The organism is Arthrobacter sp. 05N425, assembly GCF_056397125.1.
Genome location: NZ_JBFTMU010000002.1, coordinates 448,161 through 498,915 on the forward strand (window position 1 = coordinate 448,161; position 50,755 = coordinate 498,915).

Consider the following 50,755-nt stretch of genomic DNA (forward strand, 5'->3'; position numbering starts at 1 on the left):
CAATCCCACCAACGGGGAGGTGGTGGCCAAGTCGCCGGTCTCGGTGCAGGCCGACGTCGACGCCGCCATGACCGCCGCGAAGGACGCCTTCGCCAGCTGGAAGCACGTCACCCCCGGCCAGCGCCAGCTCATGCTCCTCAAGCTCGCCGACGCCGTCGAAGCCAACAGTGACGAACTCGTCGAGGCCCAGCACCGCAACACCGGCCAGGTCCGCTCCCTGATCGCAGCCGAGGAGGTTGCCGCGGGGGCAGACCAGCTGCGCTTCTTCGCCGGTGCCGCCCGGATCCTGGAGGGCAAGTCCGCCGGTGAATACCTCGAGGGCCACACCTCCTACGTGCGCCGCGAACCGATCGGCGTCGTAGCGCAGGTTGCCCCCTGGAACTACCCGTTCCTGATGGCGATCTGGAAGATCGGCCCCGCACTGGCCGCCGGCAACACCGTGGTGCTCAAGCCTTCCGACACCACGCCGGAATCCACCCTGGTCCTGGCCCGCCTCGCCGGCGAGATCCTCCCCGCCGGCGTGCTCAACGTCGTCCTCGGCACCGGCGAGACCGGCGCCATGATGGTGGAGCACAAGGTCCCGGGCCTGGTCTCCATCACCGGTTCCGTCCGGGCCGGCATTGCTGTCGCCACCGGCGCCGCCAAAGGGCTCAAGCGCGCGCACCTGGAGCTCGGCGGCAAGGCACCGGCGATCGTGTTCAAGGACGCAGACATCAAGAAGAGCGCCGCGGCCATCGCCGAGTTCGCCTTCTTCAACGCCGGCCAGGACTGCACGGCAATCACCCGGGTCCTGGTCGAGGATTCCGTGCACGACGACGTCGTCGCCGCCATGGTGGAACACACCAAGACCCTGCACACCGGCTCGCAGAACGACGAAGACAACTACTTCGGCCCGCTGAACAACGTCAACCATTTCAACGCGGTCACCAACGTTGTTGAGCACCTGCCGGCGAACTGCAAGATTGAGACCGGCGGCCACCGGGCGGGGGAGAAGGGCTTCTTCTTCGAGCCCACCATTGTCACCGGCGCCAAGCAGACCGACGACATTGTCCAGAAGGAGACGTTCGGCCCGGTCATCACGGTGCAGAAGTTCAGCACCGAGGCCGAGGCGATCGAACTGGCCAACGACGTCGAATACGCCCTCGCCTCCAGCGTCTGGACCACGGACCACGGCACCGCCATGCGGGTCAGCCGCGACCTGGACTTCGGTGCCGTCTGGATCAACACCCACATCCTGCTCACCGCCGAGATGCCGCACGGCGGCTTCAAGCAGTCCGGCTACGGCAAGGACCTCTCGATGTACGGCGTCGAGGACTACACCCGCATCAAGCACGTCATGAGTGCGCTCGATGCCTGACGCGGCTGCCTAACGCTCCCGCCAGACCCGGCCCCGCCGACCCATACACGTTTAGAAAGGCCTTCCCCATGACCACCACAGCAAACGACCTCACCTACCGTCTGGAGCAGAAGCGCCGCGTCCAGGCCGACTTCCCCGGCCCCAAGTCCGTGGCCCTGACCGAGCGCCGCAAGGCGGTCGTCGCGTCCGGCGTCGCCTCCAGCGTCCCGGTCTACGTCGCCGACGCCGACGGCGGCATCATCCAGGACGTCGACGGCAACTCTTTCATCGACCTCGGCTCCGGCATCGCCGTGACCAGCGTCGGCGCCTCGGATCCCGCCGTCGTCGGCGCGGTGAAGGAAGCCGTGGAGCACTTCACCCACACCTGCTTCATGGTGACGCCCTACGAGGGCTACGTCGCCGTCGCCGAGCAGCTGAACCGGCTCACCCCGGGCGACCACGAGAAGCGGACCGTGCTGTTCAACTCAGGCGCCGAAGCCGTGGAGAACGCCGTCAAGGTGGCCCGCCTCGCCACCGGCCGGGACGCCGTCGTCGCCTTCGACCACGCCTACCACGGCCGGACCAACCTCACCATGGCGCTGACCGCCAAGGCGATGCCGTACAAGACCAACTTCGGCCCGTTCGCGCCCGAGGTGTACCGGATGCCGATGAGCTACCCGTACCGCGAGGAAAACCCGGAGATCACCGGCGCCGAGGCCGCCAAGCGTGCCATCACCATGATCGAGAAGCAGATCGGTGGCGAGTCGGTGGCCGCGATCATCATCGAACCCATCCAGGGCGAGGGCGGCTTCATCGTCCCGGCCGAGGGCTTCCTGCCGGCCCTTGCCGCCTGGGCCAAGGAGAAGGGCATCGTCTTCATTGCCGACGAGGTCCAGTCCGGGTTCTGCCGCACCGGCGAATGGTTCGCCGTGAACCACGAGGGTGTCATCCCGGACATCGTCACCATGGCCAAGGGAATCGCCGGCGGCATGCCGCTCTCCGCCATCACCGGCCGCGCCGACTTGCTCGACGCCGTCCACCCGGGCGGCCTCGGCGGCACCTACGGAGGCAACCCGGTGGCCTGTGCCGCGGCGCTGGCGGCCATCGGCTCGATGGAGCAGTACGACCTGAACGCCCGGGCCCGCCACATCGAGGAACTTGCCCTGGGCAAGCTGCGGGAGCTCGCGTCCGAGCTCACCGTGGTCGGTGACATCCGTGGCCGCGGCGCCATGCTCGCGATCGAACTGGTCCAGGCCGGCTCCAAGGAACCGAACCCGGAACTGACCAAGGCCGTTGCCGCCGCCTGCCTCAAAGAGGGTGTCATCATCCTCACCTGCGGCACCTACGGCAACGTCATCCGGCTGCTGCCGCCGCTGGTGATCAGCGACGAGCTGCTGCTGGACGGACTCGAGGTGCTGGCCGCGGCGGTCCGCGCCAACGCCTAAGCGCCGGCGGGACAACCCCAGCGGGACAACCCCGGCGGGACACCCCCAGCGGGACACCACAGAGCAACATGAACGAGCCGCGGACCGAGAAGTCCGCGGCTCGTTCGCGTCCGGGCCTACTTCCAGGAGCTGGCGTCGAGCTGGATCGCGACGACGTACAGGTGCCGGCCCTGCTCGATCTTCTCCACCTCGTAGACCCGCACCTTGGTCTGCTGCACGGCGGTACCCGGGCGGCCGACGCCGATCCCATAACTAAGGACCCCTTCGAAGTCCCCGGCCGGGGCGTAGCGGGTGAGTGCCCGGTAGCCGATCGACGGGGCAGGGCTGCTCTTGACGGTGCTGCCCTTCCCGTCTGCGGTGTGCGCCTGGGCGCCGTGGGAGACAACTTTCAGGATGGCGCCCGTCCCGGGCATCGGCACGGGCAGGCCGCTGCCGTCGGCGATCAGTTCGGGGACGAACGAGATGTCGTAACTGGGAAAGGCACCGTTGAACCGGAAGCTCAGCTGGTCATAGGGCGGGGTGTCCGAGGGGTGCTGGCCGGCGCCAATGGCGTACAGCGTGGGCAGGGGCTCCGCCGGCGGCGGGGCCAACGGTACGGGATTGCTGTGCGTGGTCTTGAACGGCGACTTCGCTCCAGGCCAGGCCCAGTCATGGGTAATAGTCGAGGAGATCACGCGGTCGCCGTCCTGCGGGGCTTTGGTCTCGTCGGAATCCGGAGACGGCGTCGCGGAGGCCGACGGCGTCGCCGAGGCGGTGGATGAGGGCGTCGCAGTGCCGGAAGGTGTGGAGGTCGACGTCGCCGATGCCGTCGCTGATTCCGTCGCCGACGCGGGGCTGCTCCCGGAGGGTTGGGGCGAAGAAGGGGTGCAGCCGGTCAGCGCGAACAGGAAGATCAGCACTCCCAGCCCGCTCGTTTTTGCCGCGAACCCGGTGTTCCTGGTCAGACTCATGGTGAGCTCCCCTCCACGGCTTCAGCGTAGTCGCGGAAATTTGCGTGCCGCAGGGCCAAAAGTCACCCACTATTCCCCGCAACGCTGGGCTAGAGTCGTTCCTACCACTGCAGGAACGCAGACCGGCCGACGTCGCCCGGAACCCCGGAGCCAAGCTGGATTCTGCCCCAGACCCATAAGGGGTTCTTACATGCGATACGTAGTTGGCTACACACCCAACGACCGCGGCGCCGACGCCGTCGCCCTGGCTTCCGCCATGGCCCGCGCCCAGGGCGCGCACCTGGACCTGGTTCATGTGGTGGACCGGAACACACCCTATGTCGCGCTGAACCCGCAGGGAAACCGCGTCAGTGCCGCGGAGCAGTCCGTGCTGACGGCGGAGCGGCAGGGCCTGTCCCTGGTACCGGAGGGCCTGGAGGCCAGGTTCCACGTGCGCCAGGCTGATTCCTTCGCCGCGGGACTGATCGACGCCGCCAAGGAATACCGCGCCGGCCTGATCGTCGTGGGTGCCGCGAACAGCGGCCTGTTCAAGCGGTACAGCGTCGGCAGCGTGGCCAACGCCCTGCTGCATGCCTCACCGGTGCCGGTTGCGCTGGCGCCCCGCGGCTACCGCAACACCGACCCCATCACCCGGCTGACCCTCGCCGTCGGCCAGCGTACCGGCGCGGAGGCGGCGATCGACGTCGCGATTGAGTCGGCCGAGCGCCGCGGCGTGCCGCTGCGGCTGGTCTCGCTCGTCGAACTTGACGCCGAGGGCGACGGCGGCGAAAACGTCAACGCCGCGCATGTCCACGCGAACACCGTCCTGAAGGCCGCGGCCGAGCGCCTGCCGGCGGGACACCACGTCACCGTGGAGGTCGCGCACGGCCGGACCATTGAGGAAGCCATCGATGACCTCGACTGGGACGACGCGGAGATTATGATAGTCGGTTCGTCCCGCCTGGCGGAGAAGAACAAGCTCTTCATCGGCAGCACGGCCAACAAGGTGCTCCGCGCCCTGCCGGTCCCCATGGTTGTAGTGCCGCGCGACTACGTGCGCATCGACACCAGCCCGGACGACTAAGCCGGCGCCGCCGCCTGGGCTGGCCTGCCCTAGGCGGCGGCGCGGGCCAGCCTGCGGGTGACGGAGTTCTTCCGGGCCGTCCGCAGCATGTCCGCCGTGAGCAGCAACAGCGCGAGCCAGACGACGCTGAAGCCGATCCAGCGCTCCGGGGTCATGGCCTCCTTGAACACCACCAGCGCCACGATGAACTGCAGTACCGGGGCGAAGTACTGCAGCAGCCCGATCGTGGTCATCGGCAGCCGCCGCGCGGAGGCGCCGAAGAACAGCAGCGGGACAGCGGTGATGACGCCGGACGCGGCAAGCAGCCAGAAGTGTCCGGCGCCGTTGGTGGTGAGCGAGGCGGCGCCGGTCAGGGCCAGGACGATCATGGTCACGCCGGCGATCGGCGCCAGCACGATGGTTTCCACCGACAGGCTGGTGATCGCGTCCGCCCGCGGACCCACACGTTTCTTGACGAAGCCGTAGAGGCCGAAACTGAACGCCAGGGTCAGGGCGATCCACGGGAGCTTGCCGTAGGAATATGTCAGTACGCCCACCGCGATGAAACCGACGACGACGGCGGCCCACTGCAGCGGCCGCAGTTTTTCCTTCAGGACAAAGACGCCCAGCAGCACGGACACGAGCGGGTTGATGAAGTAGCCCAGCGATGTTTCGACGGCCTGGCCGGTGGTCACGCCGTAGGTGTAGGTCAGCCAGTTGATCGCGATCAGGACGGCCGCGAGGGCCAGCGGACCGATCACGGTACGGTTCCGGAACGCGGCGCCGATCACCCGCCAGGCGCGGGTGACGGTGATAAGCAGGACGCAGAAGAGCAGGGACCAGACCACGCGGTTGGCCACGATCTCGACGGCGCTGGCCGGGTGCAGCACGAAGAAGTACAGCGGGAGCAGGCCCCACAAGCCGTAGGCGCCGATGCCGAACAGGATCCCCGCCGTCGTGTCCTTGTCCACTGCCTTGAGTCCAGGTGCCGCGGCGGGGCCAGCGGCGTCACCGGCGGCTCCGGCAGCGGGGGCAACGCCGCCCGGGGAAGTCAGGGATGCGGGAGCGGGGGATCCGTCGGAGATAGGCACAAGACCCATAACACCACCCCCGGCGCGGCTATTCCTGCCGCGGAGCCCGGCAGGGCGGCCGCGGCGTCTGCGATGTCCGTCACCTGCGTTCTCCCTTACCGGGGACCACCCCACCGCGGGGGCATTTAGAATAGGGGACTGTGCGCTGTATCTGCCGGCGCACCCGCCAAGACTCAGAAGGGCTCCCGGTGTCCAACTCGGCCGAAACCTCGCCTGAAAGAACGACCAAACGTCCCCTCCGCGTTGCGATTGTCGGCGCCGGACCGGCCGGTGTCTACGCCGCGGACATCCTGACCAAGTCCAACGAGGTCAAGGACGGCGACTTCGAGGTCAGCATCGACCTGTTCGAGGCCTACCCGGCGCCCTACGGGCTCATCCGCTACGGCGTGGCGCCGGACCACCCGCGGATCAAGGGGATCGTGAACGCCCTGCACAAGGTGCTGGACCGCGGCGATATCCGCTTCCTCGGCAACGTCAGCTACGGCCGGGACCTGACCCTGCACGACTTCCGCGCTTTCTACGACGCCGTGATCTTCGCTACCGGCGCCATCAAGGACGCGGACCTGGACATTCCGGGAGTCGGGCTCGAAGGCTCGTTCGGCGGGGCCGACTTCGTCTCCTGGTACGACGGGCACCCGGACGTTCCCCGCGACTGGCCGCTGGAGGCCAAAGAAATCGCGGTGATCGGCAACGGCAACGTGGCCCTGGACGTCGCCCGGATGCTGGTCAAGCACGCAGATGACCTGCTGGTTACCGAGATTCCGGACAACGTCTACCAGGGGCTCAAGAATTCGCCGGTGACGGACGTGCACGTCTTTGGCCGCCGTGGACCGGCGCAGGTGAAGTTCACGCCGCTGGAGCTGCGCGAGCTCAGCCACGCGAAGGATGTGGACATCGTGCTCTACCCGGAGGACTTCGAATTCGACGAAGCCTCCGACGAGGCCATCCGCACGAACAACCAGATCAAGACCATGGTGAGCACCCTTGGCAACTGGCTCGTCGAGGAGCACGCCGAGGCCGAGGAACCGTCCTCCCGCCGGCTGCACCTGCACTTCCTGCACAATCCGGTCGAGATCCTCGGCGAAAAAACAGGCGACGCTGCGCATCCCGGCAAGGTGACGGGCATCAAGTTCGAGCGCATGCGGCTGGACGGCACGGGCAACGTCAAGGGCACCGGCGAGTTCGTCGATTACCCGGTCCAGGCCGTCTACCGCGCCATCGGGTACCACGGCTCCCAGCTCGACGAGCTGGAGTACGACGCGCGGCGCGGCGTCATCCCCAACGAAGGCGGCCGCGTGCTCGGCGCCGACGGCAAGCCCGTGCCCGGCATTTACGCCACGGGTTGGATCAAGCGCGGCCCGGTCGGCCTGATCGGCCACACCAAGGGAGATGCGCTGGAGACCATCGGCTTCCTGCTCGAGGACCGGCTGACCCTTCCGCCGGCCCAGAACCCGGATCCGCAGGCCATCATCGACCTGCTCGAAGAGCGCGGCATCCAGTACACCACCTGGGAAGGCTGGAACAAGCTGGACGCCCACGAGCTGGCCCTCGGCGCGGCGTGGACCGCTTCCCATCCGGACGACGGCGTGGTGCGCGAACGCATCAAGGTCGTGCCGCGGGAAGAGATGATCCGGATTTCCCGGGACTGAACCGCCGAACCGCAGTAGGCGTTGACCTGTTCCTGCGCTGCGCCCGGACGTAGAATTCACCCGCGGGGACTGCAACGGCTCGCTCATAGCCCCGGGTCCCCCTCCGGGAGGCAGCCGTGGATGACGAACTTCGGTGGATGGACGGGACAGGGCAGTCCGATCTGGTCCGCTCCGGCCAGGTTAGTGCGGCAGAACTCCTCGCCGAGGCGAGGGAACGGATCAGGGTACTGAACCCAGCCCTGAATGCCGTGATTGTCGAGCTGGACGGGGACGCTCCCAACACCGGCAGCGCCCAGCCCGGTGACGTCTTCTCCGATGCTCTTCCTTTCCCCGGCGTGCCGTTCCTCGTCAAGGATCTGGCGCTGGAAATTGCCGGAACGCCCTTCTCCGAAGGCTCCCGCTGGCTTGCGGGGAACGTCTCCCGCCACGACCAGGAGCTCGCACGCCGCTTCCGCCGCGCCGGACTGGCCGTCATCGGCAAGACCAACACCTGTGAGTTCGGCCTGAGCCCGCACTGCGAACCGCTCCTGCACGGGGCTACACGCAACCCGTGGGACTTGTCCTTGTCCACGAGCGGATCGAGCGGCGGGTCGGCAGCGGCAGTCGCGGCGGGGATCGTTCCGATGGCCCACGGCAACGACCTCGGCGGGTCGCTGCGCTATCCGGCGGCATGGTGCGGAGTGTTCGGTCTCAAACCGACCCGCAGCCGTGTGCCGCTGGGGCCGGAATACGGCGACGTTGTTGGCGGCCTCGCTGCCGAATTCGCCTTGACCCGCACGGTCCGCGACGCGGCGGCGCTGCTCGACGCCGTCGCGGGTGCGGCTCCGGGGGACCCCTACCGGGCCCCGCCGCAGCTCCGTCCCTATGTGGCCGAAACCGCGACACCACCGGGACGGCTGAGGATCGCGGCCACTGCTACCCCCAACCGCGGCCAGCCGGTTCATCCTGACTATCTACGGGTCTTCGACGCGACCGTGGACTTGCTGAGCGACCTCGGTCACGAGCTCGAGGAAGGGCGCCCGGCGCCGCTGGACCGGGCCGGACGCCGGGCCCTCCGCGACGTGTACGCTGCTGCAGCGGCCTGGATCGAGGGGTACTGGACCCGGCGACTGGGGCGGGGGCCCGAACCGGGCGAGCTGGAGCTCTACACCGAAGTCCTGTTCGGGCGCGGCCGGAACGTCGGCGCGGGGGACTACCTGCAGGGCGTGGAGGAACTGCAGCGTTTCAGCCGCCGCGTTGCCGGCTTCTTCGAGCTGTACGATCTCTGGCTGACGCCGACGGTCGGCTGGCCGCCGCTTCCGCTGGGCACGCTCACGGCGACTCCGGAGAACCCCCTCCGCGGGGAGCAGGAGGCCGGCCGTTTCCTGATGTTCGACGGCGAGTACGCAAACGTCACAGGCAACCCGGCCATGTCCATTCCGCTGGGCACGGATTCCGCCGGGCTGCCCGTCGGGATGTCTTTCCTCGCGGGTTTCGGCGCCGAAGCAAGTCTCTTCAGGCTTGCTGCCCAGCTTGAACAGGCCAGACCCTGGGCCGGGCGACGGCCCGCAACCACTGCGCGGTGAGCCTCCGCGAGGACCGCGCCGGAGAAACCAAACACCGCAATCAATGCAAAGGAGACAGGCAATGTATCTGGGAATGTACAGCTTCCGCGGGAACCCGGCGGAGCTCCTTGCAGCACACGACCGGATGCTGGCGCTCTTGCCCGCCGGCCAACTGGAATTACATCTTTGCGTGCAGACCGATGAAGGCATCGCTGTCCTGGATACCTGCCCTAGCAGGGAGGTTTTTGACGGCTTCAGCAGCAGCGCGGAATTTCGGAAAATGACTGCCGACGCCGGCCTGCCCAGCCCCGAGATCCGGGCTCTTGGCGAGATTCAAAGCTACGTTCTGCCGTCGGACGCCACCGGCTGAGGCCCGGGCGGGTGCATTCCCAATCTCCCGGCACGGAACTAGACTGGGCCGGACGACGCTGCCTCCGGCACGCCGTCGCGCGCTCAAGAGCGCGCCAGCCAGGTGGGAGTTCAATGAGGAATCCAGTCGAGCAGACGGCCCCGCGCGGCTCCGGCCACGGCCTGAGCCCGGAGCTGCGCCAGCAGTATGCCTACGCGGGGCACGAGCAACTGGACTCCATAGGCCTGGCCGGTGAGCAGCCGCCCGGGCTCCGCAGCCTGATCCGGGAATCCTGGCAGCGCTCCGCGCAACTGCACGCCAACCCGGACAACCCCGAAGCCCCGCTGGCCATGGACCGCGAGGAACTCGAGGAATACCGCCGGCAGCACCCGCTGGCCGCGATCATGCCCGTGATCCACAAACTGCTGGTCCTGCCCAGCCACGACAGCGGCATGCTGGTGGCCGTCGGGGACGAGGTGGGCCGGCTGCTCTGGGTCGAAGGGGACCCCGCCATGCAGCGCCGCGCCGAGGGGATGATGTTCGTCCCCGGCGCAGACTGGTCCGAGGCCACCGTGGGCACCAGCGCCCCCGGCACCGCGCTCGCCCTTGGCCGCGGCATCCAGATCGCCGGCGCCGAACACTACAAACGCTCCGTCCACCCCTGGAGCTGCACGGCCGTGCCGTTCCACGACCCGGATTCCGGGGCCCTGCTGGGCGTCGTCGACATCACCGGCACCGAATCCGCCGTCGCGCCGCACACCCTGACCCTCGTCGAGGCGACCGTCGCCGCCGCGCAGGCGCACCTGCGGGTGGAGCGCCTCCAGCTTGCCGCCGCCCGGCAGGCCGCCCCGGTTCGACGCCGGCAGACCGCCGCCGCGTCTCGCGCCGGGTCCGACGCCGGGTCCGACGCCGCGTCCGGCGGAGCGCGGCCCGCCCGGGCGGGCTCCAGGGCGCCCGGCAGCCTGTACCGCAACAGCCTGCAGCTGCTCGGCCGCGATCAGGCCGTATTGAGCATCGACGGCCGCACCGTCACGCTTTCGGCCCGGCACAGCGAAATCCTCACCCTGCTGAGCACGCATCCGGAAGGCCTCAACGCCGAGGAGCTGAGCTCGCTGCTCTACCCGCGCGACGGCTCCACCATGACGTTGCGCGCCGAGATGGTGCGGCTGCGCAAGGTCCTGCAGCAGCTCAATCCGGACGCCGTCCCGGAGTCCAGGCCGTACCGCCTCCCGGTGGACCTCGTGCCGGACTCCGGCCAGGTCCTCAGCTGCCTGCAGCGCGGCGCGCACCGGATCGCGCTGGAAATCTACCGCGGCGCAGTCCTGCCGCGCTCCGAGGCGCCGGGGATCACCGAGCTCCGCAGCCGCGTCTCGTCCCTGCTGCGCGAGGCCGTACTGACCGACGGCAGCGCCGAATCGCTGCTGAAATATGCCGAACTGCCGGAAGCGCGGGACGACGTCGAGGTCCGCACCGCCGCGCTGAAGCTGCTGCCGCCGCGCTCGCCCAGGCGCGCCGCCGTCGTCGCGGACCTGGAGCGGCTCGAAGCCGAATTCGGCGCCTGAGCAGGACGCGCTCTCGGCGCTGCATGGCGCACAAAGAAGTCCCCGCCGGCGTCGTCTGCGCCGGCGGGGACTTCTTTGCCGAGTATCGCTAGTTGGTGCGCCCGGCCCAGAGGTCGTCGAAGCTGACGGTCAACGGGGTCGGCGTTCCGGTGGTGCTGAGGTAGCTGTAGATGCCGATTCCACCGGCGCTCTGCAGCGTGGCCGTGCTGTCGGTTGTGCTCAGTTGCCAGTTCGCCGGTTCCGCGGTGCCCACCTTCCAGACCTTCGCCCGGATGGTGGTCGGTGCGGTTCCGGTAACCTGCAGCCGGAACTGAAGCCGGTCCCCGGTATTGAAGGTCAGCCCGGACACTGTYGCGGCACTCATGTTCGTATTCGTGCTGCGGGTCAGGTGCAGGCTCACCGCGCCGGCGGAATTAACCACCACCCGTGCACCGTAGGTATCCGCACCCACCCGGCGGCCGATCAGGCCGGTGTAGATGCTGCTGGCGGTCGGCCGGTTGAAGCCGATCGTTGCCCGCACCTCCGTGTCRGTGGAGGAGACACCGTCAAGGTAGGCGTAGCGGTTGGCGGCAGCGGGGCTGGCAATCGTGGCCGCACTGCCGTTGACGGCGAAGTTCGAGGCTGTCCCGGACAATGTCCAGGGCCCGCCCGTTTCCGCCGTCCCCAGACCGCCGGTGACCGTGCGGGTAAACGTGTCCTGAGCCAGGACACTGCCCGCCGGCGGCGCGGCAACGCTTACCGAATGGCTGACCGTACCCTTGGCGCCGCCGTTATCCGTCACGGTCAGGGTGACCGTATACGTCCCCTCGGCAGCGTAGGTGTGGCTCGCCGTCACCCCGGTCCCGGTCCCGCCGTCACCGAAGTCCCAGGCGTACGAGGCGATCGTGCCGTCCGAGTCCGTTGAACCGGCCCCGTTCACGTTCGCCGTCAACCCGCTCACCCCACTCGTGAACGCCGCAACAGGCGCCACATTYGACGGCGGAGTCCCCTTCGTGTTTGCCAGTCCCGGTGTGCCGCCGGTGGTGGACACCGCGGTCCAGTTCGACGCAACGGAGTTGTCCGCCGTCGGCGAGGTCAGCTCCAGCGAAGGGCCGGCGCCGTCTGCTGCAGTCGGCCACGGCGCCGCGTTCGAGTAGGTCACGGAGTCCACCACCCGGCTGCCGTCGCGCAGCACTATGGCTTCGCCGGCGTCGTCGAGAGTGCCCGTGAACGTGCCGCCCACAAAGCGGTTCGCCCCGGTGTAAGCGAGGCGGAACGCCTTGTCATTCGCCACGAACACCACGCGTCCGCCGGCGGGGATCACCGTGCCGGGCTGGATCTTCAGGCCGACCGCATCGATCGTCCAGCCCGAGATATCCACGGCCGTGCTGCCGGGGTTCGCCAGCTCGATGTACTCCCCACCGCTTCCGGCCGGGTGGTACTGGATCTCATTGACCACCACGTTCGCGTCGGCCGCCTGTGTGGTGGGCACCGGCAGGCCCGGGCCCGTGTTGCCGTTGATCGTGTTGCGGCGATCCGCCAGGCCGGCCAGGAACGCGGTCCGCGCCGACGCCGGCGTGTACCCGCCCCACTTAGCGCGGTCCAGGTTCCAGTCCGGCGTGGTCTGGGCCGATATCGCGTCCCACTGCGCCTCGTACTGCCCGGCCGGAAGGAACTGGTCGGCCAGGGTACGCAGCCGCCGGTAGAACATTTCCTTGATCTCCGGGTAGCTCAGCATGGCCTGAGTGAAATTGTTGGAGGTGTCCGGGGTCAGGAAGACGCCCTTGCCGTCCGAGGAGGGAGTGGTGAAGATCCAGTTCAGGTCCCACTGCCACATCTCCCACCGGCCGGTCCCGTCGGTGTCGCGGGCCAGCCACCAGTTGTACCAGCCGCTGTCCTGGTGCCGGACGATCGAGTTGATCGCCATATAGTTGACCAGCTCCGGCATGTTCACATTCTGGTAGATCCAGGCCTGCTGCGCCGCTGAGGGCGAGGCGTCGACCGAGTTGGACAGGGTCCAGACGTCGGAGAAGTCCTCGTCCTTGCGGGTCTTCTTGTCCAGCCAGCCCGAGGCCTGGAGCGCGGCCGGAGACGACGTGGCGCCCACGCTGCCGCCGTCGCCCTTGTAGATCGCCCAGTTGGACACGCCCTGGTCATCCCGCCAGCGGCCGTCCTCGGTCTCCATGATCCGGCCCAGGCTCCAGAAGGTGCCATTGCGCTGCGTACGGACCGGGACGATGTTCAGGGCCCGGTCGCCGCCGGCCTTCACGGTCGCCCAGCCGACGTCTGCGAAGTTGTCCGCGTAGTTCTGGAGCGCAAATTCGTCCAGCGGATAGGGCAGCTTGCCGCCAAGATCGAAGATGTAACCCTTGGGCAGCTCGACCTTCCAGCTCACCTTCGCATTGCTCCGGGAGGTGTTGCCGCGCACGTTCATCAGGGCGCCGTCGATGACCTGGCCGTTGTAGGCCCAGACCGCCGCGCCCTGGTAGTCGTCGTAGCGGTGGTTGGCCAGAATGTCGTTGTACACGGCGTCATCCATGAACCACTCGATGACAGGAAGCGAGCTGCTGACCGCGGAGTTCAGGACGACCACGCCGCGGTAGCGCACCGAGTCACCTGCCGCAGGTTCCGAGTAGCCGGTACCGCCCGCGGAGGCATCGACCCGGTAGCGGATCAGGTTGCCCGCGCTCTGACCCGGGATGGTTCCGGAATACACGCCGTCGCCTGCCCCTCCGGGGCTGGCCGCATCATCGACGAACGGAACCACGACGTCGGCGCCGAACATCACCTTGTAGGTGAGCTGAGCTGTGGAGCCGGTCCGGAGCCGGGCCGTAACGGCCACCGGCTGACCGGCGGCCGGCCGCGCCGGGGTCGCCTTCAGCTCAGCGACGACCGGCGCCGGCCCGGTCCCGTCGAGCGAGTTCTTGGCCCCGGGGGTGCCGCCCGCTGCCAGGCTCGCGCCCCAGCTGTCGGGCTGTGTGTTGTCCAAGGTCAGGTCGCGCAGTTCGAGGGTGGGGCCCGTCCCGTCAGGCGTCGATGGCCAGGGCGCGACGTCCGCGTAAGTGACGGTGTCCACGACGTTCAGCGCCGCATCGACCAGCGTGACCGCTTCGCCGCCGTTGCTCAGGTTTCCGCCGTAGACGGCGTTCGGGGCGAACCCGTATGTGGTCTGGAACTGGGCGGCATCCTTCGCCACCACAAAGTAGCCGTTGGCGGGAACCACGGTGCCCGCAGCGAAGACGGCCGTGACGCCGGCGGTGAAGGACCATCCCGAGATGTCCAGCGGAGCGCCTGATGTGTTGGTCAGTTCCAGGAAGTCGTCGGTATCCAGATCCGATCCGGAATGGTAGTTGAGTTCTGAGATCACCATCCCGCCCGACGTCGCCGCACTCGCCGGGACAGCCTGCGAGACCACGAAGGTGCTGGCCATCGCCGAAGCCAATGCAATGGCCGACGCCATCCGCCAGCCTCTTCCTCCTGCTTTTGTTGCCGTTTTTACCACCATGCCAAGAGCCCCCTCAATGAAGGTGTGAGCGCCGTTGGTGAGCAGCTGGACGCCCACGCCGCAACAGCCTGCGGCGTCACGCTGAGTATCGGAGGGGGCTCCAGCGGTGTCCATAGGTATTGCGGGGTGGAGGTAAGTACCAGAACACGGGCCCATTGCCTGGATAGTGGCCGCATTCCTGAACGAGCCCAGCGCAATGAGAGTCCGCGTGATCCGGCTCACATGGTTGCAACCTGCTCGCAACCTCCCGGCTCCTAGGCTGGTGCCAGCGGCGGCCGCAGAGATCCTGGCCGCTTCCGCCACCAATCTTGCACAGCAAAGGAGCTAGCAATGACTGTCTACGCACAGCCCGGTACCGAGGGCTCGAAGGTCACCTTCAAGGACCGCTACGAGAACTGGATCGGCGGCGAATGGGTTGCCCCGGTCAAGGGCCAGTACTTCGAGAACATCACCCCGGTGACCGGCAAGGCCTTCTGCGAGGTCGCCCGCGGCACCGCCGAGGACATCGAGCTGGCCCTGGACGCCGCGCACAAGGTCGCCCCGTCGTGGGGGAAGACCTCCGTCGCCGAGCGCGCGGCCATCCTGAACAAGATTGCCGACCGGATCGACGAGAACACCGAGATGCTCGCCGTCGCCGAGTCCTGGGACAACGGCAAGCCGATCCGCGAAACCCTCAACGCCGACATCCCGCTCGCCGCGGACCACTTCCGCTACTTCGCCTCCGCCGTCCGCGCCCAGGAGGGCCGGCTGTCCCAGCTCGACGACGACACCACCGCCTACCACTACCACGAGCCGCTCGGCGTCGTCGGCCAGATCATCCCGTGGAACTTCCCGATCCTGATGGCCGTCTGGAAGCTGGCCCCCGCGCTCGCCGCCGGCAACGCCGTCGTCCTCAAGCCGGCCGAGCAGACCCCGTCCTCGATCCTGGTGCTGATGGAGCTGATCAGCGACCTGCTGCCGGCGGGCGTCATCAACGTCGTCAACGGCTTCGGCGTCGAAGCCGGCAAGCCGCTCGCCTCCAGCCCGCGAATCCGCAAGATCGCCTTCACCGGCGAGACCACCACCGGCCGCCTGATCAGCCAGTACGCGTCCCAGAACCTGATCCCGGTCACCCTGGAGCTCGGCGGCAAGAGCCCCAACATCTTCTTCAACGACGTCGCGGATAACAACGACGCCTTCTACGACAAGGCTCTTGAGGGCTTCACGCTCTTCGCCTTCAACCAGGGCGAGGTCTGCACCTGCCCCTCCCGCGCCCTGGTCCAGGAAGGCATCTACGACTCCTTCATGGCCGACGCGCTGGCCCGCACCCAGAAGATAATCCAGGGCAACCCGCTGGACACCGACACGCAGCTCGGCGCGCAGGCCTCCAACGACCAGCTCGAGAAGATCCTCTCCTACATCGACATCGGAAAGCAGGAGGGCGCCAAAGCGCTTACCGGCGGCGCCCGCGCCGAACTGTCCGGCGACCTCGCCGGCGGCTACTACGTCCAGCCCACCATCTTCGAGGGACACAACAAGATGCGGATCTTCCAGGAGGAGATCTTCGGGCCGGTGGTTTCGGTGACCCGCTTCAGCGACTACAACGACGCCATGGGCATCGCCAACGACACCCTTTACGGCCTGGGCGCCGGCGTCTGGTCCCGCAACGGCAACGTCGCTTACCGCGCCGGCCGCGAAATCCAGGCGGGCCGGGTGTGGGTCAACAACTACCACGCCTACCCGGCCGGCGCCGCGTTCGGCGGGTACAAGTCCTCCGGCATCGGCCGCGAGAACCACGCCATGATGCTGGACCACTACCAGCAGACCAAGAACCTGCTGGTCAGCTACAGCGAGAACAAGCTCGGCTTCTTCTAAGCCGTTGCGGCGGGGCGGACCGGACCGGTCCGCCCCGCCTTCCCGTCCCGCCCGTGACAGCCGTCCCTACTTGCAGGAGAAGCTCCGATGACCCAGACCAGGCTCGACGCCGCCGTGACACAGGCCGGCGAGGACTTTTCCCGCGTGGCGCTCACCCCCGAAGCCGTTGAGCTGCTGCGCAAGCTCTGGCTCCAGCACGGCCCGCTCATGTTCCACCAGTCCGGCGGCTGCTGCGACGGCTCCTCGCCCATGTGCTACCCGGCGGGGGAGTTCCTCACCGGAGACTCCGATGTGCTGCTGGGCCTGTTCGACATCTCGGACGGCCTGCAGCCGCAGCCGCTGGAATTCTGGATGTCCAAGGAGCAGTTCAACTACTGGAGCCACACCCACTTGACGGTCGACGTCGTCCCCGGCCGCGGCAGCGGCTTCTCCGTCGAGGCTCCCGAGGGCAAGCGCTTCCTGATCCGCTCGACGCTGATGGACTGGCCCGCCTGAGCCACTGAAGCCCTGGGCGCGAACGTTCACTTGGGGGCCCCGCGGCCGGGGCCCCCAAGGGTATGTTCGCGCTCTTTTGCGTCTCACGATGTGGGATAAAAGCGGCCGTCCAGTGGATGGACACTACTATTAATAGGTCTGTTTCCAACCAGCTACCGAGATTTTGGACTTTCCTATGAACCTTTTCCGGACCAAATCCATCGAGCAGTCGATCGCCGACGCCGATGAGCCCGGACGCAAGCTGAAACGCTCGCTCAGCACCTGGGACCTGATGATCATGGGCGTCGCCGTTGCGGTCGGCGCAGGCATTTTCTCGGTCGGGGCCAAGGCTGCCGCCAACTTCGCCGGCCCCGCCGTCACCATCTCGTTCGCCATCGCAGCCGTCACCTGCGCCCTGGCGATCATGTGCTATGCCGAATTCGCCACCGCCATCCCGGTGGCCGGCTCAGCCTATGTCTTCACCTACGCCACCATGGGGGAGGTGCTCGCCTGGATCATCGGTTGGAACCTCATCCTCGAGCTCTTCACCGCCGCCGCCGTGATCGCCAAATACTGGGGCATCTACCTCAGCAAAGTGTTCGCGCTGATGGGACTGGACGTCCCGCCGTCGATCTCCGTGGCCGGCGTCGACCTCTTCTGGGGCGCCTTCCTGATTGTTGCCGTGTTCACCGTGCTGCTGGTGCTGGGGACAAAGCTGTCCGCCCGTGTCGGCAACGTGTTCACGCTGATCAAGATCGCCGTCGTGCTTTTCGTCATCGTCGTCGGCTTCAGCTACGTGAAGTTTGAGAACTACGCCCCGTTCGTCCCTGCCTCCGAACCCACCGGCGGTACCGGCGCCACGGACGTGCTCAAGCAGTCCTTCTTCGGCTTCCTCACCGGCGCGGCCCCGGCCCAGTACGGCACGCTCGGCATCTTCGCCGGCGCCGCCCTGGTGTTCTTCGCCTTCATTGGTTTCGACGTCGTCGCCACCTCCGCCGAGGAGGTCAAGAACCCGCAGAAGACGCTGCCCCGCGGCATCTTCGGCGGCCTGGCGATCGTCACCGTGCTCTACATCCTGGTCTCGCTGGCCCTGACCGGCATGGTGTCCTACACCAAGCTGGCCGAGGCGAAGAACCCGACGCTGACCACTGCCTTCGAGGCCGTGGGGAACACCGACGCCGCAAAGGTCATCGCCTTCGGCTCCCTCGTGGGCCTCACCACGGTGATCATGGTGCTGCTGATGGGCCTCTCGCGTGTGGTCCTGGCCATGAGCCGCGACGGCCTGCTGCCGCGCTCGCTCTCCAAGACCGGCACCATCCGGGCGACCCCCGCACGCCTGCAGATCATCTGCGGCACGGCCGTGGCGGTCGTGGCCGGACTGACCAACGTGGACCTGCTCGAGGAAATGATCAACATCGGCACGCTCTCCGCGTTCGTGATGGTCAGCCTCGGCATCCTGGTGCTGCGCCGGAAGCGGCCGGACCTTAAGCCGGCCTTCCGCGTGCCGTTCGGCAAGGTGCTCCCGGTCGTCTCGGCCGTCCTGTGCCTGTACCTGATGACGAACCTGGCGGTGGAGACCTGGATCTTCTTCGCGATCTGGCTGGTCATCGGCATCGCGATCTACTTCGCCTACGGCCAGCGCCACTCCCGGCTCAACGAGAAGTTCGCCGAGGCAAGGGCCGCCGTCAACGGCCCGGCCGCCGATCCGGTTGCGGACGAGGATGCGGAGTCGCTCACCCGCTCGTAGCTGCAACGCTGCACTTCCACGCGGTTAGTCAACGCGGGGTCACTACGGCCCGTCCGGCCTGTCCGGACGGGCGTAGGGGCCCCGCGTTGCTGCGTTGCGGGAGGTATTGCCGCGGCCTCTTCCGCGCTCGTCTCGGAGCTGTAACAATGCGCCTAATGTGGTTGACCTCACAGTAGCCTTAGGTCAGACTTGATTTTGAACGCTTGTTCGGAGAGCGAACTTTGGGGCTTGGGAGCTTGTCACGCCCACGCCAATGCGCACATAGGAGTGAACATGAAACGTCGTATTATCGCCGTGCTGGCGGCCGCATCGGTCCTGGCCCTCTCGGCCTGCGGCAGCGGATCGCCGAGTTCCACCGGCGGGGGCAGCGCATCCGGCGGTGCAACGGGTGGCGGAAATCTGACCAAGGTCAGCGTCGGCGTCATCCCGATCGTCGACTGCGCCCCCATCTACCTGGGCAACAAGCTGGGATTCTTCAAAGACGAAGGCCTTCAGCTGGACATCCAGACGGCCACCGGCGGTGCGGCGATCGTCCCCGGCGTGGTGAGCGGCAGCTTCGACTTCGCCTTCTCCAACCTGATCTCCGTCATGGTGGCGAAGGACAAGGGCCTTGACCTGAAATTCGTCGCCAACGGCGCCTCAACCACGGGCGAGAAGGGCAAGGACATCGGCGGCGTCGTCGTCCCGGCCGGGTCCAGCATCCAGTCCCCGAAGGACCTTGCGGGCAAGACCGTCTCGGTGAACAACCTCTCCAATATCGGGGACACCACCATCAAGTCGGTCGTCGAAAAGGCCGGTGGCGACCCCTCGAGCGTGAAGTTCGTGGAGGTGGCCTTCCCGGACGCCCCCGCCGCGCTGGCCAACAAGCAGGTGGACGCGGCCTGGATTTTGGAGCCCTTCCTGTCCAAGGCCGTCGCAGAGGGCGGCAAGATCATTTCCTCCAACTTCGTGGACATGAGCCCTGAGCTGGACATCGCCGGCTACTTCACCAAGGCGGACACCATCAAGGGCAAGGCCGAGCTGACCCAGAAGTTCACCCGGGCCATGAACAAGTCGCTCGAATATGCCCAGGCGCACCCGCAGGAAGTCCGCGACATCGTGGGCACCTACACCAAGATCGACGAAGCCACCCGGGCCAAGATTGTCCTGCCCCGCTACCGTGTGGAGTTCAACAAGGACGCCTTCAAGACCCTCGGTGACGCTGCCGCCAAGTACGGGACGCTGTCCAAGGCCCCGAACGCAGGCGACCTCCTCCCGTGAGTTCCGTAAGTTCCATGAGTTCCGACGCTGTGGCGTCCGGCGGTTCCGCCTCGGCGGTTTCGGCCCGGGTGCCGCCCACGTTGTCGCGGACTTCCTGCGGGTGCGCCTGGGCATATTCGAGCGACTTGTTCATGGCCCGGGTGAACTTCTGGGTCAGCTCGGCCTTGCCCTTGATGGTGTCCGATCCAGCAGCTTCCTGCGCAAAGCCACCAACTCCACCGTCGAGTTCCTGCGCCCGATTCCGTCCGTGGCCCTCATCCCGCTGGCCGTGCTGCTCTTCGGCGTGAAGATCGAGTCGTCACTGATGCTGATCACCTATGCCGCCTTCTGGCAGGTCCTCATTCAGGTCCTCTACGGGGTGGCCGACGTCGACATGGTCGCCAACAACACCGCCAAGACCTACGGGCTGGGGTGGATGGCGCGGATCCGCTACGTGGTGTTCCCCACCGCGTTGCCCTACCTGATGACCGGTGTCCGGCTCGCAGCCACGGTGGCGCTGGTCCTGGCCATCACGGCGGAACTCGTGATCGGCTCGCCGGGGCTAGGCCGTGAAATCGCGCTCGCGCAATCCGGCGGCGCCATCTCGGGCATGTACGCCCTGGTGCTCGCCACCGGCCTGATCGGCGTGCTGATCAACGTCCTGATGCGCTTCATCGAAAAGAAGACCCTGTCCTGGCATTCCTCGGTCCGTTCTGAGGTGATCGTATGAAAGCACTGAAAACGGCGGCCTACCTGCTCGCGCTGCCAGTTCTGCTCGTCCTGGCCTGGTGGGCCTCGACCCTCGGAACGGTCAACTTCTTCGTTCCCACCCCGGCCGCCCTGGCCAACAAGTTCGGCGAGGTCTGGTTCGGCCCCCGCTTCTTCTCGGATGTGCTGCCCAGCATCGCCCGGCTCCTGATCGGCGTCGTCGCGGCGATCGTGATCGGCGTCGTGGGCGGGGTGCTGATCGGCTCGGTCAAATGGCTCCGGGCGTTGCTGGAACCGACGCTCGAATTCTTCCGCGCCATCCCGCCGCCCGTGCTGGTCCCGGTCCTGATCCTGCTGATGGGCATCACCGACTCGATGAAGATCGCGGTCATCATCTCCGGCTGTGTCTGGCCGGTGTTGCTGAACACCATTGAGGGCGTCCGCGCCGTGGACGGAGTCCTCTCGGATTCGGCCCACACCTACGGCATCGACGGCTGGGCCCGTGTGCGTTACCTGGTGCTGCCCTCGGCCAGCCCGCAGATCCTCGCCGGCGTGCGCCAGTCGCTGTCCCTGGGGCTGATCCTGATGGTCATCTCCGAAATGTTCGCCTCGTCCTCCGGGCTGGGCTTCACGATTGTCCAGTTCCAGCGGTCCTTCGCCATCCCCGAAATGTGGTCCGGCATCGTGGTGCTCGGACTGCTGGGCGTGGCCATGTCATTCATCTTCCAGTGGGCCGAGCGGAACATCCTGCGCTGGTACCACGGCCAGAAAGAGGTAGAAAATGCAGCCTAGTGCAGCGCAAGCGGCCCCGGAGGCGATGCTCTCCGTCCGCGGACTGAAGAAGGTCTACCAGACCGACGGCGGCGACGTCGAAGCGGTGCGGAACCTCACCTTCGATCTCCGCGCCGGTGAACTGGCCTGCCTCGTGGGCCCTTCGGGGTCCGGCAAGACCACCCTGCTCAAGTGCATCTCGGGCCTGATGACCCCCACCGAGGGGGAAGTGCTCCTGGACGGCAAGCGGGTGTCCGGGCCGCCGAAGAAGATGGCGGTGGTTTTCCAGGAATACGGACGCTCGCTGTTCCCCTGGATGCGGGTCAGGGACAACGTGGAACTGCCGCTGAAGAACCAGGGCGTGCCCAAGGCCGAACGCGACCGGCTCGTCGACGAGGCCCTGGAGGCCGTGGGCCTGGCCCACGTGCCGCGCTCCTACCCTTGGCAGCTTTCCGGCGGCATGCAGCAGCGCGTGGCGATCGCCCGTGCCATCGCATACCAGCCCGAGGTCCTGCTGATGGACGAGCCGTTTGCCGCCGTCGACGCGCAGACCCGCGCGGACCTCGAGGACTTGATCCGGGTGGTCTGGAAGAAGCTCGGCGTGACCGTGCTTTTCGTGACCCACGACATCGACGAGTCGGTCTACCTCGGTGAACGGGTCATCATCCTCTCGAGCTCCCCGACCGTGGTGCAGGAGGACATCGTGATCGACCTTCCGGCCGAGCGGGACCAGCTGGAGACCCGTTCCCTGCCCCGGTTCACCGAGCTCCGCCACCACGTCTACGAGCAGATCCAGCTCGCCAAGAGGGGCCACCGCCCCGCAGCGGCGGGCGCGCCGGCAGCAGCTACCGCGGCAGCGTCGGCGCCGGCGGCCCCGGCGGCGGACCCCGGCGCCAGCGGCGCCTAGCTGTCCCGCCGGTCCGGGCCCCGGACGAAAAGAACACCCCGCCGCGGTTCTCCGCGGCGGGGTGTTCTTTCATTGCTGGGAAAGGCTAGCCGATCTTGTTGGCAGCCTCTGCGTCCGAGGTGGCAGCACCGGCGGCGGCACCCAGGTTGGCCCGAAGCTTCGCGCCGAGCTCGGCGTCGACGTTGGTCCAGTACTGGATGGCGCGCTCCTTGATGCCAGCGTCCTTGACGCCGCCCACCGCACCGGTGAGGGTGTACAGCAGGCGGGCCTTGGCGCCGTCGTCGAACACCTCGCGGTACAGCGTGCCGGCCTGGCCGAAGTCGCCGTCCTCAGCGTGCAGGGAGTGCGCGGAGAGCGTCAGCTCGCCGTCGTTCTCCCAGCCGCCGGCCGGGTTCTGGGGTTCCACGGCGGCGGGACCGCCGAAGGAGTTCGGCGCGTACACCGGGACGGAGGGGGCGTTGAAGTGGTACCGCGCCGCGCCGTCCTGGCTGTAGTTGTTGACCTGGCTCTTGGGCAGGTTCACCGGGAGCTGGGCGTGGTTGGTGCCCACGCGGTAGCGGTGCGCGTCGGCGTAGGAGAAGATGCGGGCCTGCAGCATCTTGTCCGGGGAGGCGGCGATGCCCGGCACGAAGTTCGACGGCGCGAAGGTGGCCTGCTCGATCTGTGCGAAGTAGTTCTCCGGGTTCTTGTTCAGCTCCATGGTGCCGACCTTGACCAGCGGGTAGTCGCCGTGCGGCCATACCTTGGTGACGTCGAACGGGTTGAAGCGGTACGTCTTGGCGTCCTCGTACGGCATCACCTGGACGTGCAGGTCCCAGGAGGGGAAGTTGCCGGCGTCGATGTTCTCCTGCAGGTCGCGGATGTAGAAGTCCGCGTCCGCGCCGGCCAGCTCTTCCGCTTCGTCGCCCGTCAGGGACTTGACGCCCTGGTTGGACTTGAAGTGGTACTTGACCCAGAAGCGCTCGCCCGCTGCATTGATCCACTGGTAGGTGTGCGAGCCGTAGCCCTGCATTTCACGCCAGGAGGCCGGCAGGCCGCGGTCGCCCATGAGCCAGGTGACCTGGTGGGCGGACTCGGGGGAGAGGGTCCAGAAGTCCCACTGCATGTCGGCGTCCCGCAAGTGGGTGCCCGGGAGGCGCTTCTGCGAGTGGATGAAGTCCGGGAACTTGATGCCGTCGCGGATGAAGAACACCGGGGTGTTGTTGCCGACGAGGTCGTAATTGCCCTCGGTGGTGTAGAACTTCACGGCGAAGCCGCGCGGGTCGCGGAGTGTGTCGGCGGAGCCTGCCTCGCCGGCGACGGAGGAGAAACGGATGAGCATGTCCGTCTCGGCGCCCGGCTGGAACAGCGCGGCCTTGGTGTACTGGGAGACATCCCCCGTGGTCGTGAACGTGCCGAAGGCGCCGCCGCCCTTGGCGTGCACGACACGCTCCGGCACGCGCTCGCGGTTGAACTGGGCGAGCTTCTCCACCAGGTAGTGGTCGGTCAGGATGATCGCGCCGTCAGCACCGACGGACTGCGAGTGGGCGTCGGAAGTGACGGGGGCACCGGACTGTGTCGTGGACACTGCGGGCGCAGAGATGTTCTGAGTCATCATTCTCCTATTTCTGTTTCTAACTTAGTTACGGTCGGCGGGGAGTTTTTGGGTGCGCTGGCAGTCCTCGCAGATGCCCTGGTACAGGACGTCCGCGATCTGGATGGTCATGGGCTTGGAGCCCGAGTCCCAGTGCGGGGTGAGGCACGGCGCGTGGCCGACGGCGCATTCAACGTCCTCCACGCGGCCGCAGCTGATGCAGACGGCGTGGTGGTGGTTGTCCCCCACACGCGTCTCATACAGTGCGGGCGAGTGCGGGGGTTCGAAGCGGCGCAGCATCTGCAGCTCGGTCAGGTCGCCGAGGACCACGTAGACGGACTGCGCCGTAAGTTCGGGCAGCTCCTCGCGGGCTGCGGCAAGGATGCTCTCCGCCGGCGAATGCGGGTGGCGTTCGACGGCGGCCAGCACGGCCAGCCGCTGCTTAGTGACCCGGCGGCCGTGGGCATGCAGGGCGGCGGTCCATGCCTCGCTGCCGCCCACCGAATCCGTCATGGCCCCATTCAAGCACTTATTTTGAGCTGGTCACAATAAGGTTCGGCTTATTTCCTTTGTGGCCCACTAGAGTTGCCGGGTGGGGAAATTCCTGGCGGACATCACGCCGTTACGCGAAAGCCCGGCCTTCCGCCGTCTGTGGCTTGGATCAGCCGCCTCGGCGTTGGGCAGCCAACTCACCCTCGTGGCCGTGAGCCTCGAGGTCTACCGGCTCACCCAGGACAGCCTGTACGTGGGGCTGCTGAGCATTTTTGCCCTGGTCCCGCTGGTGTTCGGCGGCCTCCTCGGCGGCTCCATCGCGGATGCCCACGACCGCCGCAAGGTCGCGCTGCTCGCCTCCGCGGTGCTGTGGCTGACTACGGTCGGCCTGGCGCTGCAGGCGTGGCTGCACTTGGGCAACGTCTGGCTGCTGTACCTGCTCGTCGCGGTGCAGAGCGGCGCGCAGGCCATCAACCAACCGGCCCGCAGCGCCATCATCCCGGTCCTGGTCCGGAAAGAGCTCCTGCCCGCGGCGAATGCCCTGAGCATGATGATCTTCGGCCTGACCATGACCGCCGGTCCGCTGCTGGCCGGCGTGCTGGTGGCCACGGTCGGCTTCGCCTGGACCTACACGATCGATGTGGCCAGCTTCGCGTTTGTCGTCTGGGCCCTGCTGAAGCTGCCGCCCATGCCGCCAGGGCATGAGTCGCACCGGGCCGGCCTGCGCTCCGTCGTCGAGGGCTTCCGCTTCCTCGGCACGCGGCCGAACCTGCGTATGACCTTCGTGATCGACCTCGTGGCCATGATCCTGGCGCAACCGCGGGCGCTGCTGCCGGCCATCGCCGCACTCATGATCGGTGGCGGCGAAGCCACGGTCGGCGTGCTGCTAGCCTCAACTGCCGTCGGCGCGTTCCTGGCCGGGCTCTTCTCCGGCCCGCTCGGTGCGGTCCGGGCGCAGGGCACGGCGGTGGTCTGGTCTGTCATGGGCTGGGGCGCCTCCATCGCGGGGCTGGGCCTCGTCGTCGTGCTCGCCGGCCGGTCCGGCGCCGCCGGCGTGACCCCCTGGCTGGTGCCTGCCGCCGTGTGCTGCGCGCTCGCCGGTATCGCCGACTCCGTCAGCGCGGTCTTCCGCACCACCATCCTGCAATCGGCCACCCCGGACCACCTGCGCGGCCGGCTGCAGGGCGTCTTCGTGGTCGTCGTCGCGGGCGGCCCCCGGGTGGGGGACATGCTGGCCGGCGGCGCGACTAAGCTGCTCAGTGAAGGCTGGGTTCTGCTCGCCGGCGGGGTGCTGTGCGCGGTGGTGGCCTGGCTCGTGGCGCGCTGGCAGTCCGGGTTCCTGAAGTACGACGCGCGGAACCCGGTTCCCTAGCGGTTCGTTTCTTAGATGGGTGACCCGTGGGACACCCGATCGACGGCATGGCTTGGGAGGATCAGTGCATAACCATCACAACGGCTTGAAGACGGCAGCCCTGTTCGGCGTGCTCTGGGCGGTGCTGCTTGGCCTGGGCGCGGTGATTGGATCCGGGATGCGGAGTTCGGCGCCCATCTGGATCATGGCCCTGATCGGCGTCGGCACCACCGCCTACGGGTACTGGAACAGCGACAAGATCGCGATCCGGTCCATGCAGGCCTATCCGGTGACCGAGGCCGAGGCGCCGGAGCTGCACCAGATCGTCCGGGAGCTCTCCGCCCGCGCCAACCAGCCGATGCCGCGGATTTACATCTCACCGACCATGGCACCCAACGCCTTCGCTACCGGCCGGAATCCGCAAAACGCCGCGGTCTGCTGCACGCAGGGCATCCTGCAGCTGCTCGACGCCCGCGAACTCCGCGGCGTGCTCGGCCACGAGCTGATGCACGTCTACAACCGGGACATTCTCACGTCGTCGGTGGCCGCCGCCGTCGCGGGCGTGATCACCTCGGTGGGCCAGATGCTGCTGTTCTTCGGCGGGGGCGGAGACCGCCGCAACGGCAATCCCCTCGCCCTCCTCGCGATGGCCCTGCTGGCGCCGTTTGCCGCGTCGCTGATCCAGATGGCCATCTCCAGGACCCGCGAGTACGACGCCGACGAGGACGGTTCGGCGCTCACCGGCGACCCGCTGGCGCTGGCCTCGGCCCTGCGCAAGATCGAGCAGGGCGTCCAGCTCGCGCCGCTGCCGCAGGACCAGCGGCTGGTCAACGCCTCGCACCTGATTATCGCCAACCCGTTCCGCGGCGGCGGCATGGCGCGGATGTTCTCCACGCACCCGCCGATGAGCGAACGGATCGGCCGGCTTGAGCGGATGGCGGGGCGTCAGCTGGGCTAGGCCCGCCGGCCCGACGACGCGCGCCTGGTTCCATGACGCACAAAAGGGCTGGCGCTGCCGGAATACCGGTGGCGCCAGCCCTTTTGTGCGTCGCAGGGGAGTGCCCGACGCGGAGCGCAGCTAGCTGCGGAAGTTCACGAACTGGAGATCGGCCTCGTCGAAGCCTTTCAGCAAGTTCATGGTTTCCTGGAGGTCGTCGCGGGACTTGGACGTCACGCGCAGCTCGTCGCCCTGGATCTGGGACTTGACCGACTTGGGGCCCTCGTCGCGGATCAACTTGTTGATCTTCTTCGCGAGGTCCTGGGCAATGCCTTCCTTGATGGTGGCCTCGAGGCGGAATTCCTTGCCGGAAGGGTAGGGCTCGCCCGTGTCGAGGGACTTCAGCGAGATGCCGCGGCGGATCAGCTTGGACTGCAGCACGTCGAGGACGGCCAGCACCCGCTCCTCGGAGTTGGCCTTCATCAGGATCTTCTCGCCGCTGAAGTCGACCTCGGCGCCGACGCCCTTGAAGTCGTACCGCTGCGCCAGTTCCTTCTGCGCCTGGTTCAGCGCGTTGGCGACTTCCTGCTTGTCGACCTTGCTGACGACGTCGAATGTGGATTCGCCTGCCATGACTGTCCTCCTGATGTTGTCCGGACGCCCTGCTGGAGGGCGGTGTTTTCTGCATTCCAGCCTAGTACGGATGCTCCGGATGTGAAGGTGCCGCGGGGCGGCCGGTCTTCACAGTTGGCTCAAAGCTGAACCCCGGGGGGAACGAAGCTTGGCCCGGGAGAGTTGGGACCGTTGGAAGAGCCGCTTGAAAGGCAGGGCACATGAACCGCAGGGCCATCCGTAACGTCAGCAGCACCACCGCCGCAGCCGCGGGTTCCATCACGACGGCGGTGACGTCGGTGGCCGCCGCGGCCCTGGCGGCCTCCATCATCCTCAGCCCGGCCGCAGACGCTTCCGCCCGCCTCGGTGGCGTGCAGGCGGACCTGGCCCGGGCGGTGCAGCTGAACCAGGTCACCGCCGAGCAGGCGGCGAAGTTCGAGGCCAAACTCGCCGGCCGCATCCTCGGAGAAGCCTGATATTCCGGGCCTCCCGGGGCCACGCGGCGCCGATTCGATTCTTCGGCGGAAGTTCTGTAAAGTTGTCTTGCCCGCGGTTGCTGGAAGCGGAACGGACTGGAAACAGGCGTTCGGCAGATGGAAGCCGCGAGTGATCTTCTTTTGAAGTTCGGCAGATTACCCGAGCGGCCAAAGGGGGCTGACTGTAAATCAGCTGGCAACGCCTACGGGGGTTCGAATCCCTCATCTGCCACCCTCGAGAAAGCCTCCGGAACCAAACGGTTCCGGAGGCTTTTTTGTTTTATTGCGCGACTGCTCCGTAGGTGCCGTTATGGGACGTGAAAACGGCAGTTATGGAGCAATCGGCGTTCGGTCCACGGCGGCGAGGATGGCAGCACCCAGTTCCGCGGGCCTGGTGAACTGCGGCCAGTGCCCGGTCGGCAGGTCCAGGTATTCGACGTCGCGGATCCGTGCCAGCTCCGCGACATACGGCTGCTCCGCGGCAATCCATTCGAGCAGCACCGACGTCGGAAATTCGCAGGCGATGATAGTTGCCGGAACGTCGTAGCGGCGGTCATCGTGGAGCCTCTGCTGGTCGTAGGCAACGCCCTTGGGTTCCGGGACGGCGCGGGCCCGGAAGGCGGACCGGAGCTCCTCGTCCAGGTCAACGAGGTCCTCGTCCTCGAAGAATTCCCATGGCGGCAGCGGCACCTCGTCGCCGTCGGCCGGCAGCTGGTCGTTGACGACGCCGCCGTCCCCCAGCGGGCCGCTGTCCACGTAGATGGCGCGGGCAACGCGGTCCGGTCGCGCATCCACGGCGCCATGGATGATCGCCCCGCCGCCGGAGTGGCCCACCAGGACCACCGGGGTGTCCACCCTGTCTACGGCGGCCACGACGGCGTCGATGTGGGTGCGCAAGCCGATGCCGGCGCGCGGTGCGTCAGCCGACTCCAGCCCGGGCAGCGTGAACGGGTGGACCCGATGCCCCGCGGCGACCAGCGGCGGCGTGACCTCCGACCACGACGACGCGTCCAACCAGAAACCGGGAACCAGGATGATGTCCATGACGGCACCCTACGCGGTCCGGCCGCTGGCGAAGGCGCGCAACGCTGGGGTTTTCCGCCGTCGAACGTCATTTTCCGGTCGAAAACGTGCCCGGCGTCACATCTTGGCCCGCTGAGGCGCTACTCTGTCGCAGGAGGGGGAATCACATGGAGATAGTCCTGGCAGCTGGCAAGGGGACGCTCAACCTGGATGAGAGCGGAATTCTTCGGCTGGCCTGGGCCTCCGGGTCCATGCTCGATACGGCGGACGCCGTCGATTCCGTCGTTGCCATTTCAAAAATCAGCGCCGGGCGGATGCTGCCCTTGCTGATCGACATCAGCGACGTCAAGCTGACCGCCGGAGCCCGCAACCATTACCTGGAGAGCCGCTTCGTTTCCTCCGTGGCACTCGTCGGCGAATCGAACGTGGACCGGGTTGTCGCCGCGTGGATGCGCCGCGGCAACGACTGCCCGCAACGCTACTTCACCTCCCGCGCCGACGCCCTGGAGTGGTTGGGTGAGCTGGCCGCCAGCGACGAACCGCAGAGCGTCGCCGGCTGATCCTTCCGCGGCACCGGAGGCTCCGGCGACACCCGGGCGGATAATCGGCCGATCCGGCATTACTGCGGAGTAGGGTTAGGCGCGTTGATCGAATGAGCCTGAGGAGTTGACATGAAATCGTTTGCATGTGGTGACGTTGTTCCCGGTTGTGAAGCCCGCTGGGTCTGCAGCACCGATGACGAAATCCTGGTCCAGGTCGGCGCCCATGCCGCGTCCGTGCACGGCCTGACCGAGCTTCCCGCCGAGCTCGTCGACTCGGTGCACAAAGCAATCCACCCGGTTAGTTGATTCCTGCGGCGGGCGGTCCACCTTCCGGGTCCGGCGCCACTGCACCGCCGGACTGGGATGGGCTGCTGGCCTCGGCCTGCCGCGGCGAAGGCCTGGCGGCTGCCTACCAGCCCATCGTTGATACCGCGCGGGGAGCGGTGGTGGGCTATGAAGCCCTCGCCAGGTTTCCCGGCTATGCCGAGAAGAACCCCGAAGTCTGGTTCGCCGCTGCGCGTCAACATGGGAAAGCCGCTGAACTCGAAGCGGCCGCGCTGCGCACCGCGCTCAAGGCCCGCGCCGCCCTGCCAGCCAACTGCTTCCTGACCCTCAACGTCTCACCGGAGCTGCTCATCACGGAATGCATCCGCAGCGTCTGGCGCGACGAGGGCAAACTGGGCGGCCTGATCATCGAACTGACAGAGCAAACACCGATCGACTCGTACGTGGAGCTGGAACCGGACCTCAACCAGTTGCGCGCCGCCGGTGCCCTGATCGCCGTCGACGACGCCGGAGCCGGCTACGCGGGACTGCGCCACCTGCTGGCCCTGCGCCCCGCCCTGATCAAGATCGACCGGGACCTGATCCAGGACGTCGACCGTGATGAGGCGAAGCGTGCCCTCATCGGGATGCTCGGCGCGTTTGCGAGTCAGGTCGACGCCTGGATCCTGGCCGAGGGCGTCGAACGGGCCGAGGAGCTCGAGGCGCTGGTCTCGCTGGGCGTCCCGCTCGTGCAGGGCTACTACCTCGCCCGGCCTGCCCCGCCCTGGGCCGGCATTGATCTTGACCTGGCCCACCGCCTCGCCAGCGCCCGTCCGGTGGCACACAAGACGGTCATCCGCGACGTCGTCGAACCGGCGACGACGGCCGGCAGCGTCACCCAGGCCGCTGACGCCTTCGCGGCCAACCCGGCGCTGGAGGCCGTCGTGCTGCTCGGCGAGCACCTGCGGCCGGTCGCGGTGCTGGACGCCGGAGCGTCCGCACTGGGCGTGGTCAGCCCCGGGATGCGCGTGAACCTCGATACCCCGCTCAGCCAGGCCCTGGCCCGGGCCATGACGAGGCCCAAGAACCAGAGGTTCGACTCGCTCCTGGTGACGGACAACGCGGGGCGTTTCGCCGGCGTTGCCAGGATGGAGCGGATGATCATTGCGCTCACCGGGACGGCAGGGGCACGTGACGACTGACGCCCCAAGCGCGCTGGCGGGAGAGCTGCCCGGCGGTGTCCGCATCAGGCTGCTTCGCGGTTCCGACGCCGAACGGCTGGGGGCCGCGTACCGGCGGAACCGGGATCATCTTGCGCCTTGGGAACCGACCCGGAGCGCCGAGTTCTTCACCACGGAGGGGCAGAGCGCCAACATCGGCGGCAAACTCGCCATGTTCGGCGCCGGAACCGGCGTTCCGTGGGTCTTGCTGGCCGGCGGGGAGGCCGTGGGGACGATGACGCTGAGCGGCATCGTGCGCGGGCCTTTCCTCAGCGCCAACCTCGGGTACTGGGTGGATCAGGACTTCAACGGGCGGGGCATCGGATCGGCCGCCGTCGCTCATGTTGTCGGAGCCGCCAGCACCGCGCTGGGCCTGCACCGGATCCAGGCGGCCACGCTGCCGCACAATGCCGCTTCCCAGCGGGTGCTGCAGCGGGCCGGTTTCCAACAGATCGGACATGCCCCGGAGTACCTGCAGATTGCGGGCGCCTGGCAGGACCATTTCCTGTTCCAGCGCATCCTGCACTGAGGCACGTGCGAGACTCACACAGTGACTGACGAATCCTTCGGCGCCCTGCACCACGTCGAGCTCTGGGTGCCGGACCTTGCGCGGGCCCGGGACGAATGGGGCTGGCTGCTGACCAGGCTCGGCTATGGGCAGTTCCAGGACTGGCCCCGCGGGCGGAGCTGGCGGCGCGGCGCCACGTACATCGTCGTCGAGGAGTCACCCGACCTGGACGGCCGGAACCACCACCGCACCGCGCCCGGGCTGAACCATCTGGCGTTCCGGGGCGGAACGCCGGAGCAGGTGGACGCGCTGGCCGCGGACGGCCCCGGCAACGGCTGGACCGAGCTGTTTCCGGAAAAATATCCGCACGCCGGCGGCCCCGGACACTACGCTGCCTACCTGGTGAACTCGGACGGCTTCGAAGTCGAGCTGGTCGCCACCGGCTGACCCGGCGGCCGGGCGGGTACCGTGATACCCATGAGCATCATCCTGGTGGGCGGGGGCCCCGATACCGTCACCACCCCGGTTATCTTTGACCGCTTCGTCAAGGATGTCCGGAACCGCGGCGGGGGAAGCCCGCCTCCCCGGATCGCCGTCGTGCTGTTCGACCGCGAAGGCAGCTCGGAGTATTTCCTCCCCGCGTACCTGGAGCCGCTGCAGAGTCGCACGTCCTGCCAGCTGACACCGGTCCTGCTGCGCTCCAATGAGCCGGCGGACCCGGAAGCGTTCGACGACGTCGACGGGATCGTCGTCGGAGGCGGCCCTACCCCGGACTACCTGGCCGGCCTGCATGGCTCGGCGGCGGCGATCCGGCAGGCGGTCGCTGCCGGCGTGCCCTATCTGGGGTTCTCCGCGGGGGCGATGATCGCGCCGCAACGGGCGCTTGTGGGCGGCTACCGGATCCGGGGCATCGAGGTGTGCTCGGAAGAATGCTCCGAAGGCCTTGACGAAATCGACGTCCGCGACGGCCTGGGCCTGGTGCCGTTCGCCGTCGACGTCCATACCGCGCAGGCCGGGACCCTGAGCCGCGCGGTCGCGGCGGTGGCGGAGGGCCTGGTGGACCGGGCCGTGGCCCTGGACGAGAACACCGCGCTGGTGCTGCGCCACGCGGGCCTCGAGGACCTTGAGGTGCTCGGCACCGGGAACTGCTGGACCATCCGCGGCTCCGGCCGCAAGGCCACGGTGGCGGTGCTGTCCGCCGGCTGAGCGGCCGACCCTTCTTGGCACCTTTGTTACCCGCGGGTAACATAGTCCCATGCACCTGCTGCTCCGCACCCTCCTCCTGCTCATCAAGTCMGCCCGGCGCTCGCCGCTGAGCATCTGGGACACGTCCTCGCTGCCGCTCCGCGTGCTCCCGACAGACATCGACATCGCAATGCATGTCAATAACGGCATGTACCTCTCGCTGATGGACCTGGGCCGGTTCGACCTGATGGCACGCAGCGGGACCTGGAAGGCCATGCGCCGGCGCGGCTGGACGCCAGTGGTGGCGGGGGAGACCATCGCTTTCCGCCGCTCCCTGCAGCTCTGGCAGCAGTACACCATCGAGTCCAAGGTCATCGGCCTGGATGAGAAGGCCATCTACTTTGAGCAGCGCATGGTGGTCGACGGCGAAATCTACGCCCGCGCCCACATCGCCACCCGGCTGGTCAGTAAGGGCAAGCCGGTCAGCCAGGAAGAGATCATCCGCGAGTTCGGGGCGCCGCCGGCGGACCTGGAGCTGCCCGAATGGATCCACGAGTGGCGGGAAACGAACGCGCTGCCGGGCGCCCGCCGCCCCGCCCCGCACGTCTGGGCGTGACCTCCGCGCCGTGCCCGCCGGGATGTGCCATCAGCGAAACGCAGGGGACTTTCGCGGGCGGCTCGCGTACCGTTGACGCATGGCTACCGTAGACATTACAGGTGAACAGTTCGCATCGACCGTCGAGGACAACGACATTGTCCTCGTAGACTTCTGGGCCGAATGGTGCGGCCCGTGCAAGCAGTTTGGCCCCACGTACTCGGCCGTTTCAGAGAAGCACCCGGACGTGGTCTTCTCCAAGGTGGACACCGAAGCGGAGCAGCAGCTTGCCGCCGAGGCCGGTATCACCTCGATCCCCACGCTGATGGCCTTCCGCGAAAAGGTACTGGTGTTCTCCCAGCCCGGTGCGCTGAACGCCCAGCAGCTGGAGCAGGTGGTCGACGCCGTCAAGGCCCTCGACATGGAGGAGGTCCACGCGCACGTGGCCCGTTCCCAGGCCGAGGCCGCAACAACCCAGCAGGACGGCAGCCAGATTCCGGATATCTAAGCCGGACTGCCGCAACACCCGGACTGCCGCAACAAACAACAACGCGGGGTCACTTCGCGCCCATCCCTTGAGGGATTACCGGCGCGAGGTGACCCCGCGTTTGTGTTCGGAGGCGGGGCGGGCTTAGAGCTTTTCCAGCTTGACCGGCTCGGCCAGCAAAGCGCTCAGGGACTCGTTCAGGTCCTGGACCGCGGTGCCCTTGGAGTGCTTGTCCAAGTCTGCCTGGGAAGCCCACTGCTCGGTCAGAACCAGCTTGTCCTCGCTCGCCTCGGTCAGCTCATAGCGGATGCAGCCGGGTTCGTTGACGACCTCGTCGATCGCGATTTCGAGGGCAAGCTTCACGCGGAAGAATTCGCCCTCGTTGGGAATGAAAGTGGCCTGCAGGTCAATGGGTGCGCTCATGGGTTTTACCCTACCGGGAGGCCGACCCGGCGTCGGAAGATGTCCTGAAGATTTCCTAGGACTTCCACGCTTTGCCCTTCTCTTGCCGGCGGCCTGTTGGTAGCGTCACACCATGCTTGCGTACACAGCCGGGGACACTGACGTCCCGCTGATCGATGAAACCATCGGCGACCACTTTGAGCGGATCGTCGCCCGGTTCCCGTACCACGACGCGCTGATCGAGGCCGCGGCGGTTCCCGGCGGGGAGGCCCGGCGGTGGAGCTACACCAAGATGAACGACGACGTCGACCGGCTGGCCCGCGCGCTGCTGGCGCTCGGCGTCGCCAAGGGAGACCGGATCGGAATCTGGAGCCCGAACTGCGCCGAATGGACCATTCTGCAGTACGCCACAGCGAAGATCGGGGCGATCCTGGTCAACGTCAATCCGGCGTACCGCAGCCACGAGCTGGAGTTTGTCGTCAAGCAGAACGGCATGCGGATGCTGGTGGCGGCGCCGTCGGACCGGAACAGCGACTACACGGTGATGGCCCGGCAGGCGCTGGCGGAATGTCCCGAGTTGCGCGAAGTCGTGTTCCTGCCCGATTCCGGCCAGCCCGGCCTCACCGCCGGGGTCCCGGAAAGTGAGGCGGAGCGGACATTCGCCGAGCTGCTGAGGCGGGCCGACGACGTCGCGCACTCCGGCTTGAAGGCGCGGATGGCCGAACTGGACCCGCACGACGCGATCAACCTGCAGTACACCTCCGGCACCACCGGTTTCCCCAAGGGCGCCACCCTGACCCACCACAACCTGCTCAACAATGGCTTTGCCATCGGCGAGCTGCTGGCTTACACCGAGCACGACCGGGTGGTGCTGCCGGTGCCGTTCTACCACTGCTTCGGAATGGTGATCGGCAACCTGGCCGCCTTCAGCCACGGCGCCGCCACCATCATTCCGGGCCGCGGGTTCACGCCGGCCGCCGCGCTGGAGGCCGTGCAGGACTTCGGCGGAACGTCGCTCTATGGCGTGCCGACCATGTTCATCGCCGAACTCGCGCTGCCGGACTTCGCCTCCTACGACCTCTCGACGCTGCGCACCGGCGTCATGGCCGGTTCGCTGTGCCCCATCGAGGTCATGAACCGGGTGATCTCGGAAATGAACATGCGCGACGTGGCCATTTGCTACGGCATGACCGAGACCTCTCCGGTCTCCACCATGACCCGAGACGGGGACACCATGGCCCAGCGCACGCAGACCGTCGGCCGCACCATGCCGCAGCTGGAGAACCGGATCGTGGACCCCATGACCGGGGAGGTGCTGCAGCGCGGCGAGATCGGCGAGTTGTGCACCCGCGGGTACTCCGTGATGCAGGGCTACTGGAACCAGCCGGACAAGACGGCCGAGGCGATCGACGCCGAAGGCTGGATGCATACCGGCGACCTGGCGCGCATGGATGAGGACGGCTACCTGGTGATCGAGGGCCGGATCAAGGACATGGTGATCCGCGGCGGCGAGAACGTCTACCCGCGCGAGATCGAGGAGTTTCTCTACACGCACCCGGATATCCAGGACGTTCAGGTGATCGGCGTCCCTGACGCCACGTACGGTGAGGAACTGATGGCGTGCGTGATCCTCAAGCCCGGAGCCGGCAGGCTGGACGCCGCGGGGCTGACGGAATTCTGCCGGGGCAAGCTGGCGCACTACAAGATCCCGCGCTACGTGGACGTCCGGGAAAGTTTCCCGATGACAGTGTCCGGCAAGATCCGCAAGGTGGACATGCGCCAGGAAGCCGTGGCCAGGCTGCATCTTTGACCGCAACGCGGGGTCACTTACGGCCCATCGCGGGGCCGTGGATGGGCGGTAAGTGACCCCGCGATGCTTCGAGTTAGGCAGGCCTGTGGATAACTCTGGCAGCGAGCCTAATCCGCGGCCACAATGGTGCCCATGGTCCGCATTGTGCCGCTCCCCGAAAGTCTCTTCCAGACGCCGTTCACGGTCTACGAATCCCGTGCGGTCGGCGTTACGTCCAAGCGACTCCGGGCGAAGGACCTGTCCGACGGCGGCCGTCTCATCTATCTGCCGGCCGGCAGGCACCTGGAGATCTTCGAACGTGCCCGGGTACTCAGCGCAGCCACGCCCGGCGCCTGGGTGTCCCACGAGACCGCCGCCGTGCTCACCCGGCTCGGACTGCCGCCGTGGCTGGGCGGGTGTTCCACCATCCACCTCAGCAAGCCGCACGAACTGCCTCGCGTCCGCCGGGCCGGGGTTACGGGACACCGCGTGCGGTGTATCCCCGGCGAGCTGACCGACGTCGACGGCGTCCCTGTGACGGCACCGCCGCGGACCTGGCTGGATCTCGCCTCGGGCCTGCCTCTCAACTACCTCATCGCCCTGGGCGACCAGATCATTCGGATACCCCGGCCTGGCCTGGAACAGCGCTCAGAGCCCTACGCGTACAAGGACGGACTGCGGCTACTCATCCGCCAGCATCCCAACATGAAGGGCGTCGAGAAAGCCCGGCTGGCCCTGGACGAGATGCGGGTGGGGGCGGATTCGCTCCCGGAGACCTTTCTGCGGCTGGCGCTGATGGACGCGCGATTACCGGAGCCGGAGCTTCAGATCAGGCTGGACCCTGACGACCGGCGCTCGCCGGCCGCAGACCTGGGCTACCGGAGGTACCGCATCGCCATCCAGTACGAGGGCGCCCACCACCTCACCCGGGAACAACAATCCAGGGACATCCGGCGGGACGAAGCGTTCCGCGGCGCTGGCTGGGCGTACTTCAAGGCCAACGCCGATGACCTCGCCGATGGCTTCGAAGCCCTCGTTGGCCGGATCAAGAAGACCCGGCTCCGCTCGGTCTAACGCAACGCGGGGTCAGATCGCGCCTATAAAGGCGCCCCGGATGGGCCGGATGTGACCCCGCGTTGCTTCAGCGGCGCCGGTCAGTGGCCGCGGTGGTCCTGGATGGTCATCCGCGGCCCGAAAACCGGCTTGCGGAACCCGCTGAGGCCGATCATGCGCACCACCCGCTGGCGGTGCCCGGCCCAGGGTGCCAGCAGCCTCAGCATCCCGGCGTCGTCGGTCCGCCGCCCGGTCAGGGCCGCGCCGACGTAGGCCGCGAGGTGGTAGTCGCCCACCGCGATCGAGTCCGGACAGCCGTGCGTGCGCTGCACCACCTCGGCCGCCGTCCAGACGCCGATCCCGGGAAGGGTCTGCAGCTTCGCGGCCGCTTCGGCCGCCGGCAGCGCCGCCAGCCGTTCCAGCGCGGCCGCGGAACGCAGCGCCCGCATGACGGTGTCCGATCGTTGCGGGCCGACTCCGGCCTTGTGCCACTCCCAGGACGGGATGCGCAGCCACTGCTCGGGCGTGGGCTGGACCAGGAGGTTGGCGGGGGCCACGGTGCCGGCGCCGGGCGCCGCTGTCCCGAAGCGGTACATCAGGTAGCGGTAGCCGCGGCGTGCCTCGATCACCGTGACCTTCTGCTCGAGCACCGTAGGCACCAGGGAATCGATCATCCGCCCGGTGGCCGGCAGCCGGAGGGCGGGGTTGCGGCGTCGTGCGTCGACAACCATCCGGGGGAGCGTGGCGTGGAAGCCGGGTTCGTCGAAGGCCGTCCAGTCGTCGTCGCGTCCCAGCATTCGCGGAACGGCCTCGATCGCCGCGGCTGCCCCGGGCCCCCAGGCGCGCGCCTCGATCCAGGGCGCGGCCGCCGGACCCGCGGACGCCAGGCGCAGCGTGGCCGGACCGGCCGCCGTCGTGAACGCCATCCAGAAGCCGTCCGCAGTGACCCGGATGGACGGATCGCCGTGGCCCCGGCGGAGCGTGCCGAGGGTCTGCAGGAGATCGAACGGGCCGCCCGGGTGCCACCGCAGCGAGGCGTCCGCCGTGGCGGGCACGCCGGCGGGGAGCTCTGCGGTGGTCACTCGAATATGTTCCCACGCCCGGCCGACGGCGGGCACATCCGGGCTGTTGGGCGGAGGGATGCGCGCAACCGGACGGCCCTTATCCGCGGCCCCGGACGGGACTAGACTCCGGCTGTGGCCCGGACTTCCCGCGCCCGCCCCGGGATCGGATCCCTTGATGGTCAGGAGAGTGTGATGGCTGGTGGAATGGTGCACTTCGAGCTTCCCGCGGACGACGAGAACCGTGCGCGTGAGTTTTACAGTTCGGTGTTCGGCTGGGGTTTCCAGGTCATGCCGGAGATGGAATACAGCCTGGCGCTGACCACCCCGATGGACGAGGAGGGCCGGCCCGCGGTCTCCGGGTCGATCAACGGCGGCCTGTTCCGCCGCGGCGAGCTCACCGCCCCGGTGGTGACCGTCGACGTCGACGACATCGACGCCGCCTTGGAGCAGATCGTGGCCCGGGGCGGTTCGGTGCAGCGGGAAAAGATGGAGGTGCCGGGGTCCGGTTGGAACGCGTATTTCACGGACACCGAGGGCAACGTAGTGGGGCTGTGGCAGAACGCCGCGCCCGCGGCACCGGCTCCGGCCGGCGGCAGCGGCGAAACCGCCGGAAACGACATCGGGGCCTGACCCGCGCCTAGTGCATGCCGTTGGCCAGCCAGAGGGCCACGACCGCGAGGGGAACCGTGAGGACGACGGCGGCGAGGCCGGCCAGCGCGAAGCCGCCCCAGCGGATCTCGACGTTGAGGGCCCGCAGGCGCTCGTGCCAGAGCAGGGTCGCCAGGGACGCCCAGGGGCTCACCAGCGGGCCAAGGTTCACGCCGATCAGGAGGGCCGCGAGCCTCACCGGCGAGCCGCCCGCCGGTTCCAGCGCGAGGTAGGCCGGCAGGTTGTTGACGGTGTTCGCGGCTCCCACGCCGAGCCCCGCCAGTTGGAGCAGCGCGGGAAGGCTCTCCCCGGACCCGGCGACGCCCGCCAGGACCTTGGTCAGGCCGTTGGCGTGCAACGCCTCGACCACCATGAACAGGCCGACGGTGAGCATAAGCGGCCGCCACGGGACCATGGCCCAGCGGAGGGCCGAGCGGCGCCGCCACAGGAACAGCCCCAGGAGGACCGCGGCCGCGGCTGCGGCGGGAATCTGTACTGGCACTCCGGACACCAGGGCCGGGAGCAGGAGCAGCATCACGCCAGCCGAGGCGTACAGCAGCACCTTGTCACGCACCCGGTGGACCGGCTGGGGGCCGTAGCGGCCCCGCAGATCCTTCCGGAAGGCCAGCCAGAGCAGAGCCAGGGGGAGCAGGATCCCAACCAGCGCGGGGGCCCAGACCAGCGAGGCGAAGGCGGCCGGGCTGAGACCCAGCCGGGACTGGGCCAGCAGGTTGGTCAGGTTGGACACCGGCAGCAGCAGCGAGGCCGTGTTCGCGAGCCAGATGGTAGTCAGCGCGAAGGGCAGCGGCGGGATCCGGGCGTGGACGGCCAGAAGTACGACGACGGGCGTGACCAGCACCGCCGTCGTATCCAGCGACAGGAACACGGTGGAGACCGTTGCCAGCGCGATCACCAGCAGCCAGAGCAGCAGCACGCTGCCCCGGCCCAGGGCGGCCAGTCGGTCCGTGACGGCCCGGAACAGCCCGGCGTCATCCACCAGTTCCGTCACCAGGGACATGGCCACCACGAAGCCCAGTACGGGCACCGTGCGGCCGGTGAGCTCCTCGAATGCGGGCCAGGGCAACAGCCCGGTGCCCAGCACCGCCACCCCGGCGAGGAGCATCCCGCCGGGGACGAGGTAGCTCCTCAGCGTCTTCAACCAGGTCCTTCGCTTCACTGCCTTATCGTCGCACCCGGACCGCGGCGCCGGCGACGCGACGTGCCCGCCGTCCCGGAGACGGTAACTTTGTACCTATGAAGTACGCCCAGTCCGTCCTGGACCTCATCGGCAACACGCCGCTCGTCAAACTCAATCACGTGACCGACGGCATCGCCGCCACGGTCCTGGTGAAGCTGGAATACCTGAACCCCGGCGGTTCGATCAAGGACCGCATCGCCGCCAAGATGGTCGAAGAGGCCGAACGCAGCGGCAAGCTCCAGCCCGGCGGGACCATCGTGGAGCCCACGTCCGGCAACACGGGTGTGGGCCTGGCGCTCGTGGCGCAGCAGAAGGGCTACCGCTGCATCTTCGTGGTCCCGGACAAGGTCGGCGAAGACAAGCGCGCCGTGCTGCAGGCCTACGGCGCCGAAGTGGTGGTTACCCCCACCGCCGTCGCGCCGGACAGCCCGCAGAGCTACTACGGCGTCTCGGACCGCCTGGTCACTGAAATCCCGGGCGCCTACAAGCCGGACCAGTTCTCCAACCCGGCCGCGCCGGCCAGCCACTACGAGTCGACCGGCCCGGAGATCTGGAAGGACACGGACGGCAAAGTCACGCACTGCGTGATCGGCGCCGGCACCGGCGGCACCATCACCGGCACCGGCCGCTACCTCAAGGAAGTCTCCGCGGACCGGCCCGAGGCCGACGGCGGCGTGGTCAAGATCATCGGCGCCGACCCGGCCGGTTCGGTCTACTCCGGCGGCACCGGCCGGCCGTACTTCGTCGAGGGCGTCGGCGAGGACATGTGGCCCGCCAACTACGACAAGGCCATTCCGGATGAGGTCATAGCCGTCAGCGACGCCGAGTCCTTCGCCATGACCCGCCGCCTGGCCCGGGAAGAGGGCCTGCTGGTGGGCGGTTCCTCCGGCATGGCCGTCGTCGCCGCGCTGCAGGCCGCCAAGGACCTGCCCGCCGACGCCGTCGTCGTCGTGATCCTGCCCGATTCGGGCCGGGGCTACCTGGCGAAGATCTTCAACGACCAGTGGATGCGCTCCTACGGCTTCCTCGCCGGCGGCGACGAAGCCTCGGTGGGAGAAGTGCTCAAGTCCAAGACCGGCGAGCTGCCGGACCTGGTGCATATCCACCCGAACGAGAGCGTGCGGGACGTCATCAACATCATGAACGAGTACGGTGTCTCCCACATCCCGGTGCTGTCCCAGGAACCGCCGGTCGTGATGGGCGAGGTGCTCGGTGCCGTCGACGAGCGCACCCTGACCGCCAAGCTCTTCCGCGGCGAGGCGAGCCTCACCGACAAGATCTCCGAACACATGGAGGCACGGCTGCCCGTGATCGGTTCGCTCGAATCGATCTCGACGGCCCGCGAACTCCTCTCCGACACCGACACCCTGATGGTGACGTTCGTCGGCGCTCCGGTGGGGATCCTGACCCGCCACGACCTCCTCGCCTACCTCAGCAACTGACCAGTTCAAGGAGTCCCATGTCCCAGCCAGAAAGCTCTTCCGCGGCCAACGCCGGCTTCAACACCCGCGCCGTGCACGCCGGCCAGGCCTTCGAGCCGCGCACCGGCGCCGTGGTGCCCCCGGTGCACTTCTCCTCCACCTATGCGCAGGACGGGATCGGCGGCCTCCGGGCAGGCTACGAATACGGCCGCGGCACCAACCCCACCCGCGACGCCCTGCAGGAGCAGCTCGCCGCGCTGGAGGGCGGCGCAGCGGCGTTCTCCTTCAGCTCCGGCCTGGCCGCCGAGGATTCCATGATCCGCGCCCTCACCCGGCCCGGAGACCACATCGTGCTCGGCAACGACGCCTACGGCGGGACGTACCGGCTGATCAGCCGCGTCCTGGGCGAGTGGGGGATCGGCAACACCCCGGTGGACATGTCCGATCTTGACGCCGTCGCGAAGGCCGTCGCCGCAGGCGGATCGAACGGCGGCGCGGCCGGCGGCAAGACCCGGCTGGTCTGGGTGGAGACGCCGTCGAACCCGATGATGAAGATCACCGACATCGAGGCGCTCGCCAAGGTGGCGCACGACGCCGGCGCCCTCCTCGTGGTGGACAACACCTTCGCCTCGCCGTACCTGCAGAACCCGCTGGCCCTCGGCGCCGACGTCGTGGTGCACTCCACCACCAAGTACATCGGCGGGCACTCCGACGTCGTCGGCGGCGCGATCATCGTCAACGACCCCGAACTGGCCGAGAAGATCGGCTTCGTGCAGTTCGCCGTCGGCGCCGTGTCCGGGCCGATGGACGCGTTCCTCACCACCCGAGGGCTCAAGACGCTCGGCGTGCGGATGGACCGGCACAGCGACAACGCCCAGGCCGTGGCCGAATGGCTGCTGCAGCGCCCCGAGGTGGAGGCCGTGCTGTACCCGGGCCTGCCCTCCCACCCGGGCCACGAACTGGCAAAGAAGCAGATGAAGAAGTTCGGCGGGATGATCTCCGTGCAGTTCAAGGGCGGCGAGGCCGCGGCACGCAAGGTGGCCGAATCCACCTCCGTGTTCACGCTGGCGGAATCCCTGGGCGGCATCGAATCGCTGATGAACTACCCCTCCGAGATGACCCACGCTTCGGTCAAGGGCACCGAACTGGCAGTCCCGGAGAACCTGATCCGGCTCTCCTGCGGCATCGAGGACGTCGAGGACCTGATTGCGGACCTCGAGCAGGCTTTCGCGCGCATTGAGACGGGCAGCTAGCCTCCGGTGACCAGCACTTCCAGGGCAGCCAGCTCCACCATCCGCGGCTGGATCGCGACGGCGGCCGGCGCGGCCGCCGTCGTCGTCGCCCTGGTGGTGCTGTACTCGGCCTACATCCCGCTGCTGAACGACTTCGAGGTCTATTTCTACGGCGGAAACCGGGTGCTGCAGACCGGCGAAGCCGGCGTGAACGAGCTCTACGCCCCGCGCGACGGGCTTCCGTTCACCTACCCGCCGTTCGCCGCGCTGATCTTCGCCGCCCTCGCCACCCTGGGCCAAAGCGCCGGCGGCTTTGTCTTCACTGCCACCGCGCTGCTCGGCGCAGCCGTCGTGTCCGCGTGGCTGACCCGGCACTACTTCGGGCTGGGCCGCTGGCGCGACGCCGTCGCGGACTGGCGGTTCCGGGCCGTCGCCCTGGCCGGCACCGCGGCGATCCTGCTGATGGGCCCGTGGCGGGATACCTTCGACTTCGGCCAGATCAACATCATCCTGATGGGCCTGATCCTGGCCGACTTCGCACTCTACGGAAAATCCCGGGCCGGCGAGTTCCGCTGGCCGGCGGGCCTGCTGATCGGGATCGCGGCCGGGATCAAGCTGACCCCGCTCGCCTTCGGCCTGTACTTCCTGGTCCGCCGCGACTTCAAGGCCCTGGGCTGGATGGCCGCGGGGTTCTTCGGCTCGATCGCGCTGGCCTGGGCCATGCTGCCCACCGCTTCGGTGACGTTCTGGACCAAGATCCTGCCGGACACCGGACGGATCGGTGGGCCGGCCTACGTGGACAACCTCTCGGTCAAGGGCCTGCTGCTGCACTTGGGGATGCCGGATTCGTCCCTGACCTCCGTGGTCTGGCTGGTGCTCGCGCTGGGCCTCGCCGCCGTCGCCGCGCTGGTGATCAAGTGGGCGGTTGACGCGGAGGAGAACTTCGTGGCTGTGTCCGCCACCGCGCTGCTGATGCTGCTGATCAGCCCGGTGTCCTGGTCCCACCACTGGGTCTGGATGGCCGTGGCGCTGCCGTGCATGGGGTTCGCCATCCACCGAGTCCCCTCGCGCGACGGCAAAATGCGGCTGGCCGGCTGGATCATCGTCGCCGCCTCCGCCGTCGCCTTCTACCTCACCCCCAAGTACCTCGCGGTGATGGCCGGGGCACACGAGTGGGGCAAGGATCCCACTACGCAGTGGCAGCTCACGGTCGCCAGCCTCGGCGTGGTCTGCGGGATGGCGATGCTGGTGTACTGGGCGCTGGCCTACCGGCCGTCCCGCGCCGGGCTCCGGCCGTACCTCTAGGTCCCGGCAGCTGCGGCCTCTAGCTATCTTGAAGAAAGCCAGCTAATCTGCCGGTATGGCACTTCGATCCGACTGGTCCCGGCGCAACTGCAGCATGGCCCGCGGCCTGGACATCCTCGGCGACCCGTGGGGCATGCTGGTCCTGCGCGAAGTCTTCTTCGGCAACGGACGCTTCGACGCCATGAAGGCCCGGCTGGGCGCTGCTGACTCGGTCCTCACCCGGCGGCTGGCAGCACTCGTCGACGCCGGCCTGCTCACCCGCCGCCCCTACGACGACGGCGGCGGCCGCCGCCGCCAGGAGTACGTGCTAACCGCCAAAGGCGAGGACGCCCTGCCGGTGCTCAATGCCGTCGTGATCTGGTCCGAGAAGCACCTGGCCGCGCCGTCCGAACAGGCGCACATGTTTGTGGTCCACAGCGGCTGCGGGCAGCGCACCTCCTCTGCGGACAGCTGCACGGCCTGCGGCGAACGGCTCACGGCCGAAAACACCAGCTGGCACAGCCTCACCCGGACCGCCGACCCGGTCCCCCTCGCCACCGCTCCGGCGAGACGGAAGAACGGAACCGCAGCATGAGTGAGCCCCGGACCTCCACCCGGCGCCGCATCCATCCGGCTTGGATCGTCGCCGTCGTCGCGTTCCTGGCACTGGTCGGCGCTGCCGGTTTCCGGGCCGCCCCGGGCGTGCTCATGGTGCCGCTGCAGACCGAGTTCGGCTGGTCCACCACGGTCCTCTCGGCCGCGGTCAGCATCAACCTGGTGCTGTTCGGCCTCACGGCACCGTTCGCCGCGGCCCTGATGGAGCGCTTCGGCATCCGCGCCGTGACCGCCGTGGCGCTGGTGCTGATCGGGGCAGGCAGCGCCCTGACCGTCCTGGTCAACCAGTCGTGGCAGATCCTGCTGACCTGGGGGCTGCTGATCGGACTCGGCACCGGATCGATGGCGCTGGTGTTCGCCGCCACGGTCGCCAACACCTGGTTCGTGAAGAGCCGCGGGCTGGTGATCGGCATCCTCACCGCGGGCAGCGCGGCCGGGCAACTGGTGTTCCTGCCCTTCATCGCCGCCCTCGCGCAGAGCCCCGGCTGGCGGCAGGCCTCGCTGCTGATCGCCGCCGGTGCCCTGGCGGTGGTGCCGCTGGTGCTGAAGTTCTTGAAGAACTCACCGGCCGACGTCGGTGCGCTGCCGTATGGCGCCGAGACCGAGTCCGCGGAGGGTGGGGCTACAGCCGGCGAGACCGCAACGCCGGGGGAGCAGGCGGTCCCGGCCGGGCCCCGCCGGAATGCCGCCGTCCGGGCACTCCAGGTGCTCAAGCGGGCCAGCAGGGTCCGGACGTTCTGGGCACTCGTGGCCGGCTTCGCCATCTGCGGAGCCACAACCAACGGACTGATCGGCACCCACTTCATCCCCTCCGCCCACGACCACGGCATGGCCGAAACCACGGCCGCCGGCCTGCTCGCCGTCGTCGGCATCTTCGACATTCTCGGCACCATCGCCTCGGGCTGGCTGACGGACCGCTTCAATCCACGGATCCTGCTCGCCGTCTACTACCAGTTCCGGGGCATCGGGCTGCTGGTGCTGCCGCTGCTGCTCAGCGCCGAGATCCAGCCCAGCATGATCGTTTTCGTGATCATCTACGGCCTGGACTGGGTAGCCACCGTCCCGCCGACGGCCGCGATCTGCCGCCAGGTGTTCGGCGCGGACGGCAGTGTCGTGTTCGGCTGGGTCTTCGCCGCGCACCAGCTCGGCGCCGCCGCGGCAGCGCTGGCGGCCGGTGCCGTCCGGGACGCCACCGGCCAGTACACGTACGCCTGGTTCGCCGCCGCGGCGATGTGCACCATCGCCGCCGTCATCAGCGCGACCATCCGCAAGGACACCGGAAAGCAGGCGGCCGTCCCGGTCCCGGCCTAGGCCGGACGTTAGGCTGGGCACCATGGTTTCCACCCCGCCCAGGCCAGATAACCCGGACACGCCGGCCGCCGATGCCCCGCCGGTGCAGCGCAAGACGGCCCTGGTTACCGGCGTCGGAAGGCTCGCCGGCATCGGTGCAGGCATTGCGCGGCGGCTCGCAGCGGACGGTTGGGACCTGGTGCTCACCTACTGGCAGGACTACGACACCCGGATGCCCTGGGGCGTGCAGCCGGACGACGTCGAACGCCTCACAGCCGAGCTGCAGGCGACCGGCGCCGCCGTGCTGGCCGTGCCCGCCGACTTCGAGGATCCGCAGGCCGTGGACCGGCTGATGGCCGCAGTGGCGGAAGAGGCTGGCACCCTGCAGGGTCTGGTGCTGAGCCACGCCGAATCCGTGGACTCGGGCATCCTGGACACGTCCCTGGAGAGCTTTGAGCGCCACTTCGCCGTCAACACCCGCGCCAGCTGGCAGCTGATCGCCGCATTTGCCCGGCAGGCGCCGGCTGAAGGCGGTGCAATCGTGGCGCTGACCAGCGACCACACCGCGTTCAACCTGCCGTACGGGGCGTCCAAGGGCGCGTTGGACCGGATCGTGATCGCGGCCGCGAGGGAGTTGGGCCCGCAGGGCATCAGCGCCAACGTGCTCAACCCGGGGCCGGTGGACACCGGCTGGATGGACCCGCAACTGCGCGAGGACCTGGCCCGCCGGCATCCCGGCGGCCGGCTCGGCACCCCCGCGGACGTGGCCGGGACGGTGGCGTTCCTGCTCTCACCCGAGGGCCGCTGGGTGTCCGGGCAGCTGGTCAAGGCAGACGGAGGCTTCTCCGCCTGAGGCCGCGCCATCGCCGCCGTCGAGATGACATTTCACGGCAGTGTGGTGCGGCAACACTGCCGCGAACTGTCATCTCACCCCGCGCCGCTAGCGGAAGGCGGCCAGCCCGGTGATGTGCTGGCCCAGGACCAGGGTGTGCACCTCGTCGGTGCCCTCATAGGTGCGCACCGACTCGAGGTTGGCGGCATGCCGCAGCGGTGAATAGTCCAGCGTGATCCCGTTCCCGCCCAGGATGGTGCGGGCTTCGCGGGCAATCGCGATGGCCTCCCGCACGTTGTTCAGTTTGCCCAGCGAAATTTGCTCCGGCCTCAGCTTCCCGGCGTCCTTGAGCCGGCCCAGCTGCAGCGCCAGCAGGGTGCCTTTCTGGATTTCCAGCAGCATGTTCACCAGTTTCTCCTGGGTGAGCTGGTACCCGGCCAGCGGCTTGCCGAACTGCAGCCGCTCCTGCGAGTACCGCAGCGCAGCCTCGTAGGAGTCCCGGGCGGCGCCCATCGCGCCCCAGGCGATCCCGTAGCGTGCCTCGTTCAGGCAGCTGAACGGTCCCCGCAGCCCGCGGGCGGCGGGCAGCTGCGCCTCGGGGCCCAGCCGGACCCCGTCGAAGCCCACATCACACTGGATCGAGGCGCGCATCGAAAGCTTCTGCCCGATCGGCGTGGCAGTCACCCCCGGCGTGCCGGCAGGCACCAGGAAGCCGCGCACGCCGTCGTCGGTCATTGCCCACACCACCAGCACGTCCGCGACGGAGGCGAGCCCGATCCAGCGCTTCGCCCCGTCCAGGATCCAGCCGGCGTCATCGCCCGTACCGTCCCGCCGGGCGAAGGTCTGCATCGCCGCCGGGTCCGACCCGGCGGTGGGCTCGGTCAAGGCGAAGCAGCCGATCACTTCGCCCGCGGCCATCCGGGGCAGCCACGCCTGCTTCTGCTCCTCCGAGCCCCACAGGTGGATGGCGGTCATGGCGAGGGAACCCTGCACCGAGACGAAGGTGCGGATGCCGGAATCGCCGGCCTCGAGCTCCATCGCGGCCAGGCCGTACTCGACGGCGGAGCGGCCCGGGCAGCCGTAGCCCTCCAGCTGCATCCCGAGCACGCCCAGCTCGCCCAGTTCCGCTGCCAGTTCGAGCGGGAAGACGCCGTCGTCATACCAGGCCGCGATCCCGGGCCGGATCCGCTGGCTGGTGAAATCGCGGACCTTTTCCCGAACAGCCAGCTCTTCGGCGCTCAGCAGGGAATCGATCGCCAGGACATCGGACACGTCTGTTGCTCCAACACTGCTCATGGGAGCATCCTACGTTCCGCCGTCCGGACGCGGCCCCGGGCCTACACTGGTGCCATGAACACCGCTTCTGTGCTTGCCGTCTGCCGGGTGCACCAGCTGCTCAGCGACGAGGGACGACTGGGCGTGACCGCCATCGACAAGCGTCCCGTGGACGGACCCGTGAAAGTCCACCGGCTGGGCCTCCGCGGTGACATCCAGGCCGACCGGATCGACCACGGCGGCGAAGACCAGGCGCTGTACGCCTATTCCCAGGCCGACGCCGACTACTGGGCCGCGGAACTTGGACGGGACATCCCGCCCGGATACTTTGGCGAGAACCTCCGGGTTGCCGGCATCGACGCCACCAACGCGGTGATCGGCGAACGCTGGAAGATCGGGCTCGACGTCGAAGTGGAAGTCACCTCGCCCCGCCGGCCGTGCAGCACCTTCCAGCGGCGGGTGAACGAACCCCACTGGGTCAAGCGGTTCACCGAGGCCGGACTTGTAGGCACCTATCTGCGCGTGGTGCGCACCGGCAGCATCCAGGCGGGGGACCACATCCACCGGCTCTACGTCCCGGCGCACGGCGTGACGATCGGCAAATGGTTCTCCGACCCCACGGTCCAGGACATGGAGGCGCTGCGGGATGCCGACGCCGATGGCCTGATCCGGCTGCAGCCGGAGTACCACCAGGAATTTGCGAAGCTGCAACCGGCGGACTAGCACGCCCGCCGGAGCGCGGTCCGGGGCCCGCACAGGCCCGGGCGGTGCGACATGTGCGCAAGCTCACCGCCGCCGTCGACCCCTGCGTTACCACCTGCAGGTGTGCATGCCTTACACTTGAAATATCCCCCACTCCGGAAATCCCTTATTCCTGCCCAATTTTTGAGGCAGGACTGGCAAGTGTTGGGGCCCGCTACTGTGATGCGGGCATTTTCATAGGGAGAGCCGGCTAAAGAAAACGCTGTACAGACTGCTGGGATAGCAGCCAAGAGTTGCAGCGGGAAGTCCTGCCACGGGATTGCGAAAGCGCCGGGCTTCTATGTGACCGGCCGGTCAACGTATGCCCGGCAATTACGGCACGTGTACTGCGGCTCCGCTCACCTCGGGTTGTGCCGCCTGGCCCCTATGGATGAGGAAGATTCCCCTATGCCCGAAAATCAGGACAACTCCGTCGACACTGAAAACACCCAGGCCGACGTCGAGATCACCGAAACCCCTGCCGCCGAAGCAGCCACCACGCCGGTGGAAACCGCGGCCGAAAACACCCCGAACGATGCCGGTGACGACGAAACCGGTCTCCGCTTCGTCGACCTCGGCATTGATGCCCGCGTCCTTGCCGCCCTGCAGGACGTCGGCTACGAGAAGCCGTCCCCGATCCAGGCAGCGACCATCCCGGTGCTGCTTGAAGGCCGCGACGTTGTGGGCCTAGCCCAGACCGGTACCGGTAAGACTGCAGCATTCGCAGTACCGGCACTGTCCCGGCTGGCCGAACTCCACGACCTGAACGGCCCCTCCCGCAAGACGCAGGCCCTGGTCCTGGCTCCGACCCGCGAGCTTGCGCTCCAGGTCGCGGAGGCCTTCACCTCCTACGCAAAGCACATCGACGACTTCACCGTCCTGCCGGTCTACGGCGGCTCCGCCTACGGACCCCAGCTGGCCGGCCTGCGCCGCGGCGCCCAGGTCGTCGTCGGTACCCCCGGCCGTGTGATCGACCACATCGCCAAGGGTTCCCTGGACCTGTCCGAACTCCAGTACCTTGTGCTGGACGAGGCTGACGAGATGCTGCGGATGGGCTTCGCCGATGACGTGGAGCAGATCTTCCAGCAGACCCCCGAGGGCCGCCAGGTTGCACTGTTCTCTGCCACCATGCCGAGCCAGATCCGTCGCCTCTCCAAGCAGTACCTGAACAACCCGGCCGAGATCCAGGTCAAGTCCAAGACCACCACCGGCGCCAACACGCGTCAGCGGTACCTGCAGGTCATGGGCCCGCACAAGCTCGACGCACTGACCCGCATCCTCGAGGTCGAAGAGTTCGACGGCGTCATCGCCTTCGTCCGCACCAAGATGGCCACCGAGGACCTGGYCGACAAGCTGCGCTCGCGTGGCTTCCAGGCGGCGGCCATCAACGGCGACATCCCGCAGCAGCAGCGTGAGCGCACGGTCGAGGCCCTGAAGGAGGGCCGGATCGACATCCTCGTCGCCACCGACGTCGCGGCCCGCGGCCTGGACGTCGAGCGCATCAGCCACGTGATCAACTACGACATCCCGCACGACACCGAGTCCTACGTGCACCGCATTGGCCGCACCGGCCGCGCGGGCCGTTCCGGCGACGCCGTGCTGTTCATGACCCCGCGGGAGAAGTACCTGCTGCGTTCCATTGAGAAGGCCACCCGCCAGCCGGTGGAGCAGATGCACCTGCCTACCGCGGAAACGGTCAACACCCTGCGGCTGGGCAAGTTCGCCGAGAAGATCACCGAAACCCTCGAATCTGAGGACGTCTCGGCGTTCCGCGACCTGATCGCTTCCTACGAGGAAGAGCACAACGTTCCGGCAGCCGAGATTGCCGCTGCACTGGCCGTCATGGCGCAGGGCGGACAGCCGCTCCTGGTCAAGGAACTGCCCGCCGCGCCGGAATTCCAGAAGCGCGAGCGCTCCAAGGACGGGTTCGGCTCCCGTGGCCCGACCCGCACCCTGACCGAGGGCAACGCCACCTACCGGATCGCCGTCGGACGCCGCCAGCGCGTCATGCCGGGTTCCATCGTGGGCGCCATTGCCAACGAAGGCGGCATCTCCTCGGCCCAGATCGGCGGCATCGACATCCGCTCGGACCACTCCCTCGTGGAGCTCCCGGCGGACCTGAGCCCGGATCAGCTGAAGGCACTGTCCCGCACCCGGATCGGCGGCGAGCTGATCCACCTCGAGCTGGACAACGGCCGCAAGCCCTCCGGCGACCGGGGCGCCTACCAGGGCAACCGTGGCGGCGAGCGCGGCGGTTACTCCGGTGGCAGCGGCAACTTCAAGGGCAACGGCGGCTTCAAGCGCGAGTTCCGCAAGAACGACGGCGAGCGTTCCTCCGCTGACCGCGGCGGCCGCTCCTTCAGCGACCGCAACGAGCGCAGCGTCGGCACCGACACCCGCAAGCCCCGCACCGAAGGCGGCTTCAAGCCCCGCAACAAGTGGTAACCACTAGTTCCTAGGCAAGCAGGACGGGCCGGCTCTCCTTGAGCCGGCC

46 protein-coding genes, 1 tRNA gene and 1 pseudogene (1 of these 48 running past the window's edge) are annotated in these 50,755 nt (G+C 68.0%); 37 read left to right on the plus strand and 11 right to left on the minus strand.

Annotated elements, in window-relative coordinates; genetic code table 11:
- Together AC1DGE_RS05370 and gabT are read left to right on the plus strand one after the other, a co-directional pair.
- A protein-coding gene (locus AC1DGE_RS05370) for a gamma-aminobutyraldehyde dehydrogenase (RefSeq protein ID WP_476892063.1) crosses the window boundary here: on the plus strand, positions 1-1,357 show its 3' portion. It extends 74 nt beyond the left edge of the window; the window shows 1,357 of its 1,431 coding nt (coding positions 75-1,431); the start codon falls outside the window, past its left edge; the stop codon is at positions 1,355-1,357.
- A 68-nt stretch (positions 1,358-1,425) separates the two neighbouring features.
- Positions 1,426-2,781 (plus strand): 4-aminobutyrate--2-oxoglutarate transaminase, encoded by a 1,356-nt coding sequence (gabT, locus tag AC1DGE_RS05375; RefSeq protein ID WP_476892064.1) that lies wholly within the window; start codon positions 1,426-1,428, stop codon positions 2,779-2,781.
- 116 nt (positions 2,782-2,897) lie between these two features.
- On the opposite strand, the gene AC1DGE_RS05380 is transcribed toward gabT, so the two are convergent.
- A complete protein-coding gene (locus tag AC1DGE_RS05380) occupies positions 2,898-3,731 on the minus strand; it encodes an AMIN-like domain-containing (lipo)protein (protein ID WP_476917031.1) in 834 nt (277 codons plus the stop codon).
- A gap of 190 nt (positions 3,732-3,921) precedes the next feature.
- On the opposite strand from AC1DGE_RS05380, the gene AC1DGE_RS05385 reads away from it, so the two are divergent.
- Complete coding sequence (locus AC1DGE_RS05385) at positions 3,922-4,794, plus strand: universal stress protein (protein WP_441416933.1); 873 nt, start codon at positions 3,922-3,924, stop codon at positions 4,792-4,794.
- A 29-nt stretch (positions 4,795-4,823) separates the two neighbouring features.
- Here the strand turns inward: AC1DGE_RS05385 and rarD are convergent, their stop codons facing one another.
- Positions 4,824-5,873, minus strand: a complete 1,050-nt coding sequence (gene rarD, locus AC1DGE_RS05390; protein WP_476892066.1) for an EamA family transporter RarD — start codon at positions 5,871-5,873, stop codon at positions 4,824-4,826.
- A gap of 179 nt (positions 5,874-6,052) precedes the next feature.
- Here rarD and AC1DGE_RS05395 point away from each other — a divergent pair, with 179 nt between their 5' ends.
- From AC1DGE_RS05395 to AC1DGE_RS05410, 4 genes are all read left to right on the plus strand, one after another.
- A complete protein-coding gene (locus tag AC1DGE_RS05395; protein ID WP_441416935.1) occupies positions 6,053-7,513 on the plus strand; it encodes an FAD-dependent oxidoreductase in 1,461 nt (486 codons plus the stop codon).
- Between the two features lie 116 nt (positions 7,514-7,629).
- A complete protein-coding gene (locus AC1DGE_RS05400) occupies positions 7,630-9,078 on the plus strand; it encodes an amidase (protein ID WP_476892067.1) in 1,449 nt (482 codons plus the stop codon).
- 61 nt (positions 9,079-9,139) lie between these two features.
- The gene (locus AC1DGE_RS05405; protein WP_476917032.1) at positions 9,140-9,427 is read left to right on the plus strand and encodes a hypothetical protein; all 288 of its coding nucleotides are present in this window, start codon (positions 9,140-9,142) and stop codon (positions 9,425-9,427) included.
- Positions 9,428-9,540: 113 nt separating this feature from the next.
- Complete coding sequence (locus AC1DGE_RS05410; protein WP_476892069.1) at positions 9,541-10,968, plus strand: GAF domain-containing protein; 1,428 nt, start codon at positions 9,541-9,543, stop codon at positions 10,966-10,968.
- A gap of 88 nt (positions 10,969-11,056) precedes the next feature.
- Here the strand turns inward: AC1DGE_RS05410 and AC1DGE_RS05415 are convergent, their stop codons facing one another.
- Positions 11,057-14,407 carry a lamin tail domain-containing protein gene (locus tag AC1DGE_RS05415; RefSeq protein WP_476917033.1) on the minus strand — a complete coding sequence of 1,117 codons (3,351 nt, stop codon included), beginning with the start codon at positions 14,405-14,407 and terminating at the stop codon, positions 11,057-11,059.
- Between the two features lie 375 nt (positions 14,408-14,782).
- On the opposite strand from AC1DGE_RS05415, the gene exaC reads away from it, so the two are divergent.
- From exaC to AC1DGE_RS05450, 7 genes and pseudogenes are all read left to right on the plus strand, one after another.
- Complete coding sequence (gene exaC / locus AC1DGE_RS05420; protein ID WP_476892071.1) at positions 14,783-16,306, plus strand: acetaldehyde dehydrogenase ExaC; 1,524 nt, start codon at positions 14,783-14,785, stop codon at positions 16,304-16,306.
- An 87-nt stretch (positions 16,307-16,393) separates the two neighbouring features.
- Positions 16,394-16,801 carry a DUF779 domain-containing protein gene (locus tag AC1DGE_RS05425; protein WP_175321362.1) on the plus strand — a complete coding sequence of 136 codons (408 nt, stop codon included), beginning with the start codon at positions 16,394-16,396 and terminating at the stop codon, positions 16,799-16,801.
- A gap of 175 nt (positions 16,802-16,976) precedes the next feature.
- A complete protein-coding gene (locus AC1DGE_RS05430) occupies positions 16,977-18,527 on the plus strand; it encodes an amino acid permease (protein WP_441416940.1) in 1,551 nt (516 codons plus the stop codon).
- 273 nt (positions 18,528-18,800) lie between these two features.
- Positions 18,801-19,787, plus strand: a complete 987-nt coding sequence (locus AC1DGE_RS05435; protein ID WP_441416941.1) for an ABC transporter substrate-binding protein — start codon at positions 18,801-18,803, stop codon at positions 19,785-19,787.
- 178 nt (positions 19,788-19,965) lie between these two features.
- Positions 19,966-20,496: pseudogene (locus AC1DGE_RS05440) on the plus strand (ABC transporter permease); the annotation flags it as partial.
- Positions 20,493-21,266: an ABC transporter permease gene (locus tag AC1DGE_RS05445; RefSeq protein WP_476917034.1), complete on the plus strand. Its 774-nt coding sequence runs from the start codon at positions 20,493-20,495 to the stop codon at positions 21,264-21,266. The pseudogene AC1DGE_RS05440 and the gene AC1DGE_RS05445, both read left to right, overlap by 4 nt.
- Positions 21,256-22,152: an ABC transporter ATP-binding protein gene (locus AC1DGE_RS05450; RefSeq protein WP_476892073.1), complete on the plus strand. Its 897-nt coding sequence runs from the start codon at positions 21,256-21,258 to the stop codon at positions 22,150-22,152. Before AC1DGE_RS05445 ends, AC1DGE_RS05450 begins: the two co-directional genes overlap by 11 nt.
- Positions 22,153-22,237: 85 nt before the next feature.
- Here the strand turns inward: AC1DGE_RS05450 and AC1DGE_RS05455 are convergent, their stop codons facing one another.
- Entirely contained in the window at positions 22,238-23,746 is a 1,509-nt protein-coding gene (locus tag AC1DGE_RS05455) for a catalase (protein ID WP_476917035.1), read from the minus strand.
- A 24-nt stretch (positions 23,747-23,770) separates the two neighbouring features.
- Positions 23,771-24,238, minus strand: a complete 468-nt coding sequence (locus tag AC1DGE_RS05460; protein ID WP_441416946.1) for a Fur family transcriptional regulator — start codon at positions 24,236-24,238, stop codon at positions 23,771-23,773.
- A 79-nt stretch (positions 24,239-24,317) separates the two neighbouring features.
- On the opposite strand from AC1DGE_RS05460, the gene AC1DGE_RS05465 reads away from it, so the two are divergent.
- Positions 24,318-25,589, plus strand: a complete 1,272-nt coding sequence (locus AC1DGE_RS05465) for an MFS transporter (RefSeq protein WP_441416947.1) — start codon at positions 24,318-24,320, stop codon at positions 25,587-25,589.
- Positions 25,590-25,653: 64 nt separating this feature from the next.
- On the plus strand, positions 25,654-26,526 hold the full coding sequence (gene htpX, locus AC1DGE_RS05470; protein ID WP_476917036.1) for a zinc metalloprotease HtpX: 873 nt from the start codon (positions 25,654-25,656) through the stop codon (positions 26,524-26,526).
- 120 nt (positions 26,527-26,646) lie between these two features.
- On the opposite strand, the gene AC1DGE_RS05475 is transcribed toward htpX, so the two are convergent.
- A complete protein-coding gene (locus AC1DGE_RS05475; RefSeq protein WP_138768479.1) occupies positions 26,647-27,138 on the minus strand; it encodes a YajQ family cyclic di-GMP-binding protein in 492 nt (163 codons plus the stop codon).
- Between the two features lie 200 nt (positions 27,139-27,338).
- On the opposite strand from AC1DGE_RS05475, the gene AC1DGE_RS05480 reads away from it, so the two are divergent.
- Positions 27,339-27,593, plus strand: coding sequence for a hypothetical protein (locus AC1DGE_RS05480; RefSeq protein WP_441416949.1), 255 nt, complete (start codon positions 27,339-27,341; stop codon positions 27,591-27,593).
- 150 nt (positions 27,594-27,743) lie between these two features.
- Positions 27,744-27,825 (plus strand) — tRNA-Tyr (locus tag AC1DGE_RS05485).
- A 98-nt stretch (positions 27,826-27,923) separates the two neighbouring features.
- Here AC1DGE_RS05485 and AC1DGE_RS05490 read toward each other — a convergent pair.
- Positions 27,924-28,637, minus strand: a complete 714-nt coding sequence (locus AC1DGE_RS05490; RefSeq protein WP_476917037.1) for an alpha/beta fold hydrolase — start codon at positions 28,635-28,637, stop codon at positions 27,924-27,926.
- Positions 28,638-28,783: 146 nt separating this feature from the next.
- Here AC1DGE_RS05490 and AC1DGE_RS05495 point away from each other — a divergent pair, with 146 nt between their 5' ends.
- From AC1DGE_RS05495 to trxA, 8 genes are all read left to right on the plus strand, one after another.
- Positions 28,784-29,176, plus strand: coding sequence for a DUF7793 family protein (locus AC1DGE_RS05495; RefSeq protein WP_441416951.1), 393 nt, complete (start codon positions 28,784-28,786; stop codon positions 29,174-29,176).
- A 111-nt stretch (positions 29,177-29,287) separates the two neighbouring features.
- The gene (locus tag AC1DGE_RS05500) at positions 29,288-29,464 is read left to right on the plus strand and encodes a DUF1059 domain-containing protein (protein WP_441416952.1); all 177 of its coding nucleotides are present in this window, start codon (positions 29,288-29,290) and stop codon (positions 29,462-29,464) included.
- Positions 29,461-30,624 (plus strand): EAL domain-containing protein, encoded by a 1,164-nt coding sequence (locus AC1DGE_RS05505; protein WP_476917038.1) that lies wholly within the window; start codon positions 29,461-29,463, stop codon positions 30,622-30,624. The genes AC1DGE_RS05500 and AC1DGE_RS05505 overlap by 4 nt, the downstream gene beginning before the upstream one ends.
- Positions 30,614-31,171 carry a GNAT family N-acetyltransferase gene (locus AC1DGE_RS05510; protein ID WP_476917039.1) on the plus strand — a complete coding sequence of 186 codons (558 nt, stop codon included), beginning with the start codon at positions 30,614-30,616 and terminating at the stop codon, positions 31,169-31,171. Before AC1DGE_RS05505 ends, AC1DGE_RS05510 begins: the two co-directional genes overlap by 11 nt.
- 21 nt (positions 31,172-31,192) lie before the next feature.
- Entirely contained in the window at positions 31,193-31,597 is a 405-nt protein-coding gene (locus AC1DGE_RS05515; RefSeq protein ID WP_441416955.1) for a VOC family protein, read from the plus strand.
- A 30-nt stretch (positions 31,598-31,627) separates the two neighbouring features.
- Positions 31,628-32,356 (plus strand): Type 1 glutamine amidotransferase-like domain-containing protein, encoded by a 729-nt coding sequence (locus AC1DGE_RS05520; protein WP_441416956.1) that lies wholly within the window; start codon positions 31,628-31,630, stop codon positions 32,354-32,356.
- Between the two features lie 49 nt (positions 32,357-32,405).
- On the plus strand, positions 32,406-32,951 hold the full coding sequence (locus AC1DGE_RS05525; protein WP_441416957.1) for an acyl-CoA thioesterase: 546 nt from the start codon (positions 32,406-32,408) through the stop codon (positions 32,949-32,951).
- Between the two features lie 79 nt (positions 32,952-33,030).
- Positions 33,031-33,438 (plus strand): thioredoxin, encoded by a 408-nt coding sequence (trxA, locus tag AC1DGE_RS05530; protein ID WP_441416958.1) that lies wholly within the window; start codon positions 33,031-33,033, stop codon positions 33,436-33,438.
- Positions 33,439-33,561: 123 nt separating this feature from the next.
- Here trxA and AC1DGE_RS05535 read toward each other — a convergent pair whose 3' ends face one another.
- Entirely contained in the window at positions 33,562-33,840 is a 279-nt protein-coding gene (locus tag AC1DGE_RS05535) for a putative quinol monooxygenase (RefSeq protein ID WP_441416959.1), read from the minus strand.
- Between the two features lie 112 nt (positions 33,841-33,952).
- Between AC1DGE_RS05535 and AC1DGE_RS05540 the strand changes: the two genes are divergently transcribed.
- A complete protein-coding gene (locus tag AC1DGE_RS05540) occupies positions 33,953-35,629 on the plus strand; it encodes an AMP-binding protein (RefSeq protein ID WP_476917040.1) in 1,677 nt (558 codons plus the stop codon).
- A 132-nt stretch (positions 35,630-35,761) separates the two neighbouring features.
- The gene (locus AC1DGE_RS05545; protein ID WP_476917041.1) at positions 35,762-36,682 is read left to right on the plus strand and encodes a hypothetical protein; all 921 of its coding nucleotides are present in this window, start codon (positions 35,762-35,764) and stop codon (positions 36,680-36,682) included.
- A gap of 80 nt (positions 36,683-36,762) precedes the next feature.
- Here AC1DGE_RS05545 and AC1DGE_RS05550 read toward each other — a convergent pair whose 3' ends face one another.
- Entirely contained in the window at positions 36,763-37,743 is a 981-nt protein-coding gene (locus AC1DGE_RS05550; RefSeq protein WP_476917042.1) for a DNA-3-methyladenine glycosylase family protein, read from the minus strand.
- Between the two features lie 174 nt (positions 37,744-37,917).
- On the opposite strand from AC1DGE_RS05550, the gene AC1DGE_RS05555 reads away from it, so the two are divergent.
- Positions 37,918-38,355 carry a VOC family protein gene (locus AC1DGE_RS05555; protein ID WP_476917043.1) on the plus strand — a complete coding sequence of 146 codons (438 nt, stop codon included), beginning with the start codon at positions 37,918-37,920 and terminating at the stop codon, positions 38,353-38,355.
- 7 nt (positions 38,356-38,362) lie between these two features.
- Here AC1DGE_RS05555 and AC1DGE_RS05560 read toward each other — a convergent pair whose 3' ends face one another.
- Positions 38,363-39,496, minus strand: a complete 1,134-nt coding sequence (locus AC1DGE_RS05560) for an SLC13 family permease (RefSeq protein WP_476917060.1) — start codon at positions 39,494-39,496, stop codon at positions 38,363-38,365.
- A gap of 131 nt (positions 39,497-39,627) precedes the next feature.
- On the opposite strand from AC1DGE_RS05560, the gene AC1DGE_RS05565 reads away from it, so the two are divergent.
- From AC1DGE_RS05565 to AC1DGE_RS05590, 6 genes are read left to right on the plus strand one after another with little or no spacing between them, the layout of a single operon-like run.
- Complete coding sequence (locus AC1DGE_RS05565; protein ID WP_476917044.1) at positions 39,628-41,013, plus strand: cystathionine beta-synthase; 1,386 nt, start codon at positions 39,628-39,630, stop codon at positions 41,011-41,013.
- Between the two features lie 17 nt (positions 41,014-41,030).
- The gene (locus tag AC1DGE_RS05570) at positions 41,031-42,245 is read left to right on the plus strand and encodes a cystathionine gamma-synthase (protein WP_476917045.1); all 1,215 of its coding nucleotides are present in this window, start codon (positions 41,031-41,033) and stop codon (positions 42,243-42,245) included.
- A 6-nt stretch (positions 42,246-42,251) separates the two neighbouring features.
- A complete protein-coding gene (locus tag AC1DGE_RS05575) occupies positions 42,252-43,529 on the plus strand; it encodes a glycosyltransferase family 87 protein (RefSeq protein WP_476917046.1) in 1,278 nt (425 codons plus the stop codon).
- Positions 43,530-43,584: 55 nt separating this feature from the next.
- Positions 43,585-44,103 (plus strand): winged helix-turn-helix transcriptional regulator, encoded by a 519-nt coding sequence (locus tag AC1DGE_RS05580; protein WP_476917047.1) that lies wholly within the window; start codon positions 43,585-43,587, stop codon positions 44,101-44,103.
- Complete coding sequence (locus AC1DGE_RS05585) at positions 44,100-45,434, plus strand: MFS transporter (RefSeq protein WP_476917048.1); 1,335 nt, start codon at positions 44,100-44,102, stop codon at positions 45,432-45,434. Before AC1DGE_RS05580 ends, AC1DGE_RS05585 begins: the two co-directional genes overlap by 4 nt.
- Positions 45,435-45,456: 22 nt before the next feature.
- Complete coding sequence (locus AC1DGE_RS05590; protein WP_476892086.1) at positions 45,457-46,266, plus strand: SDR family oxidoreductase; 810 nt, start codon at positions 45,457-45,459, stop codon at positions 46,264-46,266.
- Between the two features lie 87 nt (positions 46,267-46,353).
- On the opposite strand, the gene AC1DGE_RS05595 is transcribed toward AC1DGE_RS05590, so the two are convergent.
- On the minus strand, positions 46,354-47,541 hold the full coding sequence (locus AC1DGE_RS05595) for an acyl-CoA dehydrogenase family protein (protein ID WP_476917049.1): 1,188 nt from the start codon (positions 47,539-47,541) through the stop codon (positions 46,354-46,356).
- A 54-nt stretch (positions 47,542-47,595) separates the two neighbouring features.
- Here AC1DGE_RS05595 and AC1DGE_RS05600 point away from each other — a divergent pair, with 54 nt between their 5' ends.
- Positions 47,596-48,243, plus strand: a complete 648-nt coding sequence (locus tag AC1DGE_RS05600) for an MOSC domain-containing protein (protein WP_441416971.1) — start codon at positions 47,596-47,598, stop codon at positions 48,241-48,243.
- 426 nt (positions 48,244-48,669) lie between these two features.
- Positions 48,670-50,706 (plus strand): DEAD/DEAH box helicase, encoded by a 2,037-nt coding sequence (locus AC1DGE_RS05605; protein ID WP_476917050.1) that lies wholly within the window; start codon positions 48,670-48,672, stop codon positions 50,704-50,706.
- Positions 50,707-50,755 lie beyond the last annotated feature (49 nt).

Bases quoted from the DNA above. Each gene is read 5' to 3' on its own strand.
- gabT (WP_476892064.1), top strand. From the start codon at position 1,426: ATGACCACCACAGCAAACGACCTCACCTACCGTCTGGAGCAGAAGCGC.
- AC1DGE_RS05380 (WP_476917031.1), bottom strand. From the start codon at position 3,731: ATGAGTCTGACCAGGAACACCGGGTTCGCGGCAAAAACGAGCGGGCTG.
- AC1DGE_RS05385 (WP_441416933.1), top strand. From the start codon at position 3,922: ATGCGATACGTAGTTGGCTACACACCCAACGACCGCGGCGCCGACGCC.
- rarD (WP_476892066.1), bottom strand. From the start codon at position 5,873: ATGGGTCTTGTGCCTATCTCCGACGGATCCCCCGCTCCCGCATCCCTG.
- AC1DGE_RS05405 (WP_476917032.1), top strand. From the start codon at position 9,140: ATGTATCTGGGAATGTACAGCTTCCGCGGGAACCCGGCGGAGCTCCTT.
- AC1DGE_RS05410 (WP_476892069.1), top strand. From the start codon at position 9,541: ATGAGGAATCCAGTCGAGCAGACGGCCCCGCGCGGCTCCGGCCACGGC.
- exaC (WP_476892071.1), top strand. From the start codon at position 14,783: ATGACTGTCTACGCACAGCCCGGTACCGAGGGCTCGAAGGTCACCTTC.
- AC1DGE_RS05425 (WP_175321362.1), top strand. From the start codon at position 16,394: ATGACCCAGACCAGGCTCGACGCCGCCGTGACACAGGCCGGCGAGGAC.
- AC1DGE_RS05430 (WP_441416940.1), top strand. From the start codon at position 16,977: ATGAACCTTTTCCGGACCAAATCCATCGAGCAGTCGATCGCCGACGCC.
- AC1DGE_RS05435 (WP_441416941.1), top strand. From the start codon at position 18,801: ATGAAACGTCGTATTATCGCCGTGCTGGCGGCCGCATCGGTCCTGGCC.
- AC1DGE_RS05445 (WP_476917034.1), top strand. From the start codon at position 20,493: ATGAAAGCACTGAAAACGGCGGCCTACCTGCTCGCGCTGCCAGTTCTG.
- AC1DGE_RS05450 (WP_476892073.1), top strand. From the start codon at position 21,256: ATGCAGCCTAGTGCAGCGCAAGCGGCCCCGGAGGCGATGCTCTCCGTC.
- AC1DGE_RS05455 (WP_476917035.1), bottom strand. From the start codon at position 23,746: ATGACTCAGAACATCTCTGCGCCCGCAGTGTCCACGACACAGTCCGGT.
- AC1DGE_RS05460 (WP_441416946.1), bottom strand. From the start codon at position 24,238: ATGACGGATTCGGTGGGCGGCAGCGAGGCATGGACCGCCGCCCTGCAT.
- AC1DGE_RS05475 (WP_138768479.1), bottom strand. From the start codon at position 27,138: ATGGCAGGCGAATCCACATTCGACGTCGTCAGCAAGGTCGACAAGCAG.
- AC1DGE_RS05480 (WP_441416949.1), top strand. From the start codon at position 27,339: ATGAACCGCAGGGCCATCCGTAACGTCAGCAGCACCACCGCCGCAGCC.
- AC1DGE_RS05490 (WP_476917037.1), bottom strand. From the start codon at position 28,637: ATGGACATCATCCTGGTTCCCGGTTTCTGGTTGGACGCGTCGTCGTGG.
- AC1DGE_RS05495 (WP_441416951.1), top strand. From the start codon at position 28,784: ATGGAGATAGTCCTGGCAGCTGGCAAGGGGACGCTCAACCTGGATGAG.
- AC1DGE_RS05500 (WP_441416952.1), top strand. From the start codon at position 29,288: ATGAAATCGTTTGCATGTGGTGACGTTGTTCCCGGTTGTGAAGCCCGC.
- AC1DGE_RS05520 (WP_441416956.1), top strand. From the start codon at position 31,628: ATGAGCATCATCCTGGTGGGCGGGGGCCCCGATACCGTCACCACCCCG.
- trxA (WP_441416958.1), top strand. From the start codon at position 33,031: ATGGCTACCGTAGACATTACAGGTGAACAGTTCGCATCGACCGTCGAG.
- AC1DGE_RS05535 (WP_441416959.1), bottom strand. From the start codon at position 33,840: ATGAGCGCACCCATTGACCTGCAGGCCACTTTCATTCCCAACGAGGGC.
- AC1DGE_RS05540 (WP_476917040.1), top strand. From the start codon at position 33,953: ATGCTTGCGTACACAGCCGGGGACACTGACGTCCCGCTGATCGATGAA.
- AC1DGE_RS05545 (WP_476917041.1), top strand. From the start codon at position 35,762: ATGGTCCGCATTGTGCCGCTCCCCGAAAGTCTCTTCCAGACGCCGTTC.
- AC1DGE_RS05555 (WP_476917043.1), top strand. From the start codon at position 37,918: ATGGCTGGTGGAATGGTGCACTTCGAGCTTCCCGCGGACGACGAGAAC.
- AC1DGE_RS05560 (WP_476917060.1), bottom strand. From the start codon at position 39,496: ATGCTCCTCGCCGGGGTGGCGGTGCTGGGCACCGGGCTGTTGCCCTGG.
- AC1DGE_RS05565 (WP_476917044.1), top strand. From the start codon at position 39,628: ATGAAGTACGCCCAGTCCGTCCTGGACCTCATCGGCAACACGCCGCTC.
- AC1DGE_RS05570 (WP_476917045.1), top strand. From the start codon at position 41,031: ATGTCCCAGCCAGAAAGCTCTTCCGCGGCCAACGCCGGCTTCAACACC.
- AC1DGE_RS05580 (WP_476917047.1), top strand. From the start codon at position 43,585: ATGGCACTTCGATCCGACTGGTCCCGGCGCAACTGCAGCATGGCCCGC.
- AC1DGE_RS05585 (WP_476917048.1), top strand. From the start codon at position 44,100: ATGAGTGAGCCCCGGACCTCCACCCGGCGCCGCATCCATCCGGCTTGG.
- AC1DGE_RS05590 (WP_476892086.1), top strand. From the start codon at position 45,457: ATGGTTTCCACCCCGCCCAGGCCAGATAACCCGGACACGCCGGCCGCC.
- AC1DGE_RS05595 (WP_476917049.1), bottom strand. From the start codon at position 47,541: ATGAGCAGTGTTGGAGCAACAGACGTGTCCGATGTCCTGGCGATCGAT.
- AC1DGE_RS05600 (WP_441416971.1), top strand. From the start codon at position 47,596: ATGAACACCGCTTCTGTGCTTGCCGTCTGCCGGGTGCACCAGCTGCTC.